Origin of the sequence: uncultured Mesonia sp., from assembly GCA_947499595.1 — a bacterium.
GTDB classification, from domain to species: Bacteria; Bacteroidota; Bacteroidia; order Flavobacteriales; family Flavobacteriaceae; genus Mesonia; species Mesonia sediminis.
Genome location: CANMOY010000003.1, coordinates 230,687 through 288,357 on the forward strand (window position 1 = coordinate 230,687; position 57,671 = coordinate 288,357).

The following is a 57,671-nucleotide window of genomic DNA, read 5'->3' on the forward strand; positions in this document are numbered from 1 at the left end:
TTAAAATTACCCAAAAACGTTCAAAATTACTGGCGCTTCCCAAAAAAGAAAGGCAAGATGTAGTCGACAGTCTTACTTATCAGGGTGCAACCAAAATGATGAACTCGGCTGTATTTGGGCAATTGATTATCATTATAGTTTTTATTCCTATTTTTTCTTTGGTAGGGGTTGAAGGAAAAATGTTTCGCCCTATGGCAATGGTTTTTTGCTTTGCACTTATAGGGGCAATGATACTTTGTTTTACCTATATTCCTGTAATGGCGTCACTCTTTATAAAGCCCACCAATACCGAAAAAAAAACCATATCATCTCGTATGATTTCCTTCTTAGAACGCAAATACCAGCCAAGCATTATCTGGGCATTGCGTAAAAAAAGATTGGTACTTGGCATAGCTATAAGCTTGTTAATTTTTACTGCTTTCTTGTTTTCTAGAATGGGTGCTGAGTTTGTACCTACCTTAGATGAAGGAGATTTTGTAATTCAGCCTGTATTAAAGACCGGAATGTCATTGAGCAAAACAATAGAAGCTACTACTCAAATGGAAAAAATACTTAAAAAATTCCCAGAAGTGGTACAAGTGGTGAGCAGAATTGGTGCCGCAGAAGTTCCAACCGACCCCATGTCTATGGAAGAAAGCGACATTATTATTAAATTAAAACCTAAAGGAGAATGGGTGTCTGCACAATCAAAAGATGAACTTGCAGATAAATTCAAAGAAGCTTTGTCCGATGAAATCGCAGGTGTAGAGTTTGAATTTACCCAACCTATCGAAATGAGATTTAATGAATTGATTACTGGAGTAAGAGCCGATTTGGCTATTAAAGTTTTTGGTGAAGACCTAAATGTTTTATATCAAAAAGCCCTAGAAATAGAAGAAGCCATTCAAAATGTCGAAGGGGCAGCAGATATTTCAGTAGAAAAAACAGCAGGTTTGCCGCAGATGTCAGTTAAATATGACCGTAGAAAAATAGCCAAATACGGATTGAATATAGAGGATTTAAACAAAATCATAACCATGGGGTTTGCCGGAATTCCTGCAGGAACAGTGTTTGAAGGCGAAAGGCAATTCGACTTGGTGATTCGTTTTGATGACCTTCACAGAAAAGATATTGAGAATTTAGAAACCGCATCGGTATCACTTCCTAATGGGACTAAATTACCCTTAAGTGAATTTGCAAGTATAAACTATACAAAGGGACCCGCAAAAATCTCTCGGGATAATACCAAACGTAGAATAGTGGTGGGCGTGAATGTTAGAAATCGTGATTTAGAATCGGTGGTAAGAGATATACAGGCTATTGTTAAAAAAGACATTAATATTCCTACAGGATATTCCATAAGCTATGGAGGACAATTTGAAAACCTACGTACCGCAACAGATCGATTAAAAATAGCGGTGCCTTTAGCCTTGATTTTGATATTTATACTATTGTACTTTGCTTTCAACTCCGTTAAAGAAGCTTTAATGATTTATAGTGCCATCCCGCTAGCGGCTATAGGTGGTGTAATATTATTATATATAAGAGATTTACCCTTCAGCATCTCGGCAGGGGTTGGTTTTATTGCGCTTTTTGGTATTGCGGTACTCAATGGTATAGTATTAATCGAAGAGTTTAATGAATTGAAGGCAAAAGGCATAAACAACATCAATAAACGTATTTTAATAGGCACAAAAAATAGATTGCGTCCAGTTTTATTAACCGCCGCCGCCGCTGCCTTAGGATTTTTACCCATGGCAATCTCAACTTCTGCCGGTGCCGAAGTACAACGTCCTTTGGCAACCGTAGTGGTAGGGGGACTAATTACTGCGACAATTTTAACCCTAGTTGTACTACCAATTTTATACGCCCTATTCGACAAAAAGGGGCAAAATTCTAAAAAGAAAACTAAGGTGAATTTAAAGGCAACGAGTGCTATGCTTTTATTGCTTTTGCCGATTATTGGTCAGGCACAACAAAATCCGTTAAGTGTAAAACAAACGCTACAAATGGCAATCGAGAATAATCATGCCCTTCAAGCTTCTTCAAAAAGGATCGACCAATCGGAACAACGGGTAGGAGGTGCTCTGAATATTGATAAAACACAGATTTTCTATGGTTACGATCAAAATAATATTGCAGAAAATGGCCTACCCTTAAAAGTTTTTGGTTTAAGCCAGTCGTTTCAATTTCCAACTATTTATGCTGCACAGCGAAAAGTAAGACAACAAGAAACCACCCTTGCAGCGCAGGAGTATATACTCAATGAAAGGTTATTAACAAAAGAGGTATACTTGGCTTATTATAAAGTGGTTTACAGCAATAATGTGGTTAAACAATATACTTATTTAGATAGTTTGTATGGCCAATTTGCAAAAGCAGCAAAGAAAAGATATGATGTAGGAGCAACCAATTTATTGGAGAAACTCACGGCAGAAACCAAGCAAAAAGAAATAGCCATTGCTTTGAAACAAGCACGAGAGGAGGTCAAAAAAGCGCATACCATACTCAACCAGTGGGTGCAAAGTGATTCAATAATAACGGTAGAGGAAAATGAACTGCCAAGATTGGCACTAAAAAAACTCAACATTGAAGACCACCCTGGATTTTCGTTTTACAATTCAGCTAAAAGTTTGGCAGAATCTTCACTCTCGTTAGAAAAACAAATGTTATTACCCGACATCCATTTTTCAATTTTTCAAGGAACTAATGATGGCGTTAATTCAACCAATTACAATGGTTTTCAAGTAGGTCTAGGCATACCTTTATGGTTTGGTGCAAACAAATCTAAAATCAATGCTGCAAAAACCCAAATCAATATTTTGACCCATGAATTTGAAAATTATAAAATTAAACTGCAATCGAGGTATAATGCGTTACTAACAGATTTAAAAAAATACCGAGAAACAGTTGATTACTATGAAACTACCGGTAAAAATCTCTCAAAAGAATTAACCAAAACCGCATCAAAGGCTTTTAAGAGTGGCGAAATAGACTTCTTGGAATACGTGCAACTTTTAGAGAGTGCAAAAAATATTGAAATCAACTATTTACAGAATTTAATGAAGTATAACAATACCGTTTTAGAGATAAACTATCTAAGCTTTCAATAATGAAAAATTTAAGTAACACAATGTCTACTGCTTTATACCTAAAGGGATTTTTAATAATAAGCATCATCATTTTAACTTCCTGCAATTCAAATAAGAAAACTGAAATGGGGAATAAGGAAACACCAGATGAAATCGAAAATAGCGATACCATAACCCTAACCGATACTCAATTTAAAGCAGGGGGTATGCAAGTAGGAAAAATTACCCAACAAGCTTTTAGTTCTATTGTAAAAGCCAATGGTATGTTTAGCGTTCCTCCTGCAAGCCAAGCAGATGTAAACGCTTATTTTGCCGGATATGTTAAAGAGATCGACTTGCTCCCTGGAGATGCTGTAAAAAAAGGGCAGATCTTATTCACCCTTGAAAATCCTGAATATGTACAAGTTCAACAAGATTTTTTGCAAGCCAAAGGCCGGCTCAACTATTTAAAATTAGATTTTGAGCGCCAAAAAGAATTGATAGCAGATAACATAACCTCAAAAAAGAATTTCCTAAAAGCGGAATCAGAATATAAGGTGACCCTAGCACAATACCAAGCGCTCAAAAAAAAATTAAGCTTAATGAATATTAATCCGAATACCTTAACTGGAGACAATATTCGTTCTGTCATTAAAGTACTCTCGCCCTTAACAGGTTATACCACTATTGTTAATGCTACAAAAGGAATGTATTTAACCCCTACAGATGTTGCAGTAACTGTAACCAATACAAATGATTTACATATTGAGCTGAAAATTTTCGAAAAAGACTTGCCATTGATTAAAGAAGGTCAACCCATTAACCTAAGAATACAAAACGACCAGAATAACGTATACCAAGGCAAAGTGCATTTAGTGAACAAAGCAGTACATACCCAAGAAAGAACCGTGGTCATTCACGGAGATTTGGTTAATCCTAGTGAGACGCAATTATTTGCCCCAGGAATGTATATAGAAGCTGAGATTTTGACCGAAACAACAAAACATCCAGCATTGCCAGTTGAAGCCGTTGTTAATATTGATAAAAACTACTTTGTATTGGTTAAAAGAAACGACTTAACTTTTAAAAAAGTACCGGTAAATGTGGGGGTTACAAGTAAGGGGTTTATTCAAATTGTAAATGCAGAGGACTTTAAAAAAGATACCGAATTTCTAACCAAAGGAACCTTTAATTTAATAACGGAATAGAAGTAGAAAAAAATGAAAAGCATACTGGCAATTTAAACCGTATAAATATGTAAGGGAATAATTAGATAAATATACCAGTTAAAAGAAGCTACATTTTAATAAACGATTATATAATCTACAAAAAGCTCGCAAAACTGCAGAAATGAGAACAAGCTTATAAATCGATAAATTTCAATACAACTAACAGAAAGACAAGGTTTAATATTTTAAATTACACTAAATTACGATGAAAAAAATTATTTTAATGAGCTTGATGCTTATCGCTACTTTAAGTAGCTACGCACAAGATTGGCAAACAGATTTTGCCACAGCAAAACAATTAGCCGCTAAAGAAAATAAACCAATAATTTTAGTATTTCAAGGCTCCGACTGGTGCGCGCCTTGTATAAAACTAGATAGAGAAATTTGGAGTACAGCAGAATTTAAAAAATATGCGAAGGAGCATTACATTATGCTTCAGGCAGATTTCCCTCGAAGAAAGAAGAACGCTTTACCAGAAGCTCAAGCAAAAGCCAACGCTAAACTTGCAGAGCAATACAATGAAAATGGATTTTTTCCTTTTGTGGTGGTACTAGATGCAAAAGGCAAAGTACTAGGAGTAACGAGCTATAAAAAGACTACACCAGAAAAATACATCGAAGAATTAAACGCCTTAGCTAAATAAAGTGAAGTATCTATTTTCTATCATAAGTTTATGTTTAGCATTTGTTTGCACTGCACAACAACCCTATAAGCGCACCCTAAAATTAATGGGAAGTCGCTTTGATATCACTGTAGTAGCAAAAAACGCTATTGCCGGTAATAGATATATTGATACCGCTGTAGCTGAAATTACCAGGATTGAAAAACTCATATCTTCCTGGGATCCAACTTCTCAAACTTCAGCAGTCAATAGAAATGCAGGAATTAAACCTGTTAAAGTTGATGAAGAACTTTATCAACTAATAGAACGAGCTATGGGCTTATCTAAGCTTACAGATGGAGCTTTTGACATCAGCTATGCCTCTATGGACAGAATTTGGCAATTTGATGGAAGCATGACCAAAATACCTTCAGCAGAGGAAATCAGATCATCTGTATCAAAAGTAGGGTTTCAAAATATCTTGCTTCATAAGGGAGAAAGTACAGTTTTTCTAAAAGAAAAAGGTATGAAAATAGGCTTCGGAGCAATAGGTAAGGGCTATGCTGCAGATAAGGCTAAAGCTTTGCTTATTTCAAAAGGAGTGACATCAGGAATTATAAACGCCTCTGGCGATATGAATACTTGGGGTAAACAAGCCAACGGAAAGGAATGGAAAGTAGCCATTACCAATCCAATGAATAAAAACAAGGTTTTTGCTGTTCTACCTATCAGCAACGCTGCTGTGGTTACTTCTGGTGATTATGAAAAGTTTGTAAGCTTTAATGGCACTCGGTATTCCCATATCATTGATCCCCGAACAGGATATCCGTCAAGTGGAATTGTAAGTGTGACCGTATTTGCCCCAAAGGCAGAACTCGCCGATGCACTTGCTACCTCTGTATTTGTAATGGGAAAAGATGCAGGTTTAGACCGAATAAATCAATTGCCAAAAGTAGAATGTATCATCATCGATGATAAAGGAAACATCATTAAATCAAAAAACATAGAAATAAATAAGTTATGATCAAAAAAATAACAATTTTCACCTTGCTTAGTTTCTTTTTTAGCAATTGCGTGGTGGTTAAGGAGTATGAAAAAGTCAATATAAATGATCCAGATATGGCACTTTCAGAAAAGAAATGTGACCGAAATGTAACTACTGCACATTCCTATCGCGAAGCAGCGGTAGGTGCAAACGGAGGAAAAACTGGTGGAGGCTGCGGCTGTAATTAAAACATATAATCAATTGAAAAATATCATTCTTATTATCTGTGTGTTCGCATTCGTAAAAGCGAATGCACAAAATCGACAAGACTCAACCACAGTCTATAAAAAACGTGTATTGGAAAGCGTTGAAGTAGATTTCTTGTCCAGCTACTACAGCCAGGACGGGGATAATGCAGCGGTAAGTGGTGGTATTGGCACAGAAGAATTAACCGATGTGACCAGTGCGTTCATCGTATCTATACCTCTAAATGACGATGATGTATTAACTATAGATGCAGGAGTCTCTGCTTATACCTCAGCATCATCGAGTAATGTAAATCCTTTTGATGACGGTCCAGCAGACCCCTATCAAGCTTCATCAGGTGCATCAAGTAGCGATCTTTGGGCAAATCTAACAGGAAGTTACAGCCATAGTTCTAATGATAGAAATACCATTTGGTCGGCCAAATTAGCAGTATCCTCGGAGTATGATTACTTTTCTTTGGGCGTTGGCGGAAGTTATACCAAACTCTTCAATGAAAAAAATACTGAAGTGAGTATAAGTGGGAATGTATATATTGATACTTGGAATGCAATTTATCCATCTGAATTAAGACCTTTTGGTAAAGAGGGTTTTGGTTTAAATAATTCATTTTTTACCCAAAATACAATTACAGGAAATTTAAATTATTCCCCCAGATTTAATGAATTTAACGATGAGGGGCGTAATTCATATTCTTTAGGGTTTAGCTTTTCGCAAATACTTCATAAAAATGTGCAAGGTTCTTTAGCATTAGATTTAATACAACAACAAGGTTTATTATCTACCCCTTTTCAACGAGTGTACTTTAGCGATGTGGAAGATTCTTTTATTGATAATTTTCAGCTAGCCGATGCCATCGAACGTTTACCAGATTCAAGGTTTAAAGTTGCGATAGGTGGACGTCTGAATTGGTATTTAAATGAGATTTTAACAATAAGGACTTTTTATCGCTACTATTTTGACGATTGGGGGATTAATTCGCATACAGCAAGTATTGCGCTCCCCATTAAAATAACAGGTAAATTTACACTGTATCCTTCGTATCGAATTTATACGCAAACAGCTGCTGATTATTTTAGGCCGCATGAGGCTGCTTTATCAACAGATGAATTCTATACCTCAGATTACGACCTGTCTGAATACTCAGCAAACCAATTTGGTTTTGGAGTTTCCTATACCGATATATTTGCAAAAGCACATTTATGGAAATTCGGACTAAAAAGTATTGACTTAAAATTTTATCAATACGATAGAGATACAAGCTTTAGCTCTAATATCATAACAGCAGGCTTTAAGTTTGCCATGGATTAAATCTTTTTTGATTTCTCACAGCACGAGCGTCTCGCTCGTGCTAATCTAATTGCTAGCTATTTTGTTTCTCAACGGTGGTTGCATAGATATGCTAACTCAAAAGCTTATTTTAAAAGGAACTATAGAGAAAACCAATACAAAAACAGAAGTTTTATTATGTTTATAAAAACGCGGTAATAGCTTATTGATTTGCTTAATTTTAGGAATACAATACAGCAATAAAGGAAATTATTCAGAACCTGATACGGCTTTTGAATTTTAGCATAAGGTATCTCTCGGTTTACCCTGCCATAGTATTTAGTTATTCCAGGGTTATTTTTGATTTAGTCTTATTGTTAAATCTCAAGGAGACACTCGCATTAGCAGTGGCTAGTATCGAAAAGTGAATTAGGTTCTCACGCTGGTGCGCGATTGCATCGCGATCTCCTTACCCTATTGCAATCAATTGTTTACATTTTCAATCCCTAAATCAACTAAAAAATTATCACCTTGTTCCCCAACAAAATCCAACTTCAATCAATATTCTACAAATTAATTCTATTCATTTTTGCTTAGTCAAAAACGAACCAAAAAATCAAGAATAGTTGAGAGAATTGCTTTAAGCTGAAGGTGTTCAGCTTAAAGCATAATCGCTGCATGCTCTTTTTCGCTACCGCGAAACGCACTTCCGCTTGTCACTCGCTATTTCTGAAACTATTCGGGTTTTTAATTGAAAATGAATTCGCTACTTCGCTACGCAGTAGTCCCTAAGCTTCGCTGTCACTTCGAGTGGGCCAGCCTAGCCAACAGGCATTTTTAATGCCGTAGTTGGACTTGCTGGGTTGTATCGAGAAGTGATTCAATTAGAACTAAAAAAATATTCGCTACTTTTCGACTGTGTCTCGATACACGTTTTTATGGCTCACGCCATAAAATCGCACTCGACATGACAAGGTAGGTTTTATACCGAATTAGTGCGACCTTTTGGGAGTCCCGAGTATTCGGGATCTCGATACTTCGCATTTTTGGTTTACCACCAAAAAACCGAAACTCGACATGACAAGGCGTGGTTTTAAACGCCCTGTCACTTCGAGTGGGCCAGCCTAGCCAACAGGCATTTATGCCGTAGTTGGACTTGCTGGGTTGTATCGAGAAGTGAGTTTAATTAGAACTAAAAAAGTACTCGCTACTTTTCGACTGTGTCTCGATACACGTTTTTATGGCTCACGCCATAAAATCGCACTCGACATGACAAGGTAGGTTATTTTACGCAAGAGTCATAAATAGAAATAACATTTTAAAACGGCCTATCGAAAATAGGGCGTAAAATTGGCAGTGCAGTAAGCGTTAAAAATTTTAGGCTGTTTGAGACCGATTGGAAATCGGGTGAGTTCCTAAAATTTAGCTTGCAAACCTACAATTTAGCGTTAGTTTCGTAAGCCTAGACTTTCGTAGTCCCGATACTTCGGGGTTTGCTACTTTTTTCGGCGATGGAAAAAAGTAGAGGGTTAAATTAAGTAGACTTATTTTCTATGGTAGTTACTTTCTGACAAGGCAGGTTTTAAACGCTCTGTCACTTCGAGTGGGCCAGCCTAGCCAACAGGCATTTTTAATGCCGTAGTTGGACTCGCTGGGTTGTATCGAGAAGTGAATGAATTGGAACTGAAAAATTATTCGCTACTTTTCGACTAGCTCTCGATACACGTTCTTATGGTTCTCACCATAAAAACGCACTCGAGCTGACAGGGCGTGTTTTAGAGTTATTTTACACACCAGCAGCCCACGTCAAAAAGCGTTTCAAAGCAGCGCTTTGCAATCTTTTTCTTCAGTATAACTTGTGTTTTGCGCATAAATTAGGCAGGATAATAGACTTAAAAGTGAATAATATACCGCTATCTACTTAGTGCGACCTTTTGGGAGTCCCGAGCATTCGGGAAAGCCTAGGAGCCAATTTAGCAAAATAAAAGTGGTTTTCAGCAAAGCTGAAAAATACCTCAGAAAAAGTGTACTTTCTTTTGTTTCGTTTTCTCCTGTATCCGACGAGCGCAGCGAGAGGAATACACCGTAAAGAAAATGAAAATTAGGACATAGCAAGATTGATGTAATGTTATGATGTAGGTTTTGAAAAAGAAAATAAACTCGCTACTTTTCCACTTGTTCTCGATACTTCGCCTTTTTGGTTTACCACCAAAAATCCGAAACTCGAACTGACAAGGCAGGTATTAAACGCCCTGTCACTTCGAGTGGGCCAGCTTAGCCAACAGGCATTTTTAATGCCGTAGTTGGACTCGCTGGGTTGTATCGAGAAGTGATTCAATTAAAACTAAAAAGTATTCGCTACTTTTCGACTGTGTCTCGATACACGTTTTTATGGCTCACGCCATAAAATCGCACTCGACATGACAAGGTAGGTTTTATACCGAATTAGTGCGACCTTTTGGGAGTCCCGAGTATTCGGGATCTCGATACTTCGCATTTTTGTTCTATCGTCCAAAAATCCAAAACTCGACATGACAAGGTAGGTTATTTTACTAAAAAGTGATGATTACTACTACTTTTCAAACCCGGCCTATCGAAAATAGGGCGTAAAATTGGCAGTGCAGTAAGCGTTAAAAATTTTAGGCTGTTTAAGCCCGATTGGAAATCGGGTGAGTTCCTAAAATTTAGCTTGCAAACCTACAATTTAGCACTAGTTTCGTAAGCCTAGACTTTCGTAGTCCCGATACTTCGGGGTTTGCTACTTTTTTCGGCGATGGAAAAAAGTAGAGGATTAAGAAATGGGTATTTTTAGTTTTCGATTAGCAGTAAATATTAATGGAAACTATAAAAGTATTCGCTACTTTTCGACTTGTTCTCGATACTTCGCATTTTTGTTCTACCGTCCATAAATCCGAAATTCGAGCTGACAGGGCGTGTTTTAGAGTTATTAATATCCAGCAGCCCACTTCAAAAAGCGTTTCAAAGCAGCGCTTTGTAATCTTTTTCTTCAGTATAACTTGTGTTTTGCGTGAAGAATTGGTGAAGCCTTGGAGCCAATTTAGCAAAATACAAGTGGTTTTCAGCAAAGCTGAAAAATACCTCAGAAAAAGTGTACTTTCTTTTGTTTCGTTTTCTTTATACAAGTAAAGAAAATGAAAATTAGGACATAGCAAGATTGATGAATTGTAAGAAAGTAGGTTTTGAAACAATGAATAAATTCGCTACTTTTCGACTTCACTTCGATACACGGGTGTTTGCCTATCGTCAAAAACCCTCACTCGAACTGACAAGGCAGGTTATTTTTCTAATAAGTGATAATTATAACTACTTTTTAGAATCGGCTTATCAAAAATAGCCCTCTCGTGTTGCTCGATTGCATCCCGAAAAAAGTAATTTTAAAAAAATACTATCTTTATACTGTTAACCAACACCTGAACCACCCTATGAGGCTAGCAGACTTATACGATTACAACCCCTTTGAGCGAGAAATAGATGAGGATATTATAAATACGCCCAAGGACCCTGAGGCCTATCACCAACTGTTTATCAAACGCATGTTGGCCGCATTAGAATTTCAAGATTTTAAAATTAGTGAACAGAAAGAAGTTGAAAATAAACGGGATTACCTGTTGCACCGTTATCAAACTGCTAATTTACGGATAAAGGAGGGGAGTAATTACTGGCGTTCATTCATCGCTGAGTTTTGTGAATTGGAGATCGAAGGGTTAAAGAATTCTGAGTATCCAGAAATACGCAATTACCTCGCCTATTTAAAAAAGAATATAAAAGCCTATAGACGTATAGATAGCGCGGTTGACTACCGACCAGATAGCCCAGAGCTTATCGGAATAGAGCGTTTCATTACCGAGAATATGGGCTCAATAGATTATTTCAATTTTACTGACTTAAGAGATGAACTATACTATCTAGAGCAGAATTTTGCCAATTATTACGCGCAACACTTTATTGGCGAATTGGTGTTGCCAGTGGTTTATGACTTTCCGCTTGTTGCCGGTAGCATAAAAGCAGTGAGCCATCAGGTAAACAATGCTTATTTAACAACTGCTACTCAAAATGATTTGAAACAGCTGCTGTGCCGCTGGGTGAGGCAATTGACCAATCATTTGATCTACAAGCTTGATTTAGGTGCTGCAGACTTTGATCAAGAAGATTTTATGCAGCATTTTGGGCAAGCCATTCACTACCAGCCACAGTCTAGCACAAGCAAGGCCATCAATTATCCCACAGCTATTTTTAGTTGTTCACAGGCTTATTTGCTGTTCCATGCCATTGCGCAAAAGGCCGATAACCAAACCACCCTGAGTTACGTTTACCGAAGAATGCAAGAAGAAGACCAGCTGATTATCCCCCGGGATTATGAGTTTAGAAATTGGTTCAACCAGCAAGGTTACCCCCTTAACCTAGACTATACCACGCAAACCTTAGCCAAAAGCTTCTCAAAAGAACGCCAGTTCTTTCTAGACCTGCTGTATGAGCAATACGGTTTAGCCGTTGAGCAAACCAAAGCTAAGCCTTAGCTTATCTCAACGGAAACCTTAGAAACCAACAAAAATGCGTATACTTGTAGCTTTTTTGTCAACCTAGAATTGCTATGCTATTCAATTCGATAGATTTTGCGGTATTTTTACCCATCGTATTCGCTTTATACTGGCTTTTGCGAAAACATTTACGCGCGCAAAATGTATTGATTGCCCTAGCCAGTTATGTGTTTTACGGCTGGTGGGATTGGCGATTTTTATTTCTAATTCTGTTCAGTACGCTGGTCGACTTTTTTGTAGGCTTGCAACTGGAGAAAAGTGAGCATCCTCAGCGGCGTAAGCTGTTTTTATACCTGAGTTTAGGCGTAAATTTAGGGCTACTGGGCTTTTTTAAATACTATAACTTTTTTATCGATAATTTTAATCAAGCCTTTAGTTTTTTTGGAAGCGAAGTTAGCTTTCGGGGCTTGGAAATCATTCTGCCTGTAGGCATAAGTTTTTATACTTTTCAGACACTGAGTTACACCATAGACATCTACCGGCGTAAGCTCCCGGCTACCCGTAATTTTATAGCGTTTGCGGCCTTCGTAAGTTTTTTTCCTCAATTGGTGGCAGGACCCATTGAGCGAGCCACTCAACTGTTGCCGCAATTTTTTAAACCTAGAAAATTTGATTTTGACAAAGCAAAAGATGGTGTTATGCTCATCATTTGGGGGCTTTTTAAAAAAATCGTAATTGCCGACAATGCAGCACAGTATGTGAATGATATTTTTCAAAACCATGAAACATACAGCGGTACTACCTTGTTATTGGGTGGTGTCTATTTTGCTTTTCAAATTTATGGCGATTTTTCTGGTTACTCCGATATTGCCATTGGCCTTTCAAGACTTTTTGGTTTTGATTTGATGCGCAATTTTGCTTATCCGTATTTTTCAAGAGATATAGCAGAGTTCTGGCGTCGTTGGCACATTTCGTTATCCACTTGGTTCCGAGATTACTTGTATATACCTTTGGGCGGTAGCCGCGGTAGCACGGGTATGCAAGTACGCAACACCTTTATTATATTTGTAGTCAGTGGCTTTTGGCATGGCGCCAATTGGACTTTTATAGTTTGGGGCGCCTTGAATGCTTTGTATTTCTTACCCTTGCTATTGACAAAGCGAAACCGTAAAAATATGGATATAGCAGGCCAACACAATAAAGTTGTTCTTCTCAAGGAATTAGGTCAAATCTTACTAACTTTTGGGCTCACGGTTATTGCGTGGGTGTTTTTTAGAGCTGATTCAGTTAGTCAGGCTGTAACATTTTTAAATGGAATGTTTACACAGGGGTTAGGCATTGATAGGTTAGAAATTGAACGCTTCTCATTTGAGATTTTACCGCTAATCGCTTTGTTACTATTAATTGAATGGTACAATAGACATTATGAACATCCATTGAAAACAGGACGTTTTTTATATTTTAAGGCTTTATTTCTTATTTTTATGATTCTTGTTTGGGGAAGTTTTTCGGATATGCAGGAATTTATTTATTTCCAATTTTAAATGAAGAAATTTTTAAAAATTATCGGTTTGGCTTTTGTTGCATTCATAGCGCTTTCATATGCATTAGATTGGATATATACTTATAGTTATAAAAATCCGGTTTATGCTCGTGACAAGGTTTCTTGGCTACATGATATGAATTCTTCTGCAACCTATGACTATGCTCTATTTGGTTCAAGTAGGTGTATTTACCATTTAAATCCAGTAACAATCAACCAAAGTACGGGGCTAAAGGGTATCAATTTAGGGTACTCGGGTTCTAATCCATTTGAAATTAAATTAATGGTTAAGAAATTTCTAGATAAATATCAACCCAAAATGATATTTGTTCAATTGGATAACCAGTATAACATAGAGCATTTAGACCCTACAGCAATTACACCTTGGATGCCTTTTATTAAAGAAGATGAGGTGTACCAAGAAATAATTAAGTATGAGGATAAAGCTTGGTATTTTAAAAATATACCTTTTTATCGATACACACAATATGAAACTAAATTAGGCGCAAGAAACCTGATTTTAAGTTATTTGAAAAGTAATTCGTTTGCCAACCAATTGGGATTTACCAGTATCAATAAAACGATTAATCGGGTTAAACCTGGTAACTACAAGTTAAAGGATAAACCGAACATTCACGTCAAGGAAATTGAAGATCTGTGTAGAAGTAAAGGAGTTGAAGTTTATTTTTTTACTGCACCTTTTTTACAACAAAAGATCAATACTGCCGTCATTGAAAAGCATGTACAGCATTACCAAGACTTTTCACAAATATTCACACAAAAAGCCTACTTTTCAGACCCAACCCACTTAAATAGAAAAGGAGCAGAAAAGTTCACCGATATATTTATACAAGCCTATTTTGACTAGTTGTTCCCCGGGATTATGAGTTTAGAACCTGGTACAACCAGCAAGACTACCCCCGAAGTTTAGATTATACCACGCAAGCCTTAAATAAAAGCTTCGCAAAAGAACGCCAGTTCTTTCTAGACCTGCTGTATGAGCAATACGGTTTAGCCGTTGAACAAACCAAAGCTAAGCCTTAGCTTATCTCAACTGAAACCTTAGAAACCAACAAAAATGCGTATACTTGTAGTTTAAATAAAAAGTCTATTTTATGACAGAACAGCCTCTTGTTTCTATCATTATTCCCACCTACAACCGTGCCCATTTGATTGGGGAAACTTTAGACTCGGTCTTGGCGCAAACCTATACAAATTGGGAGTGCATTGTAGTAGACGATGGTAGTACCGATGCTACCGATGAACTAATGGCCGAGTACTGCGCCAAAGACTCGCGCATACGCTACTACCACCGACCAGCTGAGCATTTGCCCGGAGGCAACGGAGCAAGGAATTATGGTTTTAAAAAGAGTAAAGGGGAATACATGCAATGGTTTGATTCGGATGATTTGATGGTGGAAGATAAATTACAAATCCAAATTGCATTAATTCATAAGGAAGATAAAGACTGGTGTTTGTGTCAAACTCTAGTTTTTGAAGATAAATTTAAAATCATAGGGTTAAGAAAAGAGTTTATTCATTCAGCAGACCCAATAAATGATTATATACAATCTAAAATATTTTGGCTGACACAAGCACCATTATTTAAAACTAATTTTATTTTAAAAAACAATTTGCATTTTAATGAAAAACTAAAAAGGGGCCAGGAGTATGAATTTTTTGTGAGGGTATTAATAATTAACTCTGATTTCTGTTATACAAATAAACCGTTAGTTTTATTACGAAGGCATAGTAAGCAAATTTCAAGTCAGGATTACTTTAATGGCCCAAAAATCATTTCTATGTTTAATGTTTGTGAAAACATAATAAATATAAAAAGTGCCAGTATTAACTCAGATTCCAAACGTTTTTTGAGACGTAAGCAATATGGCCAGATTTTGAGTTGTGTTAAATTTAAGAAATATACAACTGGATTCCATTTGTTGTCAAAAATGACGCAAAAACTCAATTCTACCTATCATAAAAGTTTAATTTATTTTTATTTTGTGGCTTTAATTGTTTTAAAGCGTGGTAAATTCGCTTTATTAAATACCAGTAAATTTTATCATTTTGACACATAAGGTATCTATAATTATACCATTTTATAATCGATTTGAGTTATTGTTTAAAACCCTAAAGTCGGTTAAAAATCAAACTTATAAAAATTTTGAAGTGATTCTAGTCGATGATTGTTCAGAGGAACAATTAAACTTAGAAATCGTAGAAGAAATTTTAGGAAACATTCCTTTGCGATACACACGTTTAAGTTTAAATTCCGGTCCTGGTGTTGCTCGAAGCGCAGGACGAGCAATGGCTCAAGGAGACTATATTGCTTATCTTGATTCTGATGATTGGTGGGATGAGAATTTCTTAAAATCTTGCGTAAAAGAAATAAAGAAAGATAAAGCGTTAGCCATGGTTTATGGTAATACGCAGGCTGTTGTGCATGGAGAAATTGTAAATGAAAGAGTAAATAATTACCTGCCCAATAAAATCCTACCGACTCTATTTAAATATAAAAAAAGATTTTGGGCAACTGGTGCTTGCCTATGGCGAGCGGAATATAGTAGGTGTGAATATTGGCTGCCTTTAAGAAATAATGAAGACTATATTCATGATATAAATGTATCAAAATTTAATAATAATATTAAATTCGTAAGAAACGCCATTCTATATAACAATAGAACCGCAATGCAAAGAACTTCACGCACTAAAGATGATGTATATTGTGCACTGAGAATACTATTAGATTTTGACGATTTGCCAAGTTACCAATTTATTAGTGCTTATTTTTTTAGAAGAATTAACGATTATAAATTAAGATTTAATTTCAAACATTTGTTGAAAATTGTAAAAATTTTAAAAAAGGAATTTTCTTTTTATAATTTAAAGTTTTTTTTGTCTTGTTTTTATTTGGCAATTTTGAATTTTACGGATTTCAAAGCTTATAAGTTAAAACGTTTTTTTAGAGTTTAACCAACCTATAAATATTTTGAGTAGTAAATGTAATTTATTAAATAACGTAACGGTTATTATTCGTTCGACGGATGAAGCGACGAAGGATTATTTATTTAATCAAGTTAAAAAGGAGGTCAGAATTGAAAATATTTTTATTATTAATGAAAAACCATTTTACAGGGCTTTATTAAAAACATTTGAAAGAGGAATATCAGAGAATAAAAAATATACCCTTGCTTTGGATGCTGATTTAATTTTAGCACCAAATGCTGTTTCTTTAATGCTTCAAATTGTCCAAAAGGAAACGGAAAATTTTTATGTGTATCAAGGTTATATTTTAGATAGTTTTCGTTGCTCTATTAAGCAAGGAGGTCCGCACCTTTACAAGACCTCAAACTTAGCAAGAGCAATGGAATTTTTTGATTTGAATAAAAAAGAAATCCGGCCAGAATCTTTTTTGTATAATAAAATGCAAGAACTCGGATACAAAATAATAATCGATAGAAAAATTTTTGCAATACACGATTATAAACAACATTTGGAGGATATTTATCGAAAGGGTTATTTTCATGGCATTAAGCATAGGGGCTGGCGAAAATATCTCAATTTATGGTTAGATAAAAGTGAAAGAAATGATGCCTACAAGGCAGCTATTATTGGTTTTTTAGATGGATACTTCACTTCAGAAAAAACTTATCCTTGTATAAAGGAAATGAAAAATCGAGGAATGGAAGTTATTAATCGATATAATTTGAGGCAAAAATTAGATTTCGATTCCGATATCATTTTTGAAACAATAACAAGAGAAAACGAGATATTGTATGATTTTGAATTAAAAATATTGAAGCAGAAAAAACCTTTCTGGATAAGAATAAAGCAGATTTTAAAAAATAAACTCTAGAGATGAAAAATTACTTTATTACCGGTATAGCCGGTTTCATCGGCTTTCATCTGGCTAAGCATTTACTGGCACAAGGTCACCAAGTGGTGGGAATTGATAACTTGAATACCTACTATGATGTAGATTTAAAATATGCGCGTTTAAAACAATTGGGGATTTCCAAAAATCAAGCGGAGTTTTATAACCGTAAAGCGGTTTCGGCTAGCCAACCTCATTTAAATTTCTATCAATTAAAATTAGAAGATCGTGCCAACTTACCCAAGTTGTTTAGGCAATACCAGTTTGATGCAGTTTGTAATTTAGCCGCCCAGGCCGGAGTGCGGTACAGTATCGAAAATCCGGAAGTATATGCCGATAGCAACATCACCGGTTTTTTAAATGTCTTGCAGTGTATGCGCGAATTTGAGGTGCCTAAACTGGTTTATGCCAGTAGTTCGAGCGTGTATGGCAATTCAACCGAAGTGCCTTTTAAAGAAAATCAAAATGTAGATCACCCGATCAGTGTTTATGCTGCGACCAAAAAAGCAAATGAATTACTGGCTCATAGCTATGCGCATTTGTTTGGTATTCAATGCATAGGATTACGATTTTTTACCGTGTACGGGCCTTGGGGTCGACCCGATATGGCGATTTATTTATTTGCCGATGCCATTACAAAAGACCAACCCATACAAGTGTTTAATCAAGGCGAGCTTTCCCGTGATTTCACTTATATCGATGACATTATATTGGGCGTTTCGGCTACTCTGGCGAATGATTTACCCGATGGGAAACGCTACGGGGTATATAATATAGGGAATGCACAACCCGTAAAATTACTCGACTTTATCGAAGCCTTAGAACAAAGTTTAGGCAAAACCGCCCAAAAACAAATGCAGCCCATGCAACCAGGGGATGTTTACCAAACTTGGGCCGATGTATCCGATTTGAAACGGGATTTTGGTTATCAGCCCAGTACCAGTATCCAAGAGGGTATAGCCGCCTTTGTAGATTGGTATAAAGCCTATTACAAAGTTTAACCGGATAGATCAATTGAATTTATGTATAAAACCCATTTATTTAAATAAGAAATTCGATAGTTTTACAACCAATACTTATTAGATGGCTTTCAGCGATTATTGTGCTGATTTAAGTTTAACTGGCATTATTAAGTGTATTTTGATAGTTTTATGAAAATCATTCTTTTTGACGGTTCCTATGCGACAACGGCTTTTATTCGCCGTTTATTAGCGGGTTTAGTAAAAGCCGGTATAGAGGTGAGCGTGATGGGCTTTAATGAGGCAAATCCGCATCCGGTTGCTGGGGTGAAGTACCGGCCTTTGGGCAGCAACCAGTCAAAAAGACGCTTGCTGCAAACCAGTTGGTATTATGCTTGGCAAAAGTTTACCTGGGCTAGCTTTAAGCAAACGCTAAAGCATTCTCTGCGTGGCAACCGCCAAGCCTTACAGCAACAAAACCTAGCTTTTGTATTAGAAAATGATCAACCCGATGTGTTGCATGTACAATGGCCTTCTTTATTGCCTTGGCTAGAGCCTTATCGCGAGCAACGCCAGTTCAAACTGCTTTTAAGTCAGCGTGGTTTTCATATCAATGTACGTCCCTTTGTTAATCCAGAAAACTTCGCCTATTTACAAGAATGGTACCCGCAACTCGACGGTATTCATTCGGTCTCTCGAGCAATCCAGCAGGTAGGTGCTCAAATCGGTCGTCCGCATACTGGGGTAGAAGCGGTGGTGTACACGGGTTTGGCTATAAACGAATTTACATTCAGCGAAAAGCGTATAAACTCTGAGACTTTGGAATTGATATCGGTAGGCCGTAGTCATTGGATCAAAAACTATGCTTTGGCATTACGTGCCTGTAAGCTGTTAAAAGAACGCGGCTTGTCTTTTCACTATCAAATTATCGGAGCAGCCGGAGACGAGGAATGTCTTTACCTACGTCAGGCTTTCGGCTTGGAAGAACAGGTAAGTTTATTGCCGCGTATACCCATAGAGGAAGTTAAAAGCGCTGTGCAAGCAGCCGATTTTATGCTATTACCCAGTATTGAGGAAGGCTTAGCCAATGTAGCCGTAGAAGCCATGGCTTTAGGCACGCCAGTGATTTCTACCCGCTGCGGTGGTATGCAGGAACTGATTTGTCACGAAGAAAACGGTTGGTTGGTACCCAGTCGGGATGCTTTGGCGCTAGCCAATCAAATCGAGCAAGTAACACAACTAAACAAAAGCACTTACGCCCAAATAGCTAAAGCCGCGCGCAAAAAAGTAGAAAAGCAGCACCAAGAACAGCAGATGGTTCAAGGTATGCTTGCCTTATACCGGCAATTACTTTAATTAGCTACGTATGCGTCTAAAAAAATGTATCTTCGTGCTTTAGCCAAAAACACTATGAAAATCAAAACCGATTGCATTCCGTTGCATCAGCAGTTCGCTCAAGTACCCAATGCTGCCGCAAAACTCAATAAAAAAGCGCTTTGCATTTATGCGGCTACGGGCTTCTTTTTGGGCGAAGATGATTTTTATGAAAATCGGAAAGTTTTGCAACCCGGGCAAACCTATACCCTAGATGAGCAGGGGGCGATAAAGCATCAAGAAGCTCATTTTAAATGGCAATACCAACCGCGTAACATTCGTTTTCAAACCGCAGTAGATGAATTCACCGATTTGTACGAGCAAATTTTAAAAGAACAAGCTGCAGGGCATAAAGTACTGCTTCCGCTCTCAGGCGGATTGGATAGCCGTTCGCAAGCAGCCGGATTAAAACATATTGGAGCCGAGGTATCTTCTTATTCGTATGCTTTTACTCGTGGTTACCCCGAACATCAGTTATCAGAAAAAATAGCCCGCGTTTGTACATTTCCTTTTCAGGGATTTTTAATACCGCCCGGCTATTTATGGTCGGTGATCGAAGATTTGGTGAAAATTAATTCTGGTTACTCTGAATTTACCCACGCCCGTCAAATGGCGGTGTTAGATGCTTTTAAGCAAATGCAAGGTGAATTCTCTTTGGGGCATTGGGGCGATGTGTTGTTTGATCGTGGTATTGCAGCAGCCGATGAAGGCAAGGATGATGTCGTAATTCTTTATAAAAAAATAATCAAAAAAGGCGGATTGGCTTTGGCCGAAGCTTTGTGGAAGCAGTGGGAATTAGCCGGTGATTTTCAAGATTATTTAAAAAGCCGACTCTCGGCACTGCTAGCAAAAATAGAAATTGAACACCAAGGCGCTCGTATTCGGGCTTTTAAGAGTTTATATTGGGCGCCGAGATGGACCAGTATCAATTTGCAAATTTTTGAACAAGCCCATCCCATTCATTTGCCGTATTATGATGAACGTATGTGCCGTTTTATAATGGAATTACCGGAGTCTTTTCTCGCCGATCGTCGCATACAAATTGCCTATATCAAACAACGTAATCCAGGCTTGGCAAAAATAACCTGGCAAGCGCAAAAGCCCTTTAATTTATATACTTACCCTTACAATAAAATGCCGTATAATCTGGCTTATCGGGTACAGCAGAAACTAAAAAGAAGTCTTCAAGCTAGGTTGGGTCAATCTTATGTGCAGCGCAACTGGGAGCTTCAATTTTTAGGTACAAGTAATGAGCAGCAGTTGCAAACTTATCTAAAGCGAGAAGCATTTGTTGATTGGGTAGGCGCAGCCAGTATAGATAAAATATATAAAGGCTTTAAAAAACAAGATGCAGTGTTTTATAGTCACCCCTTAAGTATGCTGCTTACGCTAAGTGCTTGGCAGCAGTTAAAATCATGATTAAATAAATTTATTCTAGGCTTGTAATTGTAAAGTTGTTCGATCATTAAAAATCTTTAAAAATTTAGTTAGAAAATTAAACTAATTGTACTTTAATTATGTTCAAATCGAAATTTAAGCAAAATTTATCAAAGACAATTAAAAGAAGAATAAAGATTTTTCTTTATCCGTTTTTGAATGTTTTAGGTAGCAGCTATATAATACATTTTAGAGACGATAATCCGAAGCAATTTGAATTAGAAAAATATGAGATTTCATTCGATTTTAATACTCATTACTTAAGAAATCAAAAATTAATAAAGAAGAAAAACAAGAATATATGGAAAAGAAATAGTTATTATTTGATTTATCATGATGTTTACTTAGATACTTTTACTGGAGCCATCCTAAATAAAAAAATAGAGATATTAAAAAGTAGTTTAAAATATCATAATATACGTACATTTACCTATCTATCAAAGTTTAAAAATGTCTTTAAATTAAATAAGGAAAATAAAAGAGAAAAATTTATTTTTTTGGGTAGTTTTAATGAAGCTTATTTTCATATTTGGTTTGACAATTTAATCCATTTATATTTTATAAATTTAATTTCAGAGGATATTAAAATTCTTGTAGGGCCAAAAATTGATGTGAAAATTAAGGAATTATTGATTGATTTAAAATTGCCATTTAAGTTTATTTTTCTTGAAGATCGGTTCATTGAAGTTGATATATTATATAAAACTAAGATCGAAAGTTGGAGTAAACACGCACCTATTATTACGCCACAAATTTCGTCTTTTTTTAAAAGTAATATTTTAAATAAAATTGGTAATGAAAATTCAAAGTTCAAGAGGATATTTATAGGTAGGCGCACGAATTTAAACCGAGATATTAAAAATATTGACGCAGTTCTACAGAGTTTAAACAAATACTCTTTCAAAACGATATTTTTAGAGGATTACACGATTCTAGAGCAAGCGAAAATTTTTAATGAAGCAGATATTATTTGTGGTTTACATGGTGCTGGGTTTACCAATTTGATATTTTGCAAGGAAGGCACAAAAGTGCTAGAGCTTCAAAATTTTGTTAATGTTACGACTTATTTTGTTATATCAAAGCAATTAAATTTGGATTATTTTTATATTTTGCCTGTCGAGTTTAAAATGAAATCGATTGTTAGTCCAAATAAAGATAATAAGAAATTCTATAAACAAAAACTGCAAAACACAAGCTATAGTATTGATAAATTGGAAAAGGTATTGGCAGATATATGTGCTTAATAATTTTTTAAAGCGGGTAGAATGATTTTTGCAGCTTCTTTTTCGCTGCAAAGCTTAAAATAAACTTATAATATGTGTGGGTTTTTAACCGAATTGGTGTACGCAGGTGATTTAATTGATCAACAACAGTTTCTAAAGCTGTTGGATCTTTCTCAGCGCCGTGGACCCGATTCCCAAGGTTATTGGAGAGAACAAGCGGCTATGCAATTCGGTTTTAATCGGTTAGCTATTTTAGATTTAAGCCAAAATGCCAACCAACCGGTATTGAGTTATGCCAAACGGTATAGGTTTGTTTTTAACGGTGAAATATACAACCACCAAGACTTAAGAAAAAAATTAAAATTCGAGGCGTTTCGAGGGAATAGCGACACAGAAACCTTAGCTGCTTGTTTTGAAGAGTGGGGGGTCACCGAAACGATAAAGGCTTTAAATGGCATGTTTGCTATTTGTGTGTACGATACCTTAGAAAAAAGTACCTATTTGATTCGTGACTTTGCGGGAATAAAGCCCTTGTTTTATGGCTGGGATGGTAAAAAATTAGTAGCGGCAAGTCAATTTGACCAAATAAGTAAACATCCCGATTTTAGCAGTAAATCGGTCAATCCTTCGGTGCTAAAACTTTATTTACAACAACATTTTATTCCCGCCCCCTTTGGTCTTTATGAAGATACTTTCCAGGTACGCCCAGGAGAGATAGTAAAATTTGATGCCAAAGGAACTTGCACTAAAAACCGCTACTGGGAGTTGCAGAAATCAGCCTTAACGAAAGAGGAGAATCCCGTTGAAGCCATAGATCGAATTGATGCAGCCTTGAATAAAGCAGTACTTAAACAAACGCTAAGCGACGTACCGCTAGGGGCATTTTTATCGGGTGGTGTAGATTCGGCCTTAGTTTGTTCAAGCCTTAAGCGAAATGCTATATCGCCAAAAGTTTTTACCATTGGCTCAGACAGTAAAACCCATGATGAATCGGCACGTTCAAAAGCTTTCGCCGATAGTTTAGAATTACAACAACATTTATGGCATTTGACGGCAACCGAATCTTTGTCTTATTGGGACGAAGCCATGCAAGCCGTACATGAACCTATTGGTGATTTTAGTTTGCTCCCCACCTTTTTAGTGTCTAAATTGGCAAAAAAACACGTAAGTGTTGCCCTTAGCGGAGATGGTGGCGACGAATTGTTTTTTGGTTATGAACGCTTTAATAGTGTAGCCAAAAATATCGGTTTTCAGCATTATCCGGCTAATTTAAGAAAACTGATTTATGCTACAGATCGCTATACCTTCAATAAAAAATACGTAAATGAGGTTTTACTAGCTTCTAGTCAGGCGGTAGCACATCAAGGCTTGCATCAGCGATTTAGACAACGCGATTTAGAAGCCTTGAATCCTGATTTGGCAGCTAAACCACTACCTGATGATTTTGATGTATTTAGCTACCCTAACACCAAGAATAAAAGAGAATTATTGGGTTATATGCGACAAGCTGAGTTTTATGGAATGATGCAAAAAACACTGCGTAAGGTAGATTTGGCGAGCATGGAAAACAGTCTAGAAGTGCGGGTGCCTTTTCTCGATAAGGAACTGATAGAACTAGCCTTGTCTATCGACCCCTTATACAATTTTAAAGGGCAAAAGCAGAAGTATTTATTGAAAAAGCTATTGCACCAACGCATTCCTCAAGTACCATTAGAAACCCAGAAAAAAGGCTTTTCCATTCCGCTTGCAGGCTGGTTAAGACAAGCTTTGTACGAAAAGTTTGCCGATACCCTGCTTAGCAATAAAGCCGATGATTTTGGTTTAAATAAGGAGCATATTGAATCTATGTTGCAAGCGCATAAAGAAGGTAAAGCAGATTACAAATGGCCGCTTTTTACGCTATATACCTTGATGAAATGAAAAAAATAAAAATTTTATTTACCATACCTAATTTTGACACCGCGGGCAGTGGAAAAGCTTTATTGAACATTGCTAAAGGTTTAGATAAAAATCGATTCGAAGCGGAAATCATGTGTTTACATAGTCGCGGGGCATTTTTTAAAGAAGTACAAGCCTCGGGCTTAAACGTACACGTTTATCCTTATTTATCTCCGGCAAGACCTTATTTGCAATTGCTTAAAAATGTGTATCGCGTGGCGCAAAAATTTAAAGCGATTAACCCAGATGTCATTCATAGTTTTCATTATGCAGCCGATTATACTGAGGCAATGGCAGCACGTTTAGCGGGTAAAAAATGGGTGTTCACCAAAAAGAATATGAATTGGGGTGGCGCTTCAAAAAATGCTTGGCACCTACGTTCGTTTTTAGCTCATCGTATCGCGATACAAAATACCGATATGAAAAAACAGTTTTACGCTAAAAATCATAAGACAAGATTGATACCAAGAGGCGTGAATACTCAGTTTTTTAATGCACCAAAGTCTGCTACTCCGTCAGATTCAATGCAGGATAAGCCAGCAACTGACCGACGTTTTTTAATTTGTGTGGCTAATTTTGTCCCGGTAAAGGGTATCGAATATTTACTGCAAGCCTTTAATAGCTTGGCCCATCAATACCCGCAATGGCATTTGCTTTTAGTAGGCGATGATTCTAATGAGTATGGAAAGTTTTTAAAGGATATGGTGCAGTCGCTAACGCTCGAGGACCGAGTAAAATTTACTGGTAAAGTATTGGATGTACGGAAATTTCTTAAACAGGCTGAAATTTTTATTTTACCCACAAAAGATAAAGGAAGAAGAGAGGGCTCTCCCGTAGCCTTATTGGAGGCCATGGCTAGTGGTAAGGTTGTGTTGGCTAGCGATATACCGGGTGTGCGCGACCAATTAAAGTCTTTTCCGCAGCATTTGGTGCAACCAGAAAATGCAAAAGACTTAGCCAATAAACTGGAGGCTCTTATGACGCAATCGAGCCAGGCTTTAAATAGTCTTGGTCAAGAATTTGCTCGTTATGTGCAAGAACAACATAATATTGAGCAGGAAATTGAAAGACACCAAAATTTATACCTTGAAATCTGCTCGCTATGAAAATCGTCTTGGTTTTATCTTCTCCGCCTGGTTATTCCGAAACTTTTTTTCGGTCCAAAATAAAAGGATTACAAGCCCAAGGGCACGAACTAATTTTAGTGACGGGGCCTAGCCAGCGATCTTTTGATTTATGCAAGCATATAAAGCATCCTAAACGCTATCAAAATGTGTTGCTACAACTTGGAGCATTGCTTTGGGTGTTGTTGGGTTTATTGCCGTATGCATCAAAGCTTTATCGGTACTGGCAATTGGAACGCAAACAGCAAACCCAACCAAAACGCATACTGGAAAAAATATACCTGAATGCGCGTTTGTTGCGATGTCAAGCCGATTGGCTGCATTTTGGTTTTGCCAGTATGGCATTAGACCGAGAACTGGTAGCCGAAGCCATTGGAGCTAAAATGGCGGTGAGTTTGCGCGGTTATGATATTGGGGTATATCCGCTTAAACATCCGCAGGCTTATGATTTACTCTGGCAAAAAGTGGATAAGCTGCATGTGATATCCGATGATTTATACCAATTGGCTATAGCACGAGGATTAAAACCCGAAACCAAGGTGCAAAAAATAACCCCAGCCATTGATGTACACATGTTTAGACATCATAGTATCCTTCCATTACGCCAAAAAGGGAAGTTGAAACTATTGAGTGTGGGGCGTTTGCACTGGAAAAAAGGCTTTGCCGATACTTTAAGGGCGTTACAAATTTTAAAAGCCAAAGGTGTTGATTTTACTTATACTATTATAGGTGAAGGCAAAGAATATGAACGCTTGGCCTTTAATGCCTATGAATTGGGCCTTAAAGATCAGGTTGTTTTTTTAGGGAAAAAATCACGTGAAGAGGTGAAACAAGCCATGTTGGCTTGTGATCTATATTTGCAATACAGCATTCAAGAAGGATTTTGTAATGCGGTTTTAGAAGCCCAAGCATTGGGTAAACTTTGTATTGTTTCTGATGCTGAAGGCCTGCCCGAAAATGTAAGGCATGAGCAAACCGGATGGGTGGTGCCTCGCTTTCAAACTATGCAATTAGCGGCTCAAATCGTGCAAGTCTGTGCCTTACCCGAAAGCCAACGCCAGCAGGTACAGCAACAGGCGCAGCAACGCGTACAAAGTCAGTTTAATTTGGAACAGCAACAACAAGCCTTTCAACAATTTTATACCCAAGCTTTATGATGCGTATCTATTACCCACAAGAACACTATGATCCGCAAGAACGTGGAGCTTTATTTCCGCTTTTAAAGGCATTTATCAAAGCCTCGAGTTTTACCGATACCCAGCGTATGGCTTTGTACCAGTTGCATTCGAAGGATTGTACTTTTGTGGAATTTATAGAAGAAGCCGAGTTGGTCATCTTACCCATGAGTTGGAATTACTACCAAAAATACAAACGCATGCCTCAGGCGCTAAAACTGCTTCGGGCCGCCCAAAAATTGAATCTACCGGTTTGGAGTTGGAATGCAGGAGATTTTGGGGTAAAAGTACCGGTGTATCCGCATTTGACGGTATTTCGTATGAGCGGTTATGCCAGTCAACAAGGCTTAGGGCATCGAGGGATGCCTGTGTTCATTGCTGACCGTTTTGATGAGAATTTTGGTTCATCTCAGTCTGCATATTTAAACCATACTCCCTTGCCTCAAGTGGGATTTTGTGGTCTAGCCAATCCTACTCGAAAACAAGCTTTTAAAGAGCTAATAAAAATAGGCTTACGCAATAGCTTAAGTCGCCTAGGACTTAAAGCCGATGAACCCCAGGCGCTGCTTTCGGCTAGTCATTTACGTGCGGAATTGTTGGCAAATTTACAGCAGCATCCTGATGTAAACTGCGATTTTATTGTACGGGAGCAGTACAGGGCTGGAGCCAAAACCACCGCCGAAAAAGAAGAAAGCACCCGAGCTTTTTATCGGAATATGCGCGATAATGCCTACGTACTTTGCATACGCGGGGCAGGTAATTTCTCGGTGCGCTTTTATGAATGTTTGATGATGGGACGCATACCTATTTATGTGCATACCGATGGTCTCTTGCCTTTGAATGATAGCATAGATTGGAAAAAGCACCTGGTTTGGGTAGATTATGCCGAGCGTGCTCAGCTAGCCGAAAAATTAATCGCTTTCCACCAGGCTTTGCGCCCCGAAGAATTTGTAGCTTTGCAACATAGCAACCGACAGCTGTGGGAAAACCAATTGCGAATGGGGGGCTTTTTTAAACAAGAATACCAAAAGCAATTTTAATTATGTTTATACTTACTAAAAATAAGGATGCTTTGGCTGTTTTAAAGGCGTATAAGCAAGAATTTAAGAATAGTACTTTTGATTTTGGTGATATTTTTACCTTCCGTTTAAATAATTACTTTCTTTTTTGGTTTTCCGCTAGACCTCAAGATCAATTATTTGTTTATCAAAATGGTTTCATAATCGGAAAGAAAGATTTTGAAACGGATTATTCAGAGATCCCTGTAGAAATTCAGGGAAAACTACCCGAGAACACCTCAAGCCTTTTACAGAGCACTAAGATTGAGGTGTTTAAAGATCAAGTCAATATCATTCCAAATGAAATCACGCCAATTTATTATGACGAAGATAACGTTTCAGATTTTACTTTACTACTGGCTAAGCTATTAAAGAGGTTACCAGATGATAAATTAATTCAAATATTTTCGGGTATAGGTTATATGCCTGGAAATTTAACCATTTTCAAAAATATTTTAAAAATTCCGTATTTGAGAGGATTGAAATTAAATAGCGGGGAACTATTCGTCACAGATAAATTTATTTACAAAAAAGGAGATGACGATAAAATGGTATCAAGGCTAATAGATATTGTACCCAAAACAAGCAAACAACAGTTGGCCATGTCTGGTGGTTTAGACAGTCGTTTTGTTTTAGGGGTTTTGTTGAAAGCAAAAATAAGACCCAAATTGGTTACCCTGTTGGATAAGGAGTCAACAATCGTTGAAGAAGTTAGCCATAGTTTAAATTTGTTGCTTGAGAAAAAGAATGGAGAAAAAGAAGGAGCTTATCATTATACCTTGATGACTGATGCACGTATTTATTACAAGGGTGGTAATTATAGTAAAATGTTTGAAAATGTAAAACACAACCATTTTTTACATACTGGTTTATCTATTTTACCTATGAATGAAAATTCATTTGCAACGGCTTGGAAAAAACCAGGAAGTATAAAGAACATCTATAACGATTTAATTCGTTATGCTCTTTTGCCACGTGTTCCTTCCGAGGGTTTTTCAGTTTTTGAGAAAAATCTTACCAAACAAGAAATGCAAAACTATTTAGAAGCTGAGTTGGTATTTGGAAAAGAGTATTTAGACTTTAAAACAAGAAAGCAATGGGCTTTATGGTTCTACCATTTAAATCGAGGGCTTACTTGGACTATTGCTCATCTGCAAGATGCTAGTTTTTATATTTATCCAATATTTTTATTAGGAGATAAAAAGGCTGCAGAGTATGGTATAGCATCATCGGCATATAGTAATTTTAATAAAGAGCGATTGCGAAAAATTAATCAAAAGCTCTTCCCTGACTTACCTATAGATTATTCTGATTATAGAACATTTGAGTCAAAACCTTTTTTGTTAAATCATTGGAGTAGGATTTATAATGAGTTTTTTAAAAAAATGGTTAATAGATTTGTACAGTTAAATTCTGATAAGAAAACAGATGCGAAAACAGACTATTTTAAGGGACTGAGCCTGGAACAATCTAAAAATTTCAGAAAGTATTATAAAAAAGATTTGCGAGTTTTACTTAAAGATAAAACGCATGCCCTACGGGTAAGACGTACTGCAGTAACGATTAATAATGCTTTATTATTTCTTGAAAAATAATGTTTCAATTTTTAACCTATTTACAACCTACCCAGTATTTTCGTTTGAGGCGCAAGCAAGGGGATTTTGTTTTTCCCCAAGTTGAGGCATTGGCTTCTAAAATACAGCAGCAGCTGCATGCCGATACTCACTTCGAGAGTACTATGGCCCAAGCCTATGATTTATCATGGCAGGCGATACAAGCCGGGTATATTGGGGATGCACCTACTTATACAGATTTTGAAACTTTGCCCCTAGCGGATGAATACCGTTTTATGCATAAGTATTTTCATCCGATATGGTCGGTATATATCTTATTGATTCGCTTGCTGGGTTTACGGAATCCTTTTAAGGAAATCGCCGCCTACCAAAAAGGCCGAAAAGCTTCGCGTAGTTACCTGCACAATCAGGCTCTCACTTACGAAGATTATGCTACTTATGAGTCGGCTTTAGTTAAACAACAGCCATTGGTGAGTATAATCATTCCTACTTTAAACCGTTATTCCTATTTAAAGGAGGTGCTGCGAGATTTAGAGCAACAGGATTATACGCATTTTGAAGTGTTGGTAGTGGACCAATCCACTCCTTTTCAAGAGGAGTTTTACCGAGGCTGGGATTTGAACATACAGGTTTTGCACCAACATGAGAAAGCGCTTTGGTTGGCCCGAAATACCGCCATAAAACGAGCCAGAGGTTCTTTTATATTGATGTACGATGACGACAGCAGAGTAGCTTCAAATTGGATCAGCGAACATATGAAAGCTTTAGATTATTTTCAAGCGGAGGTATCTTCGGGAGTATCCATTTCTCAAGTAGGAGCCGAAGTACCGGCTCATTATGCCTATTTTTCCGTTTCCAGTCAGTTAGACACCGGAAATGTTATGCTGAGAAAAGAAGTCTTTACACGAATAGGGTTATTCGATCGGCAATTTGAAAAACAGCGGATGGGCGATGGTGAATTTGGAATGCGCGTTTATTTGGCGGGCTATTTAAATGTATCTAACCCTTATGCCAAGCGTTTGCATTTAAAAGTAGGTTCAGGAGGTTTAAGAGAGATGGGCAGTTGGGATGGTTTTCGTCCCAAAAGCTGGTTGGCACCGCGACCGGTCCCCAGTGTTTTGTACTTTTTCAGGAAATACCATGGTGATGCCGCAGCCCGTTGGGCACTGTTAAAATCCATTCCCCCTTCGGTGATGCCCTATCGCTTTAAGCGGAACAAAGCTATGCTGGTCATAGGAGCTTTAGTCTCCGTACTGCTTTTCCCACTAGTCATGTTGCAAGTCGGTTATTCTTGGCAGCTCTCCAGCAAGAAACTCCGCCAAGGCGCCCGTATTGCCCATTTAGACGATTAGTTTATACTGCAACGCACTTAGTGCGAGCTTTTGGGAGTCCCGAGTATTCGCTGTTTCGCTACGCAGTAGTCCCTAAGCTTCGCTGTCACTTCGAGTGGGCCAGCCTAGCCAGCAGGCATTTTTGATGCCGTAGTTGGACTTGCTGGGTTGTATCGAGAAGTGGTTCAATTGAACTAAAAAAGTATTCGCTACTTTTCGACTTTACCTCGATACAAGAGTTTTTGCCTATCGTCAAAAACTCCCACTCGGCATGACAAGGTAGGTTATTTCACTAAAAAGAATAAATAGAAATACGATTTTAAACCGGCCTATCGAAAATAGCGCGTAAAATTGGCAGTGCAGTAAGCGTTAAAAATTTTAGGCTGTTTGAGCCCGATTGGAAATCGGGTGAGTTCCTAAAATTTAGCGCTAGTTTCGTCAGCCTAGACTTTCGTAGTCCCGATATTTCGGGGTTTGCTACTTTTTTCGGCGATGGAAAAAAGTAGAGGATTAAATTAAGTAGACGTATTTTATATGATAGTTACTTTCTGAAAAGGTAGGTTCTAAACCGAATTAGTGCGACCTTATGGGAGTCCCGACGCTTCGGGATCACTTCGAGTGGGCCAGCCTAGCCAACAGGCATTTTTAATGCCGTAGTTGGACTTGCTGGGTTGTATCGAGAAGTGGTTTAATGGAAACTATAAAAGTATTCGTTACTTTTCGACCGTGTCTCGATACACGTTCTTATGGTTCTCACCATAAAAACGCACTCGACATGACAAGGTAGGTTTTAAACGCTCTGTCACTTCGAGTGGGCCAGCTTAGCCAACAGGCATTTTTAATGCCGTAGTTGGACTTGCTGGGTTGTATCGAGAAGTGGTTCAATTAAAACTAAAAAAGTATTCGCTACTTTTCGACTGCACTTCGATACACGGGTGTTTGCCTATCGTCAAAAATTCGAAACTCGGTAGGACAAGGTAGATTATTTCCTTAAAAAGAATAAATAGGAATATTTTTTAACCCCGTTTCATCCCACTCCGATGGAAATTTAAAAAATCTAGAAAAAGCCTAGGGAATTCAAAAGTTTTGTGTTTTTTTGAATTGGCGTAGCTTTGTACGCTAAAACCCAAAACAAATGCCCCAAGCGATTAAGCGCATACTGCTGTTGACTTCTGAATTTCCTCCGCAACCCGGAGGCATTGGCAACCATGCATGGCATTTGGCGAGGTCTTTTGCGGCGGCAGGCAAGCAAGTGGTAGTTATCAGCGATCAGCGTTCGGCTGAGGGAGAGGAAGAGCGCTTGTTTGATGCAGAACAGGACTTTAAAATCATTCGTATAAAACGCCGAAAGCCGATGGCTTTGGCTTATCTGAATAGGTTCCGCAAAGCCAAGCAAGCCATAAACCATGCCGATGCGCTGCTGCTTTCGGGAAAGTTTTCGCTTTGGTTGGGCGCGGGATTGAGTTTTAACTTTAAAGGAAAAAAGATAGGCGTATTGCATGGTAGCGAATTGCAATTGCCAAAGGCTTGGCAACGGCAGCTTACTCGCTATAGTCTCAAACGCTTAGATGAGCGGATTGCTGTATCGCATTACACCCGTAGTTTGGTTAAAGGTATCGGCAATAGACATGTTCATGTGATTCCTAATGGTTTTGCATTACCTGAAATCAAGTCCAAATCTTCTCGGCTAACCCCCGCAATGCCTTTACGACTGATAACGGTGGGCAATCTAACTCAGCGTAAAGGTCAACACAATATTATCAAAGCCTTGCCTTTGCTTGAAAAGCATTTTGCCGGAGTAAGTTACCATATGCTGGGGCTACCGACCGAAAAAAAAGCCTTGCAAGCCTTGGGCGAGCGTTTGGGCGTAGCCGATTGTTTGCATTTTCATGGAAGAGTAAGCGAAACCGATAAAATCAAACAATTGCAAGCCGCGCATATCTTTATGATGCTGAGTGAAAACACAGCGGATGGGGATGTAGAAGGATTTGGCATTGCGATTCTTGAAGCCAATACCTTGGGACTACCCGGTATTGGATCTCGAGGTTGCGGTATAGAAGATGCGATTGCGCATGGGCAATCTGGCTTATTGGTCGATGCCCAGAATCCGGAGGAGGTGTTGGAACAAGTACAAAAAATTATGGCGGCTTATCCGCAGTTTTCACAGGGTGCACAAGCTTGGGCCCAAAACTTTAGCTGGGAAAGGATCATACCCCAGTACCTTAAAATATTGGAAGCATGAAACTAGCGATTATTTCCCATACCGAACATTATAAAACCACAAGTGGCCAGATTGTGGGTTGGGGGCCAACGATTACCGAAATCAATCACCTGATTCAAGATTTTGAGGCGATTTATCATTTGGCTTACTTGCATGCAGAAGACCCGCCGCCTAGTGCGCTGCCTTATAGTTCTGAACACATTCATTTTATACCGCTAAGCCCTAAAGGGGGAAAAAGCTGGAGCGATAAACTGGGTATTTTAATGGGTATTCCCGAAACCCTAGGTAAAGTGCGTCGTTTGGTGGGTGATGTGGATGCGATTCAATTTCGAGCGCCTACGGGCATGGGGGTGTACTTGATTCCGTATCTAAGTGGTTTAAAATCGCCAAAAGTTTGGTTCAAATATGCCGGGAACTGGAACCAAAACCAACCACCGCTGGGCTATGCCTTGCAGCGGTATTGGTTAAAAAAGCAAAACCGACCGGTAACCATTAACGGAGCCTGGCCCGAGCAGCCGGCGCATTGTTTTACTTTTGAAAATCCTTGCTTGACCCAAGCCGAACGAAAAGAAGGAGCAGCCATAATCGCTCAAAAAAGTTATGCAGCTCCTTTTAGGTTTTGTTTTGTAGGTCGGCTCGAAGATGAGAAAGGCGTACAACGTATTTTGGATGCTTTTGCTGACTTACCCGCCAGCGCTGTGGTTCAAATTGATTTTATCGGTAACGGAGTCAAGCGTGAGCAGTATGAAGAGCAAGCTCAAGCACAGCAGCTACCCGCTCGTTTTCACGGATTTTTACAGCGAGAAGCCGTATTTGAGTGCTATAGAAAAGCACATTTTTTATTATTGCCCAGTACAGCTTCAGAAGGCTTTCCTAAGGTGATTGCCGAGGCTATGAATTATGGTTGTATACCCATTGTAAGCGGGGTTTCTAGTATTGGTCAATATATTGATGAAGTAAACGGTTTTTTGGTGCAGCCCACTACTGCAGAGCGCTTGAATCAGGTGCTTCAAGAAATTATAAATCAAGAAACGAGCAACACTTTAAGGGCTAAGGCTGAAAAGGCCTATCTTAGTAGTGAAAATTTTACCTTTGAGCATTATAGAAAACGTATTCAAAAAGAAATCTTGCGGTATTGAAACTTAGAAAGAGCATAAAACGCGGAATAAATCCTTTAAACGCCTTGTTTTTTCATATAGGATTGGGGGTTTTTGCCTATTTCTTTCGAGGTTTGATGCCTGTGTATGTTATTGGTCTTATTTTTTATTTCATTTATCGTTTTTTAACTAAGAAAGATAAGGAGTTAGAAGTACTACTAGCCTGTGCTTATATGGCGGGCGGTGAAGTTTTTTTTAGAATGACCAAAGCCATGTTTTTTTATGAAACCGGGAAGTATGCAGTGATTCTGTTTTTGTTGTTCGGGATGTTTTATACCGGCTTTAAGCGGCGAGCCACTCCTTATTTGTTTTATATTATTTTGCTATTGCCGGGCATGATAGGAACCTATTCTTATTTTGCGAATGATTTATTTCTTTTTCGAAAAACGGTGCTATTCAATTTAAGCGGACCTTTATGTTTGATGGCCTCGGCACTTTACTGCTATGGTCGGCAGATAAAGTTATCGGCTATGTTTCGTATCTTAAATGCTTTGGTATACCCATTGATTGCCATGACGGTGTATCTTTATTTATACAATCCAAGTATTCAAGAGGTGGTAACCAGTACAGCCTCAAATGCGGCGACTTCAGGAGGTTTCGGTCCTAATCAGGTAGCTACGGCTTTAGGTCTTGGCGTTTTTATACTTTTTACCCGCTTTCTATTACCTTATAAAAATAAATGGGAGCATTATATTATGCAGTTTTTTTTAATTGCTATGGCGCATCGTGCTCTGCTGACGTTTTCGCGAGGTGGGGTGTATGTAGCGATTTTGATGGCTTTGGCATTTGTAGGTATAGTGTTTTGGCGTGGGGGCTTGCATTTAAAAGGTAAGATTTTAAGGAATACGCTGTTAAGCCTTTTGACTACCTTGCTTATTTGGTCGGTGGCCGTAGTACAAACGGGTGGTTTATTAGGAAATCGCTATGCCAACGAAGATGCCTTAGGAAGAGAGAAAGAGGATATAACTACTGGGCGGGTAGATTTGCTTTATACTGAATTGGAGGCTTTTACTGAAAACCCAGTCTTGGGGGTAGGTTTTGGCGTTTCAAAACTCTATTTTTTGGAGAATTTAGGGGTTGCTCTGCCTACACATAATGAAATTAGTCGCTTACTTTCAGAACATGGTCTTTTTGGTATTATCGCCTTATGCATTATTTTAGGAGCACCCTTAATCCGTAAATTACAAGGTCAACGGAATCTATATTTTTATCCGTTTCTTATTTTTGCCTTTTTAACCATGGCGCATAGTTCGATGCGAATTGCGCTTCCGGGTTTTATATATGGGCTGGCTTTACTACATTTGACCTATGGAAAAAAGAAAACCGGCTCTCCTGTACCTTGGCAATCGCTTGCAAAAACATGGTAAAAATCCCACAGGGGTAGATTTTCTAGGCGACCAACTTCAAGCATGGGGCTATAGGCTTACCCGAGGAAGTGCTCAAAAAAACAAAGCGCTTCGTTTTTTGCATATGCACCTTTTGTTGTGGAAGAGTTTTCGGCAGCGACCGCTAGTGCTTATCGATACCTACTCGAGTCTTAATTTTTGGTTTGCCGTGAGTATCGCCTTGAACTGTAGGCTATTGAGATTGAAATATATATGTATTCTGCGAGGAGGTTTATTGGAAAATAGATTGCAAAATAGTAGTTTTTGGTGTCGGACTTTATTCGGAAAGGCTAGCGCAAATGTGGCGCTTTCTGATTTTTTGGCGCAGCGTTTTGCCCTGTATAATTATTCCACCCAAGTGATCCCCAACGGTTTTAGTATTGAGGATTATACTTTTAAATCACGCAACAACTTTGTACCTAAACTGCTTTGGGTGCGTTCTTTTGCCGAAATCTACGATCCGCTTTTGGCGGTAAAAGTGTTGGAAGCCTTATACCAAGACTACCCTCAAGCTGAGTTGTGTATGGTAGGGCCTTGGGATGATCTGGCTTATCCGGCTTGCAAAGCCTATGCTGAGCGGCATAATTTACCGGTGCGGTTTACAGGAAAATTGAGCAAAGCCGCTTGGCATCAACTGGCTAAAGACTATTCATTTTTTATCAACACCACCCGTATTGATAATACGCCTATGAGCGTGATGGAAGCAATTGCTTTAGGCCTTGCCGTAGTCTCAACCGATGTAGGCGGTATTCCCGCGCTGGTAGAACACGAGCGGCATGCTTTGTTGGTGCCCAGTCAAAACCTAAAAGCCTTTTATCAAGCCATTTGCCGTAGCATAAATGAACCCGAGGCTACGCGTGCGCGCTGCCTCGCTGCTCGCGCCAAAGCAGAGCGACTTGACTGGAGCGTCATCAAAAATAAATGGGAGGAGCTCCTCTTAAATGTTTAAAAATAATATCTTTGTTCGCCTAAGCGCCCCCATATGAAAAGTTCAAACCGGTTGCATTTTGAAGTCTCTGAACGCAAAGTTTTATTGCGGGTGATGGATGTGCTGGTGTGTGTACTGGGCTTGTATGTGCTGAGTAGCTTGTTTGATTTTTCTTATTTTAGCATTACCCCCGATAAATGGGCGTGGACGTTGGTTTTGGTGTTTTACCTGTTACTGTTTGCTACCATTTTTGAGCTTTACCAGTTGCCTAAAACCACCGAGTTTAATCGGGTGTTTAAAAACTGTGTACTCACCAGTTTATTAACGGTTTTGTTTTATTTATTTACGCCTTTTTATACTCCTTCGTTACCCGAGAACCGCATTCAGATTCTTTACTTTTTTGTGGGTATTTTGGGTTCGCTGAGCCTTTGGCGCTGGTCGTATATCACTTTTATCAGTTCGCCGCGTTTTTATAAAAACACGCTTATAGTTGGCGATTCGTTTGATATAGAACAATTGGAGCACAAACTTAGCGCTGCCGATCCGTATTATGTGGTATGCGGGTATATACAAACCTGTAATGCCCCTCAAAAAAGTGAACTACCGCAATTAAAAATCGAAGACTTGGATGCGTTTCTAGAAGAACAATTGATCAACGAAATTATTGTATATACGCCTTCGGCTCAAGGTTTAGATGCCGAATTGCACGAGGCTTTAATCGGTTTGCTGAAGCGGGGTTATAACATTAAAAAATACGCACAGGTTTACGAGGAACTCACCCAACGTTTACCGGTAAAAGATGTTACCCGAGATTTTTATTCTTATTTTCCGTTTAGCCGAAGCGGTCAGAATAAACTGTACTTGTTTTTTACTCGGGTTTTTGATGTTTTAGTTTCTTTGCTTGGTTTGTTTTTTCTGATTTTAATCTTGCCTATTGTGGTTTTGTTGAATAGCATCGCCAATCGTGGACCTTTGTTTTATAGGCAAATACGAGTGGGGCGTCACGGTAAGTGCTTTTCGATTTATAAGTTGCGCAGTATGGTGGAGCATGCCGAGCAAAATGGCGCACAATATGCCAAGAAAAACGACAGCCGTATTACACCCTTTGGTAAATTTTTGCGACGCACCCGATTGGATGAAATCCCTCAATTCATCAATGTTTTATTGGGCGATATGAGCGTTATAGGTCCGCGTCCCGAACGCCCCGAGTTTGTAGCCGAATTAAAAGAAAGCATTCCCTTTTACGAAGTTCGCCATGTGATTAAACCTGGCTTAACCGGCTGGGCTCAAGTAAATGCTAAGTACGCCGAAAATGAAACCGACAGCTTAGAAAAGCTTCAATACGATTTGTATTATATCAAGCACCGAGGTTTGTATTTAGATTTCCGTATTTTTCTAAAAACCCTAAGTACCATTATCTTTTTCCGCGGGCAATAGTAGTTTATTTTTTGGTTTTACTATCCACAATCCTAAAACTGAACTGACAAGGCAGGTATTAAACGGAATTAGTGCGACCTTATGGGAGTCTCGAATATTCGGTGTCACTTCGAGTGGGCCAGCTTAGCCAACAGGCATTTTTAATGCCGTAGTTGGACTCGCTGGGTTGTATCGAAAAGTGAGTTTAATTGCAACTATAAACATGTGCAGTACTTTTCGACTTGTTCTCGATACTTCGCATTTTTGTTCTATCGTCCAAAAATCCGAAACTCGAACTGACAAGACGTGGTTTTCTACAAAGAAATACAACCACTTCTTAAATCGGCCTATCGAAAATAGGGCCTAAAATTGGCAGTGCTTTTTTTATTCACGTGAATATAGAAATAACAATATCCAGCAGCCTAAATAAAAAAGCGATTCAAAGCAGGGCTTTGCAATCTTTTTCTTCAGTATAACTTGTGTTTTGCGTTTAAATGTTTTAGTGTAATAGGCTTGAGGATATAAAATTAGATATTATACTTCTATCTACTTGTCGCGACCCTTTGGGAGTCCCGAGCATTCGGGAAAGCCTTGGAGCCAATTTAGCAAAATACAAGTGGTTTTCAGCAAAGCTGAAAAATACCTCAGAAAAAGTGTACTTTCTTTTGTTTCGTTTTCTCCTGTATCCGACGAGCGCAGCGAGAGGAATACACCGTAAAGAAAATGAAAATTAGGACATAGCAAGATTGATGAATTGTTAAGATGTAGGTTTTGAAAATATAAATAAACTCGCTACTTTTCGACTTGTTCTCGATACTTCGCATTTTTGTTCTATCGTCCAAAAATCCGAAACTCGAACTGACAAGACGTGGTTTTCTACAAAGAAATACAACCACTTTTTAAAACGGCCTATCGAAAATAGGGCGTAAAATTGGCAGTGCAGTAAGCGTTAAAAATTTTAGGCTGTTTGAGCCCGATTGGAAATCGGGTGAGTTCCTAAAATTTAGCTTGCAAACCTACAATTTAGCGCTAGTTTCGTCAGCCTAGACTTTCGTAGTCCCGATATTTCGGGGTTTGCTACTTTTTTCGGCGATGGAAAAAAGTAGAGGGATAAATAAAAGTAGTTCCTTTTGCTTGGGATAGTGTACTTGTATTTGCAACTGATTCGATAATGGTGTATATTTACATCAAATAAATTAATCATGTCTAGACAAAGCATATCATTTACCAAGCCTAATGATGAATGGCTAAAGGCTCAAGTAGATAGTAAAGAGTATTCAAGCAAGAGCGAGTTAGTGAACGACTTAATACGGCAAGCCCGAAAACAGCAAGTTCAAATTGATTGGATTAGGGCCAAAATTGAAAGAGCTGAGAATAGTGGATTTACTAATGATAGTAAAGAAAGTATTTTAGCTCAATCAAAGTCTTTGCTTGATGGCTCAATATAAATTGTCAAACGAAGCAAAAACTGACTTAGTTCGTATTCACCATTACGGGATTAAAAAATTTGGATTGACCCAAGCGGATAAATATTTTGAGACATTTTTCGAGTATTTTGACATTATCGCTGAACAACCTTTTTCATTTGAAGCGGTTGACCATATAAAAGAAGGATATAGGCGCTGCGTGTGCGGAGTGGATAGTATTTACTATAGAGTTAATAACAATAATGTCGAAATAATGACCATAGTTGGAAGACAAGATTTGAATGATAAATTATAAAAACAGTAATTTATAAATTAGAACCAAAATGATGGTTTAAATGAGTGGCAATTCCCGAGCTTTTGGTAATTCCTGTTTTGAGTGGGCCAGCCCTTCTACATTTTTAATTCCTAAACCAACTAAAAAATCAACCCCTCGTTCCCAATCAAAATCCAACCTCAAGCAAAAAGCTACAAATTCTTTCTGTCCATTTTTGCTTGATCAAAAACGAACTAAAAAATCAAGAATAGTTGAGGAAATTGCCTTAAGCTGAAAGTGTTCAGCTTAAGGCATTATCGCTACATGCTCTTTTTCGCTACCGCGAAACGCACTTCCGTTTGTCACTCGCTATTTCTGAAACTATTCGGGTTTTTAATTGAAAAGTAATAAGTAGAGTTATTAATATCCAGCAGCCCAATTCAGAAAGCGTTTCAAAGCAGAGCTTTGCAATCTTTTTCTTCAGTATAACTTGTGTTTTGCGTGAAGAATTGGCGAAGCCTTGGAGCCAATTTAGCAAAATACAAGTGGTTTTCAGCTTGTCTGAAAAATACCTCAGAAAAAGTGTACTTTCTTTTGTTTCGTTTTCTTTATACAAGTAAAGAAAATGAAAGTTAGGATATAGCAATACCTATGTTTTGTAAGAAAGTAGGTTATGAAAAAGAAAATAAACTCGCTACTTTTCGACTGCACCTCGATACAAGAGTTTTTGTCTACCGTCAAAAACCCTCACTCGGTGTGACAAGGTAGGTATTAAACGGCTGTCACTTCGAGTGGGCCAGCTTAGCCAACAGGCATTTTTAATGCCGTAGTTGGACTCGCTGGGTTGTATCGAGAAGTGGTTGAATTAAAACTAAAAAAGTATTCGCTACTTTTCGACTTTGTCTCGATACTTCGCATTTTTGTTCTATCGCCCAAAAATCCGAAACTCGAACTGACAAGGCGTGTTGTAACAGACATTAGGCTGATAATCCTCTCGAATGAAACAACAAGGCTTTACTGCAATGCTTGTTTTTGCACACGTTTTAAATCGAGAAGGTTAATCGCATTGATGCCTAAGCCGTGAACATTTTTTTGTGTAAAGCGTACCACCTCGTCATAATACAAAGGAATAACCGGTGCCGCTTGCATAAGCAATGCATCCATTTGTCGATATAAGCTTTCGCGGGCTTGGGCTTCAGGTGCCGTCATGGCCTTTTGGTATAAGCTATCGAAGGTTGCCGAAGCATAATGCGTATAATTGGGACCGTGGGGCGACCAGTTGGCTTTATAAAAAAGCGAGAGGTAGTTTTGTGCATCGGGATAATCGGCAATCCAACTGGCTCGAAAAGCCGCTAGCTTTCCAGCCGAACGCAATTGACGTAAGGTAGAAGGGGGCATAACTTCTACTTCAGTTTGTATGCCCACTTGTGTAAGCTGGCCCTGTAGGTATTCTACTAAATCAAGATAACTGGCACTAGTGCTTATTTTTAACTGAACCGGAATGTTGGGGTGCTCTTGTTTAAACTTTTGAATGAGCGCACGGGCTTTTTCTGGTTGATAGGTATAAAATCCGCTGGACGTATGGGCGGGTAATCCGCGTGGAATAAATCCGCCTTGAGCGGGAACCCCAATATTATTGCGTAAATAGCGCATCATAGTGGGTTTGTCTATGGCATAATTTAAGGCATGCCGAAACGAGCGGTAATGGGTGGCTTGTTGAGGATCACCTACATATAAACCAATGTACTCGGTGTTAAGGTAGGGTGCCTTTTGCATGCTGATTTGATCTTTATAACGCGTATTTAACTGCCCTTGACTGTTGAGCAGTTCATCTTTATAGGCAGGATCTAATCCGCTTAAAAAATCTAGTTTACCCTGGGCGAATTGCAGAAATTCTGCTTGCTTATCGGGTAAGAAAGTGATGGCCACAGCTTCGAGGTAGGGCAGTCGTTCGCCATTTTCATCAAATTCGTGATAGTTGGTATTTTTTCTAAAAACCAATTTTTCATTCGGTTCCCAGCGTTTGAAATAAAAGGGTCCGGTGCCAATGGGGTTGGTTCTAAAGTCTAGCTGCTGCATTTCTTGGGGTATGATGCTGCAAAATTTCATACTGAGCAAACCTAAAAAACCTGGAAAGGCTTGATAAAGTTTAATTTGTACTTGGTTGTTGTTAATAGCTTCAATGCTTTTTACCTGGTTCATTACCCAGCTACCGGGTGAAGCCACTTGCTTATCGGTGAGGCGTTTTAGGCTGTACACCACATCTTGTGCTTGTACCTGCCTATCGGCAAGATTTTTAAAAACTTCATTTTCGTGAAAGTAAACTTGTGGTTTGAGGTTAAAGGTATAGGTGGTGGCATCTTCGCTGATTTTCCAAGATTCGGCTAAATCGGGCTGAATTTCAAGATTCTCATCTAATTGTACTAGGGTGTTGTACAACTGGTGGCAAGCCCAGATGTTGCGTTGATCTTTAGCAAAAGCCGGATCGAGCGAGGTGATATTGGCGTGCTCGTTGTACCGAAAGACGGCTGTGTCGGGGTACAGCGGGGCTTGGGGTTGGCAGCCAAAGCATAAGCTGAGCAACAAGCAAATTAAAACGGAAGGATTCCGAAATAGCAGCCAGTTGCGGCTAGTTTTTTTTAAACAAGAATTAGGTTGTATATTTGCACACATTTTTAAAGAAAACCAAGCAGTTAAGCTTGGCAATAATACTAAAAGAAATTTGGATAGCGCGTGGGAAGTGAGACAGAAATAGCAAAAAAAGTAGCCTTTTATACCTTAGGTTGTAAGTTGAATTTTTCGGAAACCTCTACTATTGCTCGTTCTTTTGAGCAGGAAGGTTTTAATCGGGTAGAATTTCATGAGTCGGCCGATATATATGTGATCAATACGTGTAGTGTAACCGAAAACGCCGATAAGCGTTTTAAGGGTATTGTAAAACAGGCGCAGAAAGTAAATCCAGATGCTTTTGTGATTGCAGTAGGCTGTTATGCGCAACTCAAGCCTGAAGAGCTAGCCGATGTAAACGGCGTAGACCTGGTTTTAGGAGCAACCGAAAAGTTTAAAATCACGCATTATCTGAATGATTTGTTAGCCCAACCCAAGCTCGATGGCGGAAATGGTTTAGTACACGCTTGCGAAATTGATGAAGCCGACTTTTATGTGGGAAGTTATAGTATTGGCGACAGAACCCGGGCTTTTCTAAAAGTACAAGACGGTTGCGACTATAAATGTACCTACTGTACTATACCGCTGGCACGGGGAATATCGCGTAGTGATACCTTACCTAATGTATTGAAAAATGCTGCCGAAATCGCCGCACAAGATATCAAAGAGATTGTGCTAACCGGAGTAAATATTGGCGATTATGGAAAAGGTGAGTTTGGCAATAAAAAGCATGAGCATACTTTTTATGAATTGGTACAGGCTCTAGATGAAGTACCTGGTATAGAGCGTTTGCGTATTTCGAGTATAGAACCCAATTTGCTGAAAAATGAAACCATAGATTTTGTAGCACAAAGCCGCAGTTTTGTGCCGCATTTTCATATTCCGCTGCAAAGCGGTAGCGATGCGATGCTTAAATTAATGCGTCGCCGGTATATGAGTGATTTGTATGTAAATAGGGTACAGGCTATAAAAGCGGCAATGCCGCACGCTTGTATAGGGGTAGATGTGATTGTAGGATTTCCCGGTGAAACCGAAGAACATTTCTTAGAGACCTATAATTTCTTAAACGATTTACCTATTTCTTATTTACACGTATTTACTTACTCTGAGCGTGAGAATACGCCAGCGGCCAGTATGCCAGAAGTAGTGCCCTTAAAGCAACGCAAAAAACGAAGCAAAATGCTACGTGGCTTGTCGGCTAAAAAGCGACGTGCTTTTTATGAAGAGCAATTGGGTAGTGAACGTAGTGTGTTATTTGAAGGCGAAAATAAAGCCGGTTATATACATGGGTTTACCGAAAACTATGTGAAAGTAAAAATGCCGTGGGATCCTAGTTTTGTGAATACCATTCACCGTATAAAATTAACCGAAATAGACGAAGACGGCTTGGTGCGCTTTGATTTTGTAGGCGAAGAGGCGGCGATTTAAAGCGACATTCCCATAGGAATTAAATCGTCATATTGTTTTTTGCGGGCCTTAAAAAAGCGGGCTACTTCTTTACCGGTGGGCACAATTTTTAATCGGCCTAAGCTGCGAACATAATCAAATACTTGTTCTAGAAAGGCGTCTACTTGTACGGTGGTTAAACCTTCTGGCGGATTTTGATGCAAGCGAGAAAGAAATATTTTGCGTTCTTGTTTGCTGTATTCAATTGCGATGAATACTTGATCTACTTGGGCTTCAAATTGTCTGATGAATTCATTGTCTTTTAAAGGGGCGGTAATACTGGGCATAATTTATAAATTTTAAACAGATTAGTTTTAGCGTTAATCAACTCATAAACAGGTATAAAGATACGAAAAATTATCGGGTACGGGAGTAAAGGAGTAGACTTTGACGTTTCTTTAAGGCTTGATTTTTAGGGGCGGCTTTAGTTTTTACGCTTAGGCGGATTAAAAAAGTTAATCTATATATTTTCTGACCAACAAGAGGCTTTTTTTAGTATATTCCTATTAGATTTGTGTCGAGTAAATTATGTTAAACGATTCGTCTACATCGGTGGAAACCCCACCAGCAGTAAAACAAAAAATACCGGTTTATTTTATGCCCGGTATGGCTGCTAGTCCGGCTATTTTTGAATACCTGCAATTGGATGAAGATCGGTTTGATTTGGTGTATTTGTCGTGGAAGATGCCCGAAGGGGGAGAAAGTCTAAAGCATTATGTGAAGCGCTATCTGCCCGAAATCAAACACGAGCAGCCGGTATTAATCGGAGTGTCTTTTGGCGGAATAATCGTGCAAGAGTTAGCTCAATTGGTAGCCGTACGCCGAGTGATTATTATTTCGAGTATCAAAACGCACTTAGAGATGCCCAGACGCTTGCGTTGGGCAAAGAGTATGAAATTGTATAAGCTTTTACCTACTCAATGGGCACAGAAGATTGAAAGCCTATCTGACTGGCCAGTAGGAAACTACACGCGCAAGCGGGCGAAGTGGTATAAAAAATACCTGAGTGTGCATCAAAAAGAATATTTAGATTGGTCTTTGGAGCAAATCTTGCATTGGAAACAAGAAAAACCATTGCCTGGTTTGGTGCATATACATGGTACCGAAGACCCTATTTTTCCGGTGAAATATATCCAAAACTATATTCCGGTGCAAGGTGGTACGCATGCGATGATTATCGAGCGTTTTAGGTGGTTTAATGAGCACTTGCCCGCTTATATAGAGCAAGGCGTGCTGGTAGATGAATAAGAAAAAGAAAAAAATATACGTATGAAGAGGATGAATCGGTTTTTAAGTGTTGTAGGGGTGATTGCCCTTAGTGGAATTGGAGCGCTGGCGCTGAGTAGTTACCAGCAGCATAATGATTATGAAGCCCTAATTGAAAAGGACTTGCTGCCCAAAAAAGCGGAGCCGCATGTAAAAGATTATAAAGTGTATGCCTTGCCTATACCCGAAAACATCAATTTTGCCGGGGAGGCGGTGCCTTTAGACAATCCGGATATTCGGGAGCGACTCGATCGAGAAATGTTGGTGAATACCTATTGGCAGTCAAATGGCTTGTTGTTACTCAAACGCATGAACAAGTACTTTCCTATTATCGAACCGATTTTAGCGAAGCATGGTGTCCCCGATGATTTTAAATACTTGGCCGTTGCCGAAAGTGGCTTAATGCCAGTGGTGTCGCCTGCGGGCGCTACAGGTTTTTGGCAAATAATGAAAACCACGGGGCGGGAGTACGGCTTAGAAATCAATGACAATATTGATGAACGCTATCATATCGCCAAATCGACGGAAGTGGCTTGTGCTTATTTGAAAAAAGCCAAAGAAGAGTTGGGAAGTTGGACACTTGCTGCCGCTGCTTATAATGCAGGAAATTATGGTATTCGTAAACAGCAAGATCGCCAAGAGGTAAATGATTATTACGACCTGTTGTTGAATATAGAAACCGGTAGATATGTGTTCCGTATTTTAGCGATTAAAACGATTTTTAGTCAGCCAAAAGCCTATGGTTTTCACTTTAATAAAGAAGATTTGTATAGTCCGGTGCCCACCAGAACCGTGGTGGTAGATACACCCGTAACTAACTTTGCCCGTTTTGCTAAGAAAATGGATATCAATTATAAGATTTTAAAAATTCATAACCCTTGGTTGCGCGAAGCGCACCTCGACAATGCCTTGCGTAAGGCCTACGAATTGGAAATTCCACTTGATGAGGTGTATACCTACCAACCCGAATGATAGACTTTATAAGTAATAATTGGCTCATTAGCCTATTGATTCTGAATTACCTTTTGGCGATAGGTACGGCCTTTTTTGTGATTCGCAACAATGGGAATCCGGTTTCTACGCTTTCTTATGTATTGGGTTTGTTGCTTTTTCCTTTTGTTGGCCTTTTGGTGTATTTGTTTTTTGGTCAGGAATACCGCAAAGATAAAATGTTTAAACGCCAAGGGGTGTTTAATCATAAAATCATCAAGAAGTGGGAGAAAAAGCTGTTGGTAGATGAGGAGTCGCTCGAAAAGTATGAAGAGTCTTTTCTTGAGCAGTACTCAGCTGTGGTGGGTTTGGTGCAAAACACCCAACGTAAACCGCTGACTTTTGGCAATGATGTGCGTTTGCTCAACAATGGAGATGAGAAATTCGAGGCGCTTTTTGATGCCCTACGTAAAGCCCAGCGTTTTATACATTTAGAATATTATATTTTTGGTCAGGGTGAAATCGGTAAACAATTGCTTGATTTGCTTTGTGAACGCGCTCAAGAGGGAGTTGCTGTAAAGGTAATTTATGATTATGTAGGTAGTCAATTAGCAAGTCGTGATAAGAAGAGGTTAGAGGAGGCGGGAGTAGAAATTTATCCGTTTATGCCCGTATGGTTTCCTAATCTCACGCGTAAACTAAACTATCGCGACCATCGCAAACTTTGTGTGATTGATGGGAGCATCGGATTTGTGGGAGGCATTAACGTGAGCGATGAATATGTAAATAGCCTTAACGATTCTTTTTGGCGCGACATTCACTTGCGGTTAGAAGGAAATGTAGTCAAATCATTACACGCTCATTTTTTATTGAATTGGAATTTTGTAACCGGTTCAAAAGAAATAAGTATAGCCGAAGATTATTTTCCTAAAATTAAAGACTGCGGCGAGATTGCCATGCAAATCGTTGCCAGCGGCCCAGATTCCGACAGTCCGCACATAATGCGGGCCTTGTTTACGGCTATCAATCAGGCACGTGAGAGCATTTTAATCACCACCCCTTATTTTATTCCTAATGAGCCTATGCTGGTTGCCCTAAAAACCGCAGCAGCACGTGGAGTTGATATTCAACTTATGTGTCCGCGTGACGGAGATTCTTGGGCTGCGAAGTATGCGACGCATTCCTATTTTCGGGATATATTGGCTTCTGGTATTCGCATATTTCATTATTGTAAAGGCATGTTGCATGCTAAGACGATGCTCATTGACGGTCAGTTATGCAGTGTAGGTACTTCTAATTTTGACTACCGCAGTTTTGAAATCAATTTTGAAATCAACGCTTTGATATATAACGAAAATTTTACTCAGAAAATGCAAGAGCATTTTGAAAAGGACAAGCAAGATTGCGAAGAAGTGCTGTTAGAGCTCTGGTTAGAACGACCTTTAAAGGAAAAGATAAAAGAATCTTTCTCTAGGCTATGGGCTCCCTTACTGTAGGCCTAAGGACTAGCCAATAGTACCTGTACTCCTTTTTTAAATTGCTGAACATTGAATTGTACTGCATTTTTTATGTCTTGTTCAATATGAGGTTTAGGCAGGTGTTCAATACCTAAAATCTCTTTTTCTTGACTGATGTAAAAAGTAGTAGGAAGACCTAAGGAATGCTTCATTGTTTTTACCAAATGCGCTTCACGGTTGCTTAGTTCATCTACATACAGTACATGCACAAATCGATTGTATTTACGGCTCACTCTGCGCGCTTGTTTACGTTTATCCCAGAACAAGACCACGAAATCAATTTCTTTTTTATATTTTTTTGCTAAGGCATTTAGCGATTGCACTTCACCTTTGCTCGCCACACACCAAGAAGCGTAGGTCATTAGGTACATTGGTTTTTTAAAATCGTTAAAGCAGGTTTTACCAGTGCGGACACAAGAAACCTTGAAATTATCGAGATAGGTTCCGCGCAACTGGTGATTCACCAAAGAATCGAATAAAATTTGTGCGCGTTCATAATCTTTATGTCGATAAGCCTTACGAGCTTTCTTTTTGTAGGTTTTTATATGCTTGCCTATAGCTTCAGAAAACAACACCTCTTGTTGCTTGGTGTCTTGGCTCCAAGCAAAAAAAGGTAGTAAAATGAGTAATAGTAAAAGTTTTTGCATATTTACCGAATTAATCATCAATAAATATATAAAAAAAATGCGTAAAAAATAAATTCTACGCATTAGTATTAGGGATGTGATAGCTATCGTTTAGATCCGCTTCATTTGCTGCTTCATCATTTTGATTTGATCGGCAAGCATATTATGTTTATCTAAAGTTTTAGCTTCTTTCAATAAGATTTGTGCCTCGCGCTTACGTCTTTTGGTCATCGCTATTCCGGCAAGGTTTAATTTAGCCATGGCTAGGTCTTGGCTCATCGATAGGCCTAGTTTAATGGCGCGTTTAAAATATTTTTCGGCTTTAGTCATATTTTTTTGCGATACCATTAAACCGTGGAGGTACCAGTAATACCCCTGTTGTTTTTGCACCAATGCCGATTCAGGTTTTTTAATTTTATCGAGCCATTTTTTAGCTCCGTCAAAGTCTTGTTTACGCAGGCGTAAAAAAGCCAGTAGAATCAATTCATTTTTAAAATAAAGGAAAACAAAAATAGCAGCAAGCAAAATTAGAAAAATACCGTTTCCAATTTGGCCTTCTATAAATTGATAAATCGCAAAGGCAAAAATGGCCCCAGCTAAAACCAGTTTAAGGTTCTTATTAAACATAATTTGTTTTTTTTAATGTCCGCAAAGGTAAGAAAAAAAATGAATGCCGTATCGGTGAAAAAGGGCTAAACCCACTAGATTGGATACTAGGGAGGCTTGAGAATTATTTTTGATGCCTAAGAGAAGCTAAGAATTAAGATTTAAAGTGCCTAAAACCAAGTATTTATTTGTTACTTTGCCCAGGCGATGAAAAGCCATTTGGTTTGCTTTAAAAAAACCGTAAAAAAATTAATATTCCATTTGTGAGACTAAAAACTTGTTGTATATTTGCCCGCAGTTTAAAAGCAGCAAGGCTTTTATATTTTTAGAATTAAGATTTCAACAGAAGATTAAAGATATTTTAAGATGAAAAGAACGTTTCAACCCTCGAAAAGAAAAAGAAAAAATAAGCACGGCTTTAGAGAGCGTATGGCCAGTGTTAACGGTCGCAAAGTGCTTGCAAGAAGAAGAGCTAAAGGTAGAAAGAAACTTTCTGTTTCTTCAGAAAATAGACATAAGCACTAATAATGATTGTGTTATCAAAATTTTTTAAAGGTGTTACCAGTGGTAACGCCTTTTTTTATATCTAGAATCTACTTAAATTTAAACATCTATAACTGCTAGCGTTATGCCAAAAAATAAAGATTTAAAAAGTATATTAATCATAGGTTCGGGTCCTATTGTAATTGGGCAGGCCTGTGAATTTGATTATTCTGGTAGCCAGTCGCTGCGCTCTCTGCGCGAAGATGGAATTGAAACCATCTTGATTAACTCCAATCCGGCAACCATTATGACCGACCCTACCATGGCCGATCATGTGTATCTTAAGCCGCTTACCACCAAATCGCTGATTGAAATATTAAAAGAACATCCGCAAATCGATGCGGTATTGCCCACAATGGGAGGGCAAACAGCCTTGAACTTATGTATTGAAGCAGATGAAAAAGGTATTTGGAAAGATTTTGATGTGAAGATAATCGGGGTAGATATCGCCGCGATCAATATAACCGAAGATCGAGAAGAGTTTAAGCAGTTGATGTCACGTATCGATATACCGGTAGCACCTGCCAAAACAGCCAAATCGATGTTAGAGGGGAAAGAAATCGCCCAAGAATTTGGCTTGCCGCTTTTAATACGAGCTTCTTTTACTTTAGGAGGAGCTGGTGCCGCATTTGTTGAAACCAAAGAAGAATTTGAGCAGGCTTTAGCCCACGGACTTGAAGTTTCGCCTATTCACGAAGTGCTTATTGATAAAGCTTTGCAGGGTTGGAAAGAGTATGAATTAGAATTACTACGCGATAATAACAATAACGTAGTGATTATTTGTACGGTAGAAAATATGGATCCGATGGGAATTCATACCGGAGACTCTATTACTGTAGCCCCTGCTATGACGTTGAGTGATAAAACTTTTCAGCGTATGCGCGATATGGCCATCAAGATGATGCGTAATATCGGAGATTTCGCCGGGGGTTGTAATGTACAATTTGCTGTGAGTCCAGATGAAAAAGAAGACATCATCGCCATTGAAATCAATCCAAGGGTTTCGCGTTCATCCGCTTTAGCGTCAAAAGCAACGGGTTACCCTATTGCAAAAATAGCCGCCAAGTTGGCTTTGGGTTATACCTTAGACGAGTTGGAAAATCAGATAACCAAAACTACATCGGCATTATTTGAGCCTAGCTTAGATTATGTTATTGTAAAAATACCGCGCTGGAATTTTGATAAGTTTGAAGGCTCTAACCGCTTGTTAGGACCACAAATGAAATCGGTAGGTGAGGTAATGGGTATCGGGCGATCTTTTCAAGAGGCGCTGCATAAAGCAACCCAGTCGTTAGAGATCAAGCGCAACGGTTTGGGGGCAGATGGTAAAGGCTATAACGATTACGAAACCATAGTACAAAAATTGGCGAACCCAAGCTGGGATCGCGTGTTTGTTATTTATGATGCGATACAATTGGGTATTCCGCTGAGTAGAATTCACGAAATCACCAAAATAGATATGTGGTTCTTAAAGCAGTATGAAGAGCTGTATCATTTAGAAAAAGAAATTGCTAGTAATTATACTATAGAGAACATCGACAAAGAAATTTTGCTCGAGGCTAAGCAAAAAGGCTATGGAGACCGGCAAATTGCCCATATGCTAAATTGCTTAGAAAGCGAAGTTTATAAAAAACGAGAAGAGCTAAATATCAAACGCGTATACAAACTGGTTGATACTTGTGCGGCTGAGTTTGTTGCCAAAACACCTTATTACTACTCTACTTTTGAGGATGTAGTTGAAACGGCAGATGGTAAACAATACAGCCACAACGAAAGTGAGGTAAGCGATAAGAAAAAAATTATAGTGCTTGGTTCGGGGCCTAACCGAATAGGTCAAGGTATCGAGTTTGATTACTGCTGTGTACACGGGGTGATGGCTGCAGCCGAATGCGGTTACGAGACCATTATGATTAATTGTAACCCCGAGACGGTTTCGACCGATTTTGATACGGCAGATAAGCTGTACTTTGAACCCGTATTCTGGGAGCATATTTATGATATTATTCGTCACGAGAAACCCGAAGGGGTAATCGTACAGTTGGGCGGACAAACCGCTTTAAAACTAGCCGAGAAACTGAACCGATACGGAATTAAAATTATGGGAACCAGTTATGAAGCCCTAGATTTGGCCGAAGACCGTGGTAGTTTTTCTAAATTATTACAAGAGAACAACATTCCTTATCCTGAGTTTGGCACTGCCGAAACAGCCGATGAGGCTTTGGCTTTAGCCGATGAGTTGAACTTTCCTATCTTAGTGCGTCCTTCGTATGTACTGGGAGGTCAAGGAATGAAGATTGTCATTAACAAACAACAATTAGAGCAGCACGTAGTGGATTTATTGCGTAGCATACCTAATAATAAACTTTTATTAGACCATTATTTAGATGGTGCAATTGAAGCTGAAGCGGATGCTATTTGTGATGGCGAAAATGTGTATATTATAGGAATTATGGAGCATATTGAGCCTTGTGGTATTCACAGTGGAGATTCAAATGCACTGCTACCTCCTTTTAACTTAGGTGATTTGGTTATTCAAAAGATAAAAGACCACACCAAGAAAATTGCTCTAGCGCTTAAAACCGTTGGTTTAATCAATGTTCAATTTGCTATAAAAGACGATGAGGTATATATTATTGAAGCCAATCCGCGTGCTTCGAGAACCGTACCATTTATCGCTAAGGCTTACGGAGAACCTTATGTGAATTATGCTGCAAAAGTAATGTTAGGGGAGAAGAAAGTCACCGATTTTGATTTCAATCCGCAACTTGAAGGTTATGCCATCAAGCAACCGGTGTTCTCTTTTAACAAATTCCCAAATGTAAACAAACAACTAGGGCCAGAAATGAAGAGTACTGGAGAGAGTATTTTGTTTATCGATAGCTTACGCGATGATGCTTTTTATGATTTATATGCGCGTAGAAAAATGTATCTGACCAGCTAGGAGAAAGCCTAATGCTGATAAAATAAAAATCCCTTGCCTTAATACCGCAAGGGATTTTTTTATTGCTGATGCTAAAGGCGAGTCTTCCATAAACTTTAGCTTAATTGCTATAGTCTCCAAAAAGTAGTAAATGCTAATTAAGCTTGATGTAGCCTTGCTCGGTGAGGTTTCAGTGCGTCGCGTAAACGAATCATTAACGACTCAGGACAAACCAAATAAGCCTCCCAATGCATAGGGTTGATTTGTACTTGTTTAAAAACACTTAGCCCTAAATTTTCTCGTTGGTTGTATTCTTTTAGATGAACCAGGTGGTGCTGTGCAGTTTTTTCGGCATCAGGACCGCGGAAGTCCCAAATTAGTTCTAAGTTTCTCATGCTTCTTCTACTAAACTGGTGCCGTTTTCGGCAAAATTTTTAAAAGCCTCCATGTATTTATAGCTTTGCTTTTTAAAAGCTTTGGGCATCAAAAATCCCATGACTTTCAATGCTAAACTCGAGAAAATAAATTCGTTATCGGCTATCCAAGTAGTGGTGCCATCGGCATTGTCGACGAATGTATTGTGTTGAATGTTTTTTACCCCTCGAGTGGTGTATTCGGCTGTCATGGATTCGGGAAGCTTAATACTGATGATTTCTTCGACCATTTCAATTTCACGATTATTCATTTTGTAGCGCAGTTTCATTTTACTGCCTGCTTCGCCTTGAACCTCGGTAATCGGACTAGCTTCTAGCAATCCTTCTTGCCAGTGCTTTAAATTTTCTATCGAATCCATTTTTTCGATAAAAACGTGGCGAGGAACCGCTACCTTTATTTCAATTTTGTATTTCATAATCGATGGGCTAAAAATATTTTGGTAGCTAAGATATCAATTTTCTATTTTATGCGTTTTATTTATGCTTGTTTAACGCTATAGAATTGTTATTTTTGGGCGAATTAATAAAGAAATCATGAAAAAAATCGTTTTACTTTGTTTTTTAAGCTTTGCTAGTGTAGTGTGGGCTCAAGACCAAGAACAAGTTTTACTTCAAATTAACGATGAGCCGGTAATGGCCGAAGAGTTTAAACGAGTGTTCTCTAAAAACCTTGATTTGTTAGATCCAGAAGATAGGGATGCGCAATCGTACTTAGATTTATTTATTGATTATAAGTTAAAATTAAACGAAGCCTACGCCCTGCACTTAGACACTTTGCAAAGTCATCGAGCAGAGTTTGATATTTATCGCATGCAATTGGCCGATAAGTTTATGCGCAATACCACCGCTACAGAAGAGTTGGTAAAAGAGGCCTACAAGCGTAAGCAGCACGTGCTTGAAGCATCACATATTTTATTACAGTGGCCAAAAGATGCCACAGCAAAAGACTCACTGGCAGTTTACCAGCGTGCTGTGGCTATAAAGAAAGAAATAGACGAGGGGATGAGTTTTCAAGCGGCTGCTTTGAAATATTCAGATGATCCTAGTGTAACCGAGAACCAAGGTCGGCTAGGATGGTTCGGGCCCTTTAAAATGATTTACCCTTTTGAGACGGCGGCCTATGCTACGCCTGTAGGGGAAGTATCTGATCCGGTAAAAACCCGATTTGGTTATCACCTGATTCATTTAACGGGAAAACGCGAGGCTGGCGGGCGTGTAAAAGTGGCTCACATTATGCTTACCGATAAAGAAGGAGGGCAAGATGCCGAAGAAAAGATTAAAGCCATTGCCGATCGTATTAAACAAGGGGCAAGTTTTGCCGATATGGCTAAACAATACAGCGAAGATACCAATACCGCTGCAAATGGTGGAGAATTAAAAGCCTTTGAAAAAGCTAGTTTGATGAGCGCTAAGTTTGAAGAGGCTGCCTTTGCTTTGAGCGAAGAAAATCCTATTTCTGATCCGGTAAAAACCGAATTTGGTTGGCACTTGATTAAGCTTATTTTTAAGCAAGATTTACTGCCGTATAGCGATATGAAAGATCAATTGGCAAGACAAGTGCAACAAGATGTACGCGCACAGATGATAGATGCCGATATCATTAAAAAAATTGATTCGACTATTGAGGTAGAAGAGAACCCTGAAGCCTTAACTTTCTTTATGAATTTTATTGATGAAGATTTTTTCACTACTAAAGACAAATCCGCTTTAAGCGAAAAACTACCCGAAGATTTTGTGGTTAAATTTCCTAAAGAAACCAAAACCTACGCGAATTTCTTTAGCTACTTAGTGATTAACCAAGTGAAAACGCCACGAAATGAATTTGTTAAAAACCAATGGGTAAAACAATTGCTTAAAAACTACATTAAGCTTGAAAAGAAACGCTATTATAAAGAACATTTAGATGAGTATAATACAGAGTATGCTGGTATTATAGAAGAGTACAAAAACGGTTTGCTTTTGTTTGATTTGATGCAGCAGAAAGTATGGGAGGCAAGCAATAAGGATTCGCTTGGTTTACGAGCGTTTTATGAGCAACACGCAAGTGATTTTAAAAAACCGGCAGAATTTAGAGCGACTATAGCCTCTGGAACAGATAAAAAAACACTTAGAAATTTACGCAAAGCCTGGTCGAAAAATCCAGAAGATGCCTCGGCTTTAAGGCAGCGTTTTAAAGCGCAAAATCTTTTATTTGATCAGGGTCGCTACTCGCTTAAGGATGAGCAAATACCTACTAAGTTGAAACCAAAACAAGGCAGTAGTAAAATTTATAAACATAACGGGCAATATGTTTGGTTATGGATAGAAGAGGTGAAGCCGGCCGGTATACCGCCTTTGGCCGAAATTAGAGGAGAAGTAGCTAATGCGTACCAAAGCCAGTTGGAAGAAAATTGGATTGCCCAGTTGCGCGCCGAAAATAATATAACCATTAATCAGTCGGTTTTTGAAAAATTACAAGAAGAACTTAAATAAAATCCGCTTAAGCTCGCTTGGCTTACTGTCGCTATTTTTGGTGCAGTGTGATCTTTTGGTTCCTACAGAATCAAAGGCGCCACTGGCCAAGGTATATGACAACTACTTGTATGAAGAGCAAGTATTAGATTTAATGCCTAAGCAATTAACTGGTGAAGATAGTGTAATTTTTTTGCGCAATTATGTAAAAGATTGGGCCACTGAGCAATTGTTGCTGCACCGTGCGAAGATAAATCTATCTCAAGAAAAACAACAAGAGTTTAACCGATTGGTAGAGCAGTATAAAATAAATCTATACAGTGAAGCTTATAAGAGTATGCTCATAGGGCAACGTATAGACACTACGGTGAGCCAAACAGCCATTCGTGATTATTACCAAGAGAATAAGGAAAACTTTAAGCTCAATCAGAATTTAGTGCGCTTGCGATATATTCAAATTCCGTTGGACTTTAAGAACACCAAAGAATTGAAAAAGAATTTTGATCGGTTTAATCTTGATGATCAAATCGATATTCAAGATCAGGCCATCACTTATTTAAAATTTAGATTTAATGATTCTACTTGGTATAACTTAGCAGATGTGATAAAAGATGTACCTTTGCTCGATGAGCAAAAAATAAAAGAAAATCAAGCCAAACTTTTGCAACTTGAAGACTCGAGCAGCGTCTTTTTAGTGAAAATTAAAGACTTTAAAGCCCGGAATGAATTGGCTCCGGTAGAATATGTGGAGCCGACGATTAAACAAATTTTAATCAACAAACGCAAGTTGAAGCTGGCCGATGAATTAGAAAAAGAAATTATAGATAATGCAATTAAAAATAGAAAATTTGAAGAGTTTTATTAGCAGCATGGTGTTTTGTCTAGGTCTTCTGGCAACTGCCTGGGGGCAAACCACACCACAAGACAGTACTTTGGTAATCACCGGCGAGGAAGAGCAATTGTTACTCGCTCAACAAGCCGATTCGGTGAAAACCTTTCAGCGCTTTAAAGCGGATGGAATTGCTGCCGTAGTGGGAGATTACTTGATTTTAGAAAGTGATATTTTAAAGATGAAGGCCGATGCCAAAACCCAAGGTATGGATATGAGCCAGATTAACGACTGCCAATTGGTAGGACGATTAATGGAGAATAAGCTCTATGCGCATCACGCTCAGCTAGACAGTACCATCGTGGTAAGCGCCGATGAAATTAACGCGATGATCGATCAGCAGTTAGATCGTATGATGGCCCAAGTGGGCGATATTGAGAAAGTATTGGCTTTTTATCGCAAAGATACCGAAGCTGATTTACGCGAGGAACTTTTTAAAATCAATAAAGAACGTACTTTAAGTAGCCGTATGCAAGATAAAATTGTTGGCGAGATGGAAGTAACCCCCGAAGAAGTGCGTAGCTTTTTTAACTCTATTCCTGAAGACGAACGCCCTTTGTTTGGCGATGAGGTAGAAATTGCACATTTGGTAATTAAACCCGAAGTACCCCAAAGCGAAAAGCAAAAGGTAATTGACCGTTTAAATGAAATGCGAACCGACATTGTAGAAAACGGAGCTAGTTTTTCAACCAAGGCCGTATTGTATTCTCAAGACGGAACCAGTATGCGTGGAGGGCAAATGAGTATTACCCGTAATGATCCTTTAGATAAAGACTTTAAGCAAGTGGCTTTTAGTTTGCAAGAAGGCGAGGTAAGTAAGCCGTTTAAAACCGAGTTTGGCTACCATATTGTACAGTTAGATAAGATAAGAGGGAAGGTGCTGGATATTCGACATATTATCTTAATACCTCAGGTAACCGAAGAAACCGTGCAAGCGGCACGCAAGAAAATCGATAGTATTCGTACGCAAATTGTAAATAATGAAATTACTTTTGACGAGGCGGCACGTTTATATTCTGAAGAAAAGGAAACCAAAGGAGATGGAGGTAAATTAATCAATCCAAAATCGGGGGATACCCGTTTTGAATTGACCGATATCGATCCGCTTATTTACGATCAGGTAAACAATTTGGAAGAGGGGGAAGTTTCTTCCGTTTTAATGGATCAAACAAGAACCGGAACTAAATTCTTTAAATTAGTAACGGTTAATAAAAAACATGAGGAGCACTTGGCAAATTATGCCCAAGACTACACCAAAATTAAAGAGCTTGCTTTACGCGAAAAACAATTGAAATCGATTGAAAAATGGCAGCGTGAAAAGATTATGGATACCTATATCAAAATTAGCGATGACTACAAGCAATGCGATTTTAAAAGTAACTGGTTAAAGCAATAAAATATGACAGAAGTTCAAAAACTAAAACAGTTTGTAGCTAAATACCAAGAATTAAAAAGCGAAATCGCCAAGGTAATCGTAGGTCAAGAGAAAGTTGTTGATCAGATATTATGGTCGGTTTTTTCTGGAGGTCACGCTTTGTTAATCGGTGTACCTGGATTGGCAAAAACCCTAATGGTACAAACCATTTCGCAAGCTTTGGGGCTTGATTTTAAACGGGTACAGTTTACACCCGATTTAATGCCGAGTGATATTATAGGTGCAGAGTTATTAGATGAAAAACGTCAATTTAAATTTATCAAAGGGCCGGTATTTGCCAATATTGTTTTGGCAGATGAGATCAACCGAACCCCACCCAAAACCCAAGCTGCACTGCTAGAAGCAATGCAAGAAAAGCATGTTACCGTGGCCGGAAAAAGTTATGCCTTACCCTTGCCTTATTTTGTTTTAGCTACCCAAAACCCTATAGAACAAGAGGGAACATATCCTTTACCAGAAGCTCAGTTAGACCGGTTTATGTTTTCTATATTGTTAGAATATCCTAGCTATGAGGAAGAAGTAAACGTGGTAAAGAATACGACTACTATCCGTAAAGAAAATATTAAAGCGCTATTTAATGCCGATGAAATCGCTTCGTTACAAAATCTTATAAGGCAGATGCCAGTTGCCGACAATGTGATAGA

The 57,671-nt window shown here is 38.6% G+C and carries 45 protein-coding genes (2 of these 45 running past the window's edge); 39 read left to right on the forward strand and 6 right to left on the reverse strand.

All coding sequences use genetic code 11. The annotated features are described in order from the left end of the window. The 29 genes from ACH2AZ_RS05245 to ACH2AZ_RS05385 all read left to right on the forward strand — a co-directional run. A protein-coding gene (locus ACH2AZ_RS05245) for a CusA/CzcA family heavy metal efflux RND transporter (protein ID WP_394906962.1) crosses the window boundary here: on the forward strand, nt 1-3,092 show its 3' portion. 1,249 nt of this gene lie to the left of the window's left edge; the window shows 3,092 of its 4,341 coding nt (coding positions 1,250-4,341); its start codon lies off the left edge, out of view; its stop codon occupies nt 3,090-3,092. Continuing rightward, nucleotides 3,092-4,258: an efflux RND transporter periplasmic adaptor subunit gene (locus ACH2AZ_RS05250; RefSeq protein WP_394906963.1), complete on the forward strand. Its 1,167-nt coding sequence runs from the start codon at nt 3,092-3,094 to the stop codon at nt 4,256-4,258. The genes ACH2AZ_RS05245 and ACH2AZ_RS05250 overlap by 1 nt, the downstream gene beginning before the upstream one ends. 226 nt (nt 4,259-4,484) lie before the next feature. Beyond that, nucleotides 4,485-4,922 (forward strand): thioredoxin family protein, encoded by a 438-nt coding sequence (locus ACH2AZ_RS05255; RefSeq protein ID WP_379048381.1) that lies wholly within the window; start codon nt 4,485-4,487, stop codon nt 4,920-4,922. A 1-nt stretch (nt 4,923) separates the two neighbouring features. Next, the gene (locus ACH2AZ_RS05260; protein ID WP_379048379.1) at nt 4,924-5,904 is read left to right on the forward strand and encodes an FAD:protein FMN transferase; all 981 of its coding nucleotides are present in this window, start codon (nt 4,924-4,926) and stop codon (nt 5,902-5,904) included. After that, nucleotides 5,901-6,113, forward strand: coding sequence for a DUF4266 domain-containing protein (locus ACH2AZ_RS05265; protein WP_379048377.1), 213 nt, complete (start codon nt 5,901-5,903; stop codon nt 6,111-6,113). Before ACH2AZ_RS05260 ends, ACH2AZ_RS05265 begins: the two co-directional genes overlap by 4 nt. Before the next feature lie 13 nt (nt 6,114-6,126). Then, nucleotides 6,127-7,440, forward strand: coding sequence for a DUF3570 domain-containing protein (locus ACH2AZ_RS05270; protein ID WP_394906964.1), 1,314 nt, complete (start codon nt 6,127-6,129; stop codon nt 7,438-7,440). A gap of 3,401 nt (nt 7,441-10,841) precedes the next feature. Continuing rightward, nucleotides 10,842-11,936, forward strand: coding sequence for a hypothetical protein (locus ACH2AZ_RS05275; RefSeq protein WP_394906965.1), 1,095 nt, complete (start codon nt 10,842-10,844; stop codon nt 11,934-11,936). Nucleotides 11,937-12,010: 74 nt separating this feature from the next. After that, on the forward strand, nt 12,011-13,441 hold the full coding sequence (locus ACH2AZ_RS05280; protein ID WP_394906966.1) for an MBOAT family O-acyltransferase: 1,431 nt from the start codon (nt 12,011-12,013) through the stop codon (nt 13,439-13,441). Next, complete coding sequence (locus ACH2AZ_RS05285) at nt 13,442-14,308, forward strand: hypothetical protein (RefSeq protein WP_394906967.1); 867 nt, start codon at nt 13,442-13,444, stop codon at nt 14,306-14,308. 247 nt (nt 14,309-14,555) lie between these two features. Further along, nucleotides 14,556-15,521 (forward strand): glycosyltransferase family 2 protein, encoded by a 966-nt coding sequence (locus ACH2AZ_RS05290; protein WP_394906968.1) that lies wholly within the window; start codon nt 14,556-14,558, stop codon nt 15,519-15,521. Then, a complete protein-coding gene (locus tag ACH2AZ_RS05295) occupies nt 15,511-16,416 on the forward strand; it encodes a glycosyltransferase family 2 protein (protein WP_394906969.1) in 906 nt (301 codons plus the stop codon). Before ACH2AZ_RS05290 ends, ACH2AZ_RS05295 begins: the two co-directional genes overlap by 11 nt. A gap of 16 nt (nt 16,417-16,432) precedes the next feature. Continuing rightward, complete coding sequence (locus tag ACH2AZ_RS05300; protein ID WP_394906970.1) at nt 16,433-17,299, forward strand: hypothetical protein; 867 nt, start codon at nt 16,433-16,435, stop codon at nt 17,297-17,299. Nucleotides 17,300-17,301: 2 nt separating this feature from the next. Continuing rightward, nucleotides 17,302-18,318 (forward strand): GDP-mannose 4,6-dehydratase, encoded by a 1,017-nt coding sequence (locus ACH2AZ_RS05305; RefSeq protein ID WP_394906971.1) that lies wholly within the window; start codon nt 17,302-17,304, stop codon nt 18,316-18,318. A 150-nt stretch (nt 18,319-18,468) separates the two neighbouring features. Continuing rightward, nucleotides 18,469-19,632, forward strand: a complete 1,164-nt coding sequence (locus ACH2AZ_RS05310) for a glycosyltransferase family 4 protein (RefSeq protein WP_394906972.1) — start codon at nt 18,469-18,471, stop codon at nt 19,630-19,632. 54 nt (nt 19,633-19,686) lie between these two features. Continuing rightward, nucleotides 19,687-21,069 (forward strand): asparagine synthetase B family protein, encoded by a 1,383-nt coding sequence (locus tag ACH2AZ_RS05315; RefSeq protein ID WP_394906973.1) that lies wholly within the window; start codon nt 19,687-19,689, stop codon nt 21,067-21,069. Nucleotides 21,070-21,167: 98 nt separating this feature from the next. Then, nucleotides 21,168-22,331, forward strand: coding sequence for a glycosyltransferase family 61 protein (locus ACH2AZ_RS05320; RefSeq protein ID WP_394906974.1), 1,164 nt, complete (start codon nt 21,168-21,170; stop codon nt 22,329-22,331). Between the two features lie 72 nt (nt 22,332-22,403). Further along, on the forward strand, nt 22,404-24,230 hold the full coding sequence (asnB, locus tag ACH2AZ_RS05325) for an asparagine synthase (glutamine-hydrolyzing) (RefSeq protein WP_394906975.1): 1,827 nt from the start codon (nt 22,404-22,406) through the stop codon (nt 24,228-24,230). Further along, the gene (locus ACH2AZ_RS05330) at nt 24,227-25,354 is read left to right on the forward strand and encodes a glycosyltransferase (RefSeq protein ID WP_394906976.1); all 1,128 of its coding nucleotides are present in this window, start codon (nt 24,227-24,229) and stop codon (nt 25,352-25,354) included. The genes asnB and ACH2AZ_RS05330 overlap by 4 nt, the downstream gene beginning before the upstream one ends. Beyond that, nucleotides 25,351-26,529 carry a glycosyltransferase family 4 protein gene (locus tag ACH2AZ_RS05335; protein ID WP_394906977.1) on the forward strand — a complete coding sequence of 393 codons (1,179 nt, stop codon included), beginning with the start codon at nt 25,351-25,353 and terminating at the stop codon, nt 26,527-26,529. The genes ACH2AZ_RS05330 and ACH2AZ_RS05335 overlap by 4 nt, the downstream gene beginning before the upstream one ends. After that, the gene (locus tag ACH2AZ_RS05340; RefSeq protein WP_394906978.1) at nt 26,526-27,587 is read left to right on the forward strand and encodes a hypothetical protein; all 1,062 of its coding nucleotides are present in this window, start codon (nt 26,526-26,528) and stop codon (nt 27,585-27,587) included. Before ACH2AZ_RS05335 ends, ACH2AZ_RS05340 begins: the two co-directional genes overlap by 4 nt. A 2-nt stretch (nt 27,588-27,589) precedes the next feature. Beyond that, nucleotides 27,590-29,200, forward strand: coding sequence for a hypothetical protein (locus ACH2AZ_RS05345; protein ID WP_394906979.1), 1,611 nt, complete (start codon nt 27,590-27,592; stop codon nt 29,198-29,200). Next, nucleotides 29,200-30,531: a glycosyltransferase family 2 protein gene (locus ACH2AZ_RS05350; protein WP_394906980.1), complete on the forward strand. Its 1,332-nt coding sequence runs from the start codon at nt 29,200-29,202 to the stop codon at nt 30,529-30,531. Before ACH2AZ_RS05345 ends, ACH2AZ_RS05350 begins: the two co-directional genes overlap by 1 nt. A 1,114-nt stretch (nt 30,532-31,645) precedes the next feature. Next, nucleotides 31,646-32,752 carry a glycosyltransferase family 4 protein gene (locus tag ACH2AZ_RS05355; protein ID WP_394906981.1) on the forward strand — a complete coding sequence of 369 codons (1,107 nt, stop codon included), beginning with the start codon at nt 31,646-31,648 and terminating at the stop codon, nt 32,750-32,752. Further along, entirely contained in the window at nt 32,749-33,870 is a 1,122-nt protein-coding gene (locus ACH2AZ_RS05360; protein ID WP_394906982.1) for a glycosyltransferase, read from the forward strand. The genes ACH2AZ_RS05355 and ACH2AZ_RS05360 overlap by 4 nt, the downstream gene beginning before the upstream one ends. Next, a complete protein-coding gene (locus tag ACH2AZ_RS05365; protein WP_394906983.1) occupies nt 33,867-35,255 on the forward strand; it encodes an O-antigen ligase family protein in 1,389 nt (462 codons plus the stop codon). Before ACH2AZ_RS05360 ends, ACH2AZ_RS05365 begins: the two co-directional genes overlap by 4 nt. Continuing rightward, nucleotides 35,197-36,222, forward strand: a complete 1,026-nt coding sequence (locus tag ACH2AZ_RS05370) for a glycosyltransferase family 4 protein (RefSeq protein ID WP_394906984.1) — start codon at nt 35,197-35,199, stop codon at nt 36,220-36,222. Before ACH2AZ_RS05365 ends, ACH2AZ_RS05370 begins: the two co-directional genes overlap by 59 nt. Before the next feature lie 33 nt (nt 36,223-36,255). Then, on the forward strand, nt 36,256-37,638 hold the full coding sequence (locus ACH2AZ_RS05375) for an exopolysaccharide biosynthesis polyprenyl glycosylphosphotransferase (protein WP_394906985.1): 1,383 nt from the start codon (nt 36,256-36,258) through the stop codon (nt 37,636-37,638). 1,181 nt (nt 37,639-38,819) lie between these two features. Next, nucleotides 38,820-39,065, forward strand: a complete 246-nt coding sequence (locus ACH2AZ_RS05380) for a type II toxin-antitoxin system ParD family antitoxin (protein ID WP_394906986.1) — start codon at nt 38,820-38,822, stop codon at nt 39,063-39,065. Beyond that, nucleotides 39,052-39,339, forward strand: a complete 288-nt coding sequence (locus ACH2AZ_RS05385) for a type II toxin-antitoxin system RelE/ParE family toxin (protein ID WP_394906987.1) — start codon at nt 39,052-39,054, stop codon at nt 39,337-39,339. The genes ACH2AZ_RS05380 and ACH2AZ_RS05385 overlap by 14 nt, the downstream gene beginning before the upstream one ends. Nucleotides 39,340-40,311: 972 nt before the next feature. Here the strand turns inward: ACH2AZ_RS05385 and ACH2AZ_RS05390 are convergent. Then, nucleotides 40,312-41,880 carry an ABC transporter substrate-binding protein gene (locus tag ACH2AZ_RS05390; RefSeq protein WP_394906988.1) on the reverse strand — a complete coding sequence of 523 codons (1,569 nt, stop codon included), beginning with the start codon at nt 41,878-41,880 and terminating at the stop codon, nt 40,312-40,314. Nucleotides 41,881-42,048: 168 nt separating this feature from the next. Between ACH2AZ_RS05390 and mtaB the strand changes: the two genes are divergently transcribed. Next, entirely contained in the window at nt 42,049-43,392 is a 1,344-nt protein-coding gene (gene mtaB / locus ACH2AZ_RS05395) for a tRNA (N(6)-L-threonylcarbamoyladenosine(37)-C(2))-methylthiotransferase MtaB (protein WP_394907041.1), read from the forward strand. Here the strand turns inward: mtaB and ACH2AZ_RS05400 are convergent. Beyond that, nucleotides 43,389-43,697: an N-acetyltransferase gene (locus tag ACH2AZ_RS05400; protein WP_379048304.1), complete on the reverse strand. Its 309-nt coding sequence runs from the start codon at nt 43,695-43,697 to the stop codon at nt 43,389-43,391. The two genes, mtaB and ACH2AZ_RS05400, sit on opposite strands and share 4 nt — an antisense overlap. A 241-nt stretch (nt 43,698-43,938) precedes the next feature. Here ACH2AZ_RS05400 and ACH2AZ_RS05405 point away from each other — a divergent pair, with 241 nt between their 5' ends. Genes ACH2AZ_RS05405 through cls form a run of 3 tightly spaced genes read left to right on the forward strand, consistent with a single transcriptional unit; the run spans nt 43,939 to nt 47,102 of the window. Beyond that, nucleotides 43,939-44,658, forward strand: a complete 720-nt coding sequence (locus ACH2AZ_RS05405) for an alpha/beta fold hydrolase (RefSeq protein WP_394906989.1) — start codon at nt 43,939-43,941, stop codon at nt 44,656-44,658. Nucleotides 44,659-44,679: 21 nt separating this feature from the next. Further along, a complete protein-coding gene (locus ACH2AZ_RS05410) occupies nt 44,680-45,648 on the forward strand; it encodes a lytic transglycosylase domain-containing protein (RefSeq protein ID WP_394906990.1) in 969 nt (322 codons plus the stop codon). Further along, on the forward strand, nt 45,645-47,102 hold the full coding sequence (cls, locus tag ACH2AZ_RS05415) for a cardiolipin synthase (RefSeq protein WP_394906991.1): 1,458 nt from the start codon (nt 45,645-45,647) through the stop codon (nt 47,100-47,102). The genes ACH2AZ_RS05410 and cls overlap by 4 nt, the downstream gene beginning before the upstream one ends. Nucleotides 47,103-47,104: 2 nt before the next feature. Here cls and ACH2AZ_RS05420 read toward each other — a convergent pair whose 3' ends face one another. Further along, entirely contained in the window at nt 47,105-47,770 is a 666-nt protein-coding gene (locus tag ACH2AZ_RS05420) for a TlpA family protein disulfide reductase (RefSeq protein ID WP_394906992.1), read from the reverse strand. Between the two features lie 90 nt (nt 47,771-47,860). Then, nucleotides 47,861-48,376, reverse strand: a complete 516-nt coding sequence (locus tag ACH2AZ_RS05425; protein WP_394906993.1) for a DUF2892 domain-containing protein — start codon at nt 48,374-48,376, stop codon at nt 47,861-47,863. A gap of 345 nt (nt 48,377-48,721) precedes the next feature. Here ACH2AZ_RS05425 and rpmH point away from each other — a divergent pair, with 345 nt between their 5' ends. Together rpmH and carB are read left to right on the forward strand one after the other, a co-directional pair. Next, a complete protein-coding gene (gene rpmH, locus ACH2AZ_RS05430) occupies nt 48,722-48,880 on the forward strand; it encodes a 50S ribosomal protein L34 (protein WP_013071475.1) in 159 nt (52 codons plus the stop codon). A 103-nt stretch (nt 48,881-48,983) separates the two neighbouring features. Next, nucleotides 48,984-51,839: a carbamoyl-phosphate synthase large subunit gene (gene carB, locus ACH2AZ_RS05435; protein ID WP_379048292.1), complete on the forward strand. Its 2,856-nt coding sequence runs from the start codon at nt 48,984-48,986 to the stop codon at nt 51,837-51,839. 137 nt (nt 51,840-51,976) lie between these two features. Here carB and ACH2AZ_RS05440 read toward each other — a convergent pair whose 3' ends face one another. Both ACH2AZ_RS05440 and ACH2AZ_RS05445 read right to left on the reverse strand, forming a co-directional pair. Next, a complete protein-coding gene (locus tag ACH2AZ_RS05440) occupies nt 51,977-52,213 on the reverse strand; it encodes a hypothetical protein (RefSeq protein ID WP_379048290.1) in 237 nt (78 codons plus the stop codon). Next, nucleotides 52,210-52,668, reverse strand: a complete 459-nt coding sequence (locus tag ACH2AZ_RS05445; protein WP_394906994.1) for an SRPBCC family protein — start codon at nt 52,666-52,668, stop codon at nt 52,210-52,212. The genes ACH2AZ_RS05440 and ACH2AZ_RS05445 overlap by 4 nt, the downstream gene beginning before the upstream one ends. A gap of 118 nt (nt 52,669-52,786) precedes the next feature. On the opposite strand from ACH2AZ_RS05445, the gene ACH2AZ_RS05450 reads away from it, so the two are divergent. The 4 genes in view from ACH2AZ_RS05450 to ACH2AZ_RS05465 are tightly spaced (at most 3 nt apart) and all read left to right on the forward strand, a layout consistent with a single transcriptional unit that may run on beyond the window. After that, the gene (locus ACH2AZ_RS05450; RefSeq protein ID WP_394906995.1) at nt 52,787-54,724 is read left to right on the forward strand and encodes a peptidylprolyl isomerase; all 1,938 of its coding nucleotides are present in this window, start codon (nt 52,787-52,789) and stop codon (nt 54,722-54,724) included. Continuing rightward, complete coding sequence (locus tag ACH2AZ_RS05455) at nt 54,696-55,568, forward strand: peptidyl-prolyl cis-trans isomerase (protein ID WP_394906996.1); 873 nt, start codon at nt 54,696-54,698, stop codon at nt 55,566-55,568. The genes ACH2AZ_RS05450 and ACH2AZ_RS05455 overlap by 29 nt, the downstream gene beginning before the upstream one ends. After that, nucleotides 55,552-56,988 (forward strand): peptidylprolyl isomerase, encoded by a 1,437-nt coding sequence (locus tag ACH2AZ_RS05460; protein WP_394906997.1) that lies wholly within the window; start codon nt 55,552-55,554, stop codon nt 56,986-56,988. Before ACH2AZ_RS05455 ends, ACH2AZ_RS05460 begins: the two co-directional genes overlap by 17 nt. Nucleotides 56,989-56,991: 3 nt before the next feature. Beyond that, nucleotides 56,992-57,671, forward strand: the 5' portion of a protein-coding gene (locus ACH2AZ_RS05465; RefSeq protein WP_394906998.1) for an AAA family ATPase. It continues 274 nt past the right edge of the window; only the first 680 of its 954 coding nucleotides appear in the window; the start codon lies at nt 56,992-56,994; the stop codon falls past the right edge of the window.

Excerpts from the sequence above, each read along its gene's own strand:
- ACH2AZ_RS05255 (WP_379048381.1), top strand. The coding sequence starts at position 4,485 with ATGAAAAAAATTATTTTAATGAGCTTGATGCTTATCGCTACTTTAAGT.
- ACH2AZ_RS05275 (WP_394906965.1), top strand. The coding sequence starts at position 10,842 with ATGAGGCTAGCAGACTTATACGATTACAACCCCTTTGAGCGAGAAATA.
- ACH2AZ_RS05265 (WP_379048377.1), top strand. The coding sequence starts at position 5,901 with ATGATCAAAAAAATAACAATTTTCACCTTGCTTAGTTTCTTTTTTAGC.
- ACH2AZ_RS05335 (WP_394906977.1), top strand. The coding sequence starts at position 25,351 with ATGAAAATCGTCTTGGTTTTATCTTCTCCGCCTGGTTATTCCGAAACT.
- ACH2AZ_RS05425 (WP_394906993.1), bottom strand. The coding sequence starts at position 48,376 with ATGTTTAATAAGAACCTTAAACTGGTTTTAGCTGGGGCCATTTTTGCC.
- ACH2AZ_RS05285 (WP_394906967.1), top strand. The coding sequence starts at position 13,442 with ATGAAGAAATTTTTAAAAATTATCGGTTTGGCTTTTGTTGCATTCATA.
- rpmH (WP_013071475.1), top strand. The coding sequence starts at position 48,722 with ATGAAAAGAACGTTTCAACCCTCGAAAAGAAAAAGAAAAAATAAGCAC.
- asnB (WP_394906975.1), top strand. The coding sequence starts at position 22,404 with ATGTGTGGGTTTTTAACCGAATTGGTGTACGCAGGTGATTTAATTGAT.
- ACH2AZ_RS05320 (WP_394906974.1), top strand. The coding sequence starts at position 21,168 with ATGTTCAAATCGAAATTTAAGCAAAATTTATCAAAGACAATTAAAAGA.
- ACH2AZ_RS05450 (WP_394906995.1), top strand. The coding sequence starts at position 52,787 with ATGAAAAAAATCGTTTTACTTTGTTTTTTAAGCTTTGCTAGTGTAGTG.
- ACH2AZ_RS05280 (WP_394906966.1), top strand. The coding sequence starts at position 12,011 with ATGCTATTCAATTCGATAGATTTTGCGGTATTTTTACCCATCGTATTC.
- ACH2AZ_RS05400 (WP_379048304.1), bottom strand. The coding sequence starts at position 43,697 with ATGCCCAGTATTACCGCCCCTTTAAAAGACAATGAATTCATCAGACAA.
- ACH2AZ_RS05290 (WP_394906968.1), top strand. The coding sequence starts at position 14,556 with ATGACAGAACAGCCTCTTGTTTCTATCATTATTCCCACCTACAACCGT.
- ACH2AZ_RS05310 (WP_394906972.1), top strand. The coding sequence starts at position 18,469 with ATGAAAATCATTCTTTTTGACGGTTCCTATGCGACAACGGCTTTTATT.
- ACH2AZ_RS05385 (WP_394906987.1), top strand. The coding sequence starts at position 39,052 with ATGGCTCAATATAAATTGTCAAACGAAGCAAAAACTGACTTAGTTCGT.
- ACH2AZ_RS05340 (WP_394906978.1), top strand. The coding sequence starts at position 26,526 with ATGATGCGTATCTATTACCCACAAGAACACTATGATCCGCAAGAACGT.
- ACH2AZ_RS05250 (WP_394906963.1), top strand. The coding sequence starts at position 3,092 with ATGAAAAATTTAAGTAACACAATGTCTACTGCTTTATACCTAAAGGGA.
- ACH2AZ_RS05345 (WP_394906979.1), top strand. The coding sequence starts at position 27,590 with ATGTTTATACTTACTAAAAATAAGGATGCTTTGGCTGTTTTAAAGGCG.
- ACH2AZ_RS05315 (WP_394906973.1), top strand. The coding sequence starts at position 19,687 with ATGAAAATCAAAACCGATTGCATTCCGTTGCATCAGCAGTTCGCTCAA.
- ACH2AZ_RS05360 (WP_394906982.1), top strand. The coding sequence starts at position 32,749 with ATGAAACTAGCGATTATTTCCCATACCGAACATTATAAAACCACAAGT.
- cls (WP_394906991.1), top strand. The coding sequence starts at position 45,645 with ATGATAGACTTTATAAGTAATAATTGGCTCATTAGCCTATTGATTCTG.
- ACH2AZ_RS05370 (WP_394906984.1), top strand. The coding sequence starts at position 35,197 with ATGGAAAAAAGAAAACCGGCTCTCCTGTACCTTGGCAATCGCTTGCAA.
- ACH2AZ_RS05305 (WP_394906971.1), top strand. The coding sequence starts at position 17,302 with ATGAAAAATTACTTTATTACCGGTATAGCCGGTTTCATCGGCTTTCAT.
- ACH2AZ_RS05355 (WP_394906981.1), top strand. The coding sequence starts at position 31,646 with ATGCCCCAAGCGATTAAGCGCATACTGCTGTTGACTTCTGAATTTCCT.
- ACH2AZ_RS05440 (WP_379048290.1), bottom strand. The coding sequence starts at position 52,213 with ATGAGAAACTTAGAACTAATTTGGGACTTCCGCGGTCCTGATGCCGAA.
- ACH2AZ_RS05375 (WP_394906985.1), top strand. The coding sequence starts at position 36,256 with ATGAAAAGTTCAAACCGGTTGCATTTTGAAGTCTCTGAACGCAAAGTT.
- ACH2AZ_RS05420 (WP_394906992.1), bottom strand. The coding sequence starts at position 47,770 with ATGCAAAAACTTTTACTATTACTCATTTTACTACCTTTTTTTGCTTGG.
- ACH2AZ_RS05445 (WP_394906994.1), bottom strand. The coding sequence starts at position 52,668 with ATGAAATACAAAATTGAAATAAAGGTAGCGGTTCCTCGCCACGTTTTT.
- ACH2AZ_RS05350 (WP_394906980.1), top strand. The coding sequence starts at position 29,200 with ATGTTTCAATTTTTAACCTATTTACAACCTACCCAGTATTTTCGTTTG.
- ACH2AZ_RS05380 (WP_394906986.1), top strand. The coding sequence starts at position 38,820 with ATGTCTAGACAAAGCATATCATTTACCAAGCCTAATGATGAATGGCTA.
- ACH2AZ_RS05330 (WP_394906976.1), top strand. The coding sequence starts at position 24,227 with ATGAAAAAAATAAAAATTTTATTTACCATACCTAATTTTGACACCGCG.
- ACH2AZ_RS05410 (WP_394906990.1), top strand. The coding sequence starts at position 44,680 with ATGAAGAGGATGAATCGGTTTTTAAGTGTTGTAGGGGTGATTGCCCTT.
- ACH2AZ_RS05405 (WP_394906989.1), top strand. The coding sequence starts at position 43,939 with ATGTTAAACGATTCGTCTACATCGGTGGAAACCCCACCAGCAGTAAAA.
- carB (WP_379048292.1), top strand. The coding sequence starts at position 48,984 with ATGCCAAAAAATAAAGATTTAAAAAGTATATTAATCATAGGTTCGGGT.